This window comes from Nonomuraea terrae, assembly GCF_004348995.1.
In the GTDB taxonomy this organism is placed as follows: domain Bacteria; phylum Actinomycetota; class Actinomycetes; order Streptosporangiales; family Streptosporangiaceae; genus Nonomuraea; species Nonomuraea terrae.
Window position 1 is genome coordinate 1 of record NZ_SMKQ01000051.1, and the last position, 44,637, is coordinate 44,637.

The 44,637-nt window shown below is 70.6% G+C and carries 34 protein-coding genes, 1 tRNA gene and 1 pseudogene; 19 read left to right on the forward strand and 17 right to left on the reverse strand.

Annotated elements, in window-relative coordinates; translation table 11 throughout:
- A partial coding sequence (locus tag E1286_RS18635; protein ID WP_132614189.1) for an endo-alpha-N-acetylgalactosaminidase family protein occupies positions 1-3,719 on the forward strand: 3,719 nt, incomplete at its 5' end.
- Positions 3,720-3,794: 75 nt separating this feature from the next.
- On the opposite strand, the gene E1286_RS18640 is transcribed toward E1286_RS18635, so the two are convergent.
- Both E1286_RS18640 and E1286_RS18645 read right to left on the reverse strand, forming a co-directional pair.
- Positions 3,795-4,202 carry a hypothetical protein gene (locus tag E1286_RS18640; RefSeq protein ID WP_132614191.1) on the reverse strand — a complete coding sequence of 136 codons (408 nt, stop codon included), beginning with the start codon at positions 4,200-4,202 and terminating at the stop codon, positions 3,795-3,797.
- Positions 4,199-4,387, reverse strand: a complete 189-nt coding sequence (locus E1286_RS18645; RefSeq protein ID WP_132614193.1) for a TetR family transcriptional regulator — start codon at positions 4,385-4,387, stop codon at positions 4,199-4,201. Before E1286_RS18645 ends, E1286_RS18640 begins: the two co-directional genes overlap by 4 nt.
- Before the next feature lie 195 nt (positions 4,388-4,582).
- On the opposite strand from E1286_RS18645, the gene E1286_RS18650 reads away from it, so the two are divergent.
- The 5 genes from E1286_RS18650 (at position 4,583) to E1286_RS18670 (ending at position 10,338) form a co-directional block, all read left to right on the forward strand.
- On the forward strand, positions 4,583-5,059 hold the full coding sequence (locus E1286_RS18650) for a MauE/DoxX family redox-associated membrane protein (RefSeq protein ID WP_132614195.1): 477 nt from the start codon (positions 4,583-4,585) through the stop codon (positions 5,057-5,059).
- On the forward strand, positions 5,056-5,823 hold the full coding sequence (locus E1286_RS18655) for a DsbA family protein (protein ID WP_132614197.1): 768 nt from the start codon (positions 5,056-5,058) through the stop codon (positions 5,821-5,823). The genes E1286_RS18650 and E1286_RS18655 overlap by 4 nt, the downstream gene beginning before the upstream one ends.
- Positions 5,824-5,933: 110 nt before the next feature.
- Complete coding sequence (gene lgt / locus E1286_RS18660) at positions 5,934-6,932, forward strand: prolipoprotein diacylglyceryl transferase (RefSeq protein WP_246074970.1); 999 nt, start codon at positions 5,934-5,936, stop codon at positions 6,930-6,932.
- Positions 6,932-7,636 carry a VIT1/CCC1 transporter family protein gene (locus tag E1286_RS18665; RefSeq protein ID WP_132614201.1) on the forward strand — a complete coding sequence of 235 codons (705 nt, stop codon included), beginning with the start codon at positions 6,932-6,934 and terminating at the stop codon, positions 7,634-7,636. Before lgt ends, E1286_RS18665 begins: the two co-directional genes overlap by 1 nt.
- Before the next feature lie 1,700 nt (positions 7,637-9,336).
- Complete coding sequence (locus tag E1286_RS18670; protein WP_132614203.1) at positions 9,337-10,338, forward strand: hypothetical protein; 1,002 nt, start codon at positions 9,337-9,339, stop codon at positions 10,336-10,338.
- Here the strand turns inward: E1286_RS18670 and E1286_RS18675 are convergent.
- On the reverse strand, positions 10,299-10,655 hold the full coding sequence (locus tag E1286_RS18675) for a hypothetical protein (protein WP_132614205.1): 357 nt from the start codon (positions 10,653-10,655) through the stop codon (positions 10,299-10,301). The genes E1286_RS18670 and E1286_RS18675 overlap by 40 nt on opposite strands.
- A gap of 31 nt (positions 10,656-10,686) precedes the next feature.
- On the opposite strand from E1286_RS18675, the gene E1286_RS18680 reads away from it, so the two are divergent.
- A complete protein-coding gene (locus tag E1286_RS18680) occupies positions 10,687-11,277 on the forward strand; it encodes a hypothetical protein (protein WP_132614207.1) in 591 nt (196 codons plus the stop codon).
- 163 nt (positions 11,278-11,440) lie between these two features.
- Here the strand turns inward: E1286_RS18680 and E1286_RS18685 are convergent.
- A pseudogene (locus E1286_RS18685) lies at positions 11,441-12,166 on the reverse strand (DUF899 family protein).
- A 403-nt stretch (positions 12,167-12,569) separates the two neighbouring features.
- Positions 12,570-14,117, reverse strand: coding sequence for a bis-aminopropyl spermidine synthase family protein (locus E1286_RS18690; RefSeq protein WP_132614209.1), 1,548 nt, complete (start codon positions 14,115-14,117; stop codon positions 12,570-12,572).
- Between the two features lie 282 nt (positions 14,118-14,399).
- Here E1286_RS18690 and gltB point away from each other — a divergent pair, with 282 nt between their 5' ends.
- The 5 genes from gltB to pyk all read left to right on the forward strand — a co-directional run bounded on the left by gltB (position 14,400) and on the right by pyk (position 24,088).
- The gene (gene gltB, locus E1286_RS18695) at positions 14,400-18,905 is read left to right on the forward strand and encodes a glutamate synthase large subunit (RefSeq protein WP_187368186.1); all 4,506 of its coding nucleotides are present in this window, start codon (positions 14,400-14,402) and stop codon (positions 18,903-18,905) included.
- A 75-nt stretch (positions 18,906-18,980) separates the two neighbouring features.
- Positions 18,981-20,459, forward strand: coding sequence for a glutamate synthase subunit beta (locus E1286_RS18700; RefSeq protein WP_132614211.1), 1,479 nt, complete (start codon positions 18,981-18,983; stop codon positions 20,457-20,459).
- Between the two features lie 163 nt (positions 20,460-20,622).
- Positions 20,623-22,278: a S8 family peptidase gene (locus E1286_RS18705; RefSeq protein ID WP_132614213.1), complete on the forward strand. Its 1,656-nt coding sequence runs from the start codon at positions 20,623-20,625 to the stop codon at positions 22,276-22,278.
- Positions 22,275-22,622, forward strand: a complete 348-nt coding sequence (locus tag E1286_RS18710; protein WP_132614215.1) for a DUF2784 domain-containing protein — start codon at positions 22,275-22,277, stop codon at positions 22,620-22,622. The genes E1286_RS18705 and E1286_RS18710 overlap by 4 nt, the downstream gene beginning before the upstream one ends.
- A gap of 35 nt (positions 22,623-22,657) precedes the next feature.
- On the forward strand, positions 22,658-24,088 hold the full coding sequence (gene pyk, locus E1286_RS18715; protein ID WP_132614217.1) for a pyruvate kinase: 1,431 nt from the start codon (positions 22,658-22,660) through the stop codon (positions 24,086-24,088).
- Between the two features lie 153 nt (positions 24,089-24,241).
- On the opposite strand, the gene dapD is transcribed toward pyk, so the two are convergent.
- The 4 genes from dapD to E1286_RS49245 form a co-directional block, all read right to left on the reverse strand.
- Positions 24,242-25,204, reverse strand: a complete 963-nt coding sequence (dapD, locus tag E1286_RS18720; protein WP_132614219.1) for a 2,3,4,5-tetrahydropyridine-2,6-dicarboxylate N-succinyltransferase — start codon at positions 25,202-25,204, stop codon at positions 24,242-24,244.
- A gap of 25 nt (positions 25,205-25,229) precedes the next feature.
- Positions 25,230-25,652, reverse strand: coding sequence for a pyridoxamine 5'-phosphate oxidase family protein (locus E1286_RS18725; protein ID WP_132614221.1), 423 nt, complete (start codon positions 25,650-25,652; stop codon positions 25,230-25,232).
- 76 nt (positions 25,653-25,728) lie between these two features.
- Complete coding sequence (locus tag E1286_RS18730) at positions 25,729-26,376, reverse strand: LysR family substrate-binding domain-containing protein (protein ID WP_223190099.1); 648 nt, start codon at positions 26,374-26,376, stop codon at positions 25,729-25,731.
- Complete coding sequence (locus tag E1286_RS49245; RefSeq protein ID WP_223190100.1) at positions 26,337-26,483, reverse strand: helix-turn-helix domain-containing protein; 147 nt, start codon at positions 26,481-26,483, stop codon at positions 26,337-26,339. Before E1286_RS49245 ends, E1286_RS18730 begins: the two co-directional genes overlap by 40 nt.
- Between E1286_RS49245 and E1286_RS18735 the strand changes: the two genes are divergently transcribed.
- The gene (locus tag E1286_RS18735) at positions 26,455-27,015 is read left to right on the forward strand and encodes an SDR family NAD(P)-dependent oxidoreductase (protein ID WP_246074973.1); all 561 of its coding nucleotides are present in this window, start codon (positions 26,455-26,457) and stop codon (positions 27,013-27,015) included. The two genes, E1286_RS49245 and E1286_RS18735, sit on opposite strands and share 29 nt — an antisense overlap.
- A gap of 52 nt (positions 27,016-27,067) precedes the next feature.
- Here E1286_RS18735 and E1286_RS18740 read toward each other — a convergent pair.
- Positions 27,068-27,144: transfer RNA gene (locus E1286_RS18740), tRNA-Leu, on the reverse strand.
- 113 nt (positions 27,145-27,257) lie between these two features.
- Between E1286_RS18740 and E1286_RS18745 the strand changes: the two genes are divergently transcribed.
- Together E1286_RS18745 and E1286_RS18750 are read left to right on the forward strand one after the other, a co-directional pair.
- Positions 27,258-27,842: an ANTAR domain-containing response regulator gene (locus E1286_RS18745; RefSeq protein WP_281282695.1), complete on the forward strand. Its 585-nt coding sequence runs from the start codon at positions 27,258-27,260 to the stop codon at positions 27,840-27,842.
- A 475-nt stretch (positions 27,843-28,317) separates the two neighbouring features.
- Entirely contained in the window at positions 28,318-29,592 is a 1,275-nt protein-coding gene (locus E1286_RS18750; RefSeq protein WP_246074971.1) for an ABC transporter substrate-binding protein, read from the forward strand.
- A gap of 3 nt (positions 29,593-29,595) precedes the next feature.
- Here E1286_RS18750 and E1286_RS18755 read toward each other — a convergent pair whose 3' ends face one another.
- Positions 29,596-30,258: a hypothetical protein gene (locus E1286_RS18755; protein WP_132614227.1), complete on the reverse strand. Its 663-nt coding sequence runs from the start codon at positions 30,256-30,258 to the stop codon at positions 29,596-29,598.
- A gap of 360 nt (positions 30,259-30,618) precedes the next feature.
- Between E1286_RS18755 and E1286_RS18760 the strand changes: the two genes are divergently transcribed.
- Complete coding sequence (locus tag E1286_RS18760) at positions 30,619-31,911, forward strand: ABC transporter substrate-binding protein (RefSeq protein WP_132614229.1); 1,293 nt, start codon at positions 30,619-30,621, stop codon at positions 31,909-31,911.
- Between the two features lie 76 nt (positions 31,912-31,987).
- On the opposite strand, the gene E1286_RS18765 is transcribed toward E1286_RS18760, so the two are convergent.
- The 6 genes from E1286_RS18765 to E1286_RS18790 form a co-directional block, all read right to left on the reverse strand.
- Positions 31,988-32,392: a hypothetical protein gene (locus tag E1286_RS18765; RefSeq protein WP_132614231.1), complete on the reverse strand. Its 405-nt coding sequence runs from the start codon at positions 32,390-32,392 to the stop codon at positions 31,988-31,990.
- Positions 32,393-32,449: 57 nt separating this feature from the next.
- Positions 32,450-33,244 (reverse strand): ABC transporter ATP-binding protein, encoded by a 795-nt coding sequence (locus E1286_RS18770; protein ID WP_132614233.1) that lies wholly within the window; start codon positions 33,242-33,244, stop codon positions 32,450-32,452.
- The gene (locus tag E1286_RS18775) at positions 33,241-34,191 is read right to left on the reverse strand and encodes an ABC transporter ATP-binding protein (protein ID WP_132614235.1); all 951 of its coding nucleotides are present in this window, start codon (positions 34,189-34,191) and stop codon (positions 33,241-33,243) included. The genes E1286_RS18770 and E1286_RS18775 overlap by 4 nt, the downstream gene beginning before the upstream one ends.
- The gene (locus E1286_RS18780; RefSeq protein WP_132614237.1) at positions 34,181-35,179 is read right to left on the reverse strand and encodes a branched-chain amino acid ABC transporter permease; all 999 of its coding nucleotides are present in this window, start codon (positions 35,177-35,179) and stop codon (positions 34,181-34,183) included. Before E1286_RS18780 ends, E1286_RS18775 begins: the two co-directional genes overlap by 11 nt.
- Before the next feature lie 17 nt (positions 35,180-35,196).
- On the reverse strand, positions 35,197-36,276 hold the full coding sequence (locus E1286_RS18785) for a branched-chain amino acid ABC transporter permease (protein WP_246074972.1): 1,080 nt from the start codon (positions 36,274-36,276) through the stop codon (positions 35,197-35,199).
- Between the two features lie 611 nt (positions 36,277-36,887).
- Positions 36,888-37,232, reverse strand: coding sequence for a PaaI family thioesterase (locus E1286_RS18790; protein WP_246074974.1), 345 nt, complete (start codon positions 37,230-37,232; stop codon positions 36,888-36,890).
- A gap of 131 nt (positions 37,233-37,363) precedes the next feature.
- Here E1286_RS18790 and polA point away from each other — a divergent pair, with 131 nt between their 5' ends.
- The 3 genes from polA (at position 37,364) to E1286_RS18805 (ending at position 43,287) form a co-directional block, all read left to right on the forward strand.
- Positions 37,364-40,054: a DNA polymerase I gene (gene polA / locus E1286_RS18795; RefSeq protein WP_132614243.1), complete on the forward strand. Its 2,691-nt coding sequence runs from the start codon at positions 37,364-37,366 to the stop codon at positions 40,052-40,054.
- Between the two features lie 506 nt (positions 40,055-40,560).
- A complete protein-coding gene (gene rpsA, locus E1286_RS18800) occupies positions 40,561-42,048 on the forward strand; it encodes a 30S ribosomal protein S1 (RefSeq protein ID WP_132614245.1) in 1,488 nt (495 codons plus the stop codon).
- Between the two features lie 111 nt (positions 42,049-42,159).
- Entirely contained in the window at positions 42,160-43,287 is a 1,128-nt protein-coding gene (locus E1286_RS18805) for an epoxide hydrolase family protein (protein WP_132614247.1), read from the forward strand.
- Positions 43,288-44,637 lie beyond the last annotated feature (1,350 nt).

Below are 44,637 nucleotides of genomic sequence, written 5' to 3' on the forward strand. Positions count from 1 at the left end.
CCACCGGCCCGCCGCCACCCGTCCCCACGGCGCAGAACGTGCCGCCGACGCCCGCGACCGTGGCCGAGCCGATCACCATCGCCTCAGGTGCGCTCAGCGTGGAGCTGGACCCGGCGTTCCCGCGCGTCCTGCGCTACACCGACCGTGCGAGCGGCGCGACGCTGGACGGCGGCCGGGCCGTTCCCGCCGTCGTGCTGAACGGACAGGCCCGCACCGCGGATGTGACCCTGACCGGCAGGGACGTCGGGTCCGCCCGCTACCGGCTGACCTTCGACGACCTGCCCGGCGTCGCCCTGGGGGCGAGCATCGGGGTGAAGGGCAGGGTGACGACGTTCGCGATCGACCGGGTGACCGACACCGAGGTGTTCCGCGTGCACACGATCGACCTGCCGGGGCACGCCCTGGTGTCCGTGTCGAGCGCCCAGCCGGGCGCGGCGACCGCGTTCACCCGCCTGGATCCCGACTCGACCCGCACCGCCGACGTCTTCGCCGAGGTCACGGGAGACACCGAGCCGGACCCGGCGCCGGTCGGGGCGACGTACGCGATCGTCAGCACCGACCGGCTGGCCGCCGCCGTCGAGTCGAACTCCTCCTACGATCGCCCGTCCGGCGTGACCGACCGCGACGCCGCCCGGTTCTGGCATCAGGCCAGGCGGGAACCGGACGGCACGGTACGCGTGGGCGTCTGGAGCGGCCAGTGGACCCACCGCGCGACCGGCTCGCCGTTCACCGAGGAACGGCCCTGGGCGAAGGTCGTGGTCACTCCCGACGCCAACGGGGACGGCGGAGCCGACTGGCAGGACGGCGCCGTCGCGTTCCGGAGCATCGGGATCACGGCGCCCGGCGCGGAGCGGACCAAGGACCGCGTGGTCACGCACATCCCGTTCAACTTCTCCAGCCAGGCCACGCACCCGTTCCTGCGCACGCTGGACGACGTCAAGCGCGTCGCGCTGGCCACCGACGGGCTGGGGCAGCTCGCGCTGCTCAAGGGCTACCAGTCGGAGGGCCACGACTCGGCCCACCCCGACTACGGTGGCAACCACAACCGCCGCGCCGGCGGCCTGGCGGACCTCAACACGCTGCTGAGAGCCGGAAAGAAGTGGAACGCCGCGTTCGGCGCGCACGTCAACGCGACCGAGGCCTACCCGGAGGCGAAGAGCTTCAGCGAGGAGCTGGTGAACGAGGACGCCGAGGGCTGGGACTGGCTGGACCAGGCGTATCTGATCGACCAGCGCGGTGACCTCACCCGCGGCAGCCTCGCCGAGAGATTCCGGCGGCTGCGCGAGGAGACGGACCGCAACCTCGCGGTGCTGTACGTGGACGTGTTCCGCCCGCACGGCTGGGTCGCCGACCGGACGCTGGCCGAGCTGCGCGCGCAGGGCTGGCAGATCACCACCGAGTGGTCGGACAAGCTGGAACGCGCGTCGCTGTGGTCGCACTGGGCCAACGACCTCGACTACGGCGGGGTCACCAACAAGGGGCTGAACTCCCAGATCATCCGGTTCATCCGCAACCACGAGAAGGACGTCTGGAACGCCCACCCGATCCTCGGCAACACCCGCATCGTGGAGTTCGAGGGCTGGACGGCGGAGAACGACTTCACGGCCTTCCTGCGCAACGTCTGGGAGAACAACCTGCCGGTCAAGTTCCTGCAGCAGCAGAAGATCATCGACTGGAACGCCGACGAGATCGTGTTCACCGGCGGTGTGCGGGCGACGTACCGCGACGGCGTGCGCCAGGTGTTCGCGGACGGGCGCAAGGTGCTCGACGGCGGCGCGTACCTGCTGCCGTGGGACGGCAGGTTCTACCACTACAACGCGGCGGGCGGCGCGACCACCTGGCAGGCCGACCGGGCGATGACCGTGTACGAGCTGACCGACCAGGGCCGCGTCCGGGTGGGCAGGGTCACCCCGTCCGGCGGCCGTGTCACGCTGCGGGCCGAGGCCGGGGTGGCGTACGTGCTCCATCCCGGCGCGGCGCCCCGGCAGGCGGATCCGCGCTGGGGCGAGGGCGGTGGTCTGCGCGACCCGGGTTTCAACGGCGACGGCCTGCCCGGCTGGGCCACCGGCGGCCCGGTCCGCGTCGAGCGCAACGCCCTCGGCCACCGGGTGGCGCTGCTCGGCGGCGGCGCCGAGACGCGGCTGGAGCAGCGTGTGAACGGCCTGCGCGAGGGCCGCACGTACACCGCCTCGGCCTTCGTCGAGGTGGAGCCGGGGCGGACACGCGCGACCACGCTGCAGGCCGGCGGGGAGTCGGTGACGGTCCTGCGCTCGACGGTCAGGAACCACATCGCCTCCGACGAGAAGCACGACACGTTCTTCCAGCGCGTCAAGGTGACGTTCGTCGCGCCGGGACCGTCGGTCACGCTGCGGATCACGGCCGCCGGCGCCGAGGGCGACGTGCGGGTGGACGACGTGCGCGTGTTCGAGCGGGAGCCGGAGAGCGCGGTGGAGACGTTCGAGTCGGACGAGCCCGGGTGGGGGCCGTTCGTGAAGGGGGACGCGGGCGGGTCGTTCGACGCGCGCACGCACCTGTCGGAGCGGCACGAGCCGTACACGCAGGCCGGGTGGCACGGCAAGACGGTGGACGACGTGCTGAACGGCGACTGGTCGCTGAAGGCCCACGAGGAGCGCCAGGGGCTGATCTACCGGACGCTGCCGTGGACCGCGCGGTTCGAGCCGGGCCGCGCGTACGAGGTGTCCTTCAGCTACCAGAACGCGCTGCCCGGCACCTACCAGTGGGTCACCGGTTACGACAAGGGCGGGTCGAGCGTCGAGACGCGCCGCACGCCGATGCCCGAGCAGCGCACCACGGCCAGGTTCACCGAGCGGGTCGTCGCCGGCTGCGGCGACGTCTGGGTCGGGCTGCGCTCGCTCCGGCCGGAGTCGGACGGGGCCGACTTCGTGCTCGACGACTTCGCCGTCACCGATCTCGGGCCCACACCGGAGTCGCAGGCGTGCGGGACGCTGGAGCTCCGGCCCGCCACGGCCTTCGAGCAGGGCGCGGCCAACGAGGTGACGACCACGTTCACCAACCTCGAGGACGTGGCCGCCGACGTGCGGGTGACGCTGGAGGCGCCCGAGGGCTGGGCGGCCGCCGGCGCCGGCGCCGGCGCCGTGGAGCCCGGCGGGACGCTCACCACGACCTGGCGGGTCACCCCGCCCGCCGACGCCGCCTACGCGACGTACGTGCTGCGGGCGACGGCGTCCTACACCGCCGGCGGGACGGCCAGGTCGCTGACCGTCACCGCCGAGGCGCGCACACTGCCGCCCCCGCCCGCCGCCGACGCGTACGCGAGCGACCTGGAGTGGGTCGGCGCCGCCAACGGCTGGGGGCCGGTGGAGCGCGACCGGTCCAACGGCGACACCGGCCCGGCCGACGGCGGGCCGATCGTCATCGGCGGGCGGACGTTCGCCAAGGGCCTCGGCACGCACGCGCCCGCGAACGTGCGGTTCTACCTGGGCGGCAGGTGCACGGCGTTCACCGCGTTCGTCGGCGTCGACGACGCGCAGGCCGCGCGGGGGTCGGTGCGGTTCGGCGTGCTGGCCGACGGGGTGGAGCGGGCGGGCAGTCCGGTGCTGCGGGCCGCCGACCCCGCTTACGAGCTGGCCGCCGACGTGACCGGCGCCCGGTACGTGGAGCTCGTGTCCGGGGACGCCGGGGACGGCATCGGCAACGACCACGCCGACTGGGGGGAGGCGCGCTTCAGTTGCGGCTGAGCCCGGCGTGGCGGTGGTACGGGCCCGCCGGGCCCGGCCCGGCCAGCGGGAATTCGAGCAGGAAGAGGGGGGTGCTCATGGACGCGTGGCGCGGGCGAAGAGCGCGGCCGGCTCGTCGGCGTACTCGTCGAGGTCGGCGTCTGCCTCCAGCAGGAACGGCAGCCCGTCCAGCGCCCGCTGGAGCGCCGTCACCATCACCCGGCGGTTGAACGTCCCGAACTCGCCGCTCTCCTGACCCCGGGCGAGCAACCGTTCGAGATGGGACAGCGTGGACGTGCTCGTGGCAGCCTCGCTCAGCGCCGCACCGCCCTCCGGCCGGAAATTGACGGAGATCTCCGTGGCCGCGCTCATCTCGGCGCGATGGTCCCGCACGTACTCCACCAGTGAGCGGATGTACGCGTCCAGCGCGCCGGCGGCCGTCGCCCTGGCGCTGACCCGCCGTCCCTTGAACTCCGCCAGGTCGCCGTGGATCGTGGCGATCACCCGTCCTTATGATCGAAGTGGTACGAGATCAGCCGTGTGCTGCTCAGATTGGCGCGCTCGGCGATCCGGGCGAAGGACGCCTGGTGGTAACCGAGCTCGGCGATCGTGGCGATGGTCGCGCCGACGATCTGCGCCCGCCGGGCGGAGTTCGTAACGGATGCATCCTTCTTTACTTGTATGAGCAACTTTTACCTTGGGCGGGTAAAACCGACAATCTTCCAGATGGCAAGGTGAAAGCTGGCTTAGCTGATGCTTATCTGCGGCGTGATCGGATGGATTCCCGGGTACTGTGCGCTTCCCGGCGCAGAGGCAGAGGAGAGACATTCGTGACCGCGTCATCGTTCCCATTGTCACCTAAAGCGACAATGACGATACCCTGGGTGACGACCGTCGCCCGGTTCGTCGTGGGCGGGGTGCTGATCGCGGCAGGCGGGCTCAAGATCGGCAACCCGGCCGACTCTGTCGTGGCGGTCAAGGCTTACCAGTTGCTGCCCGAGTCGGTCGCCGTCCCGGTGGGCTACGCCCTGCCGATCCTGGAGATCGTGGTCGGCTTGCTGCTGGTCGTCGGTCTGCTGACCAGGGTGGCCGGTGTCATCGCCGGGCTGCTCATGTTCGCGTTCGTCTTCGGCATCGCCTGGGCGTGGGCGAACGGCCTGCGGATCGACTGCGGCTGCTTCGGCGGTGGCGGCCAGCTCGGGGCCGGACAGGAGCCTACCTACCTGCTCGACATCGTGCGCGACTTCGGTCTGGTGCTGCTCGCCGCCTGGGCGGTGCGATTCCCGCCGGGCCGTTTCGCGCTCGACGGAGCCCTCGGCATCGAGGGCGGCAGGAGTGATGACGAGGAGGACGAACGATGACCACCAAGGGCGGACGGACGAACACCATGCCGAAGTCGGCGCGCGACAAGATCAAGGAACAGCAGGCCGCCGCCCGCGCCCGCGAACGGCGCAAGCGGCTGGCGACGTACGTGACCACCGGTGTGGTGGCGGTCGCCGCGGTCGGTGCCGGCTGGTGGTACGCCGCCATGAACTCCCGCTCGGAGGAGGCCGCCTCCCAGCTCGCGCCGGTCTCCATCCAGCCCGACGGCAGCGTCGTGATGGCCAAGGCCGGCGTCACCGCGCCCGTGGTCGACATCTACGAGGACTTCCAGTGCCCCGCCTGCAAGGAGCTGGAGCGGGTCAGCGGCGCGACGTTCAAGAACCTCGCTCTCGAGGGCAAGGTCAAGGTCGTCTACCACCCGATCACGATCTTCTCGCAGGAGCCGACCCGGTCCAACTCCATGCGCGCGGCCAACGCCGCCCGGTGCGTCGCCGACGGCAAGCAGTGGATGGCCTTCCACGACCTCCTCTTCCGCAACCAGCCTTCGGAGACCGAGCCCGGGTTCACGCCCGATCAGCTCAAGCAGTGGGGCAAGGAGGCCGGCGTGACCTCGCCCGGCTTCGACGCCTGCGTCACCCAGGAGAAGAACCGCGAGGCACAGGCCGCGTACAGCAAGAAGGTCCTGGACGAGCAGAAGATCCAGCACACGCCGACAGTGAAACTGAACGGCACGGAAATAGACAATGGGGTGCTCTTCAGCCCGCGGCAGCTGCGCGATGAGATTACCGGGGCGGCCAAGTAGGCTCGCTTCCGCTACCCTCACGTGACATGCCCCTTGCCTCGATTCCCAGCCCTTCCCAGGGGGTCTGGTATCTCGGAATCATCCCGATCCGGGCTTATGCACTCTGCATCGTGCTCGGCGTCGTCGTCGCCGTCTGGCTGAGCGAGCGGCGCTGGCGCGCCCGCGGCGGCCGGCCGGGGACGATCATCGACATCGCGGTCCCCGCGGTCATCTTCGGCCTGATCGGCGGCCGGCTCTACCACGTCATCACCGACTGGCAGACCTACTTCGGCAGCCGCGCGATCAAGGAGCCGATCCAGGCGCTGTTCATCTGGGAAGGCGGTCTCGGCATCTGGGGCGCGATCGCTCTCGGCGCCGTCGGCGTGTGGCTGGCCGCGCGCAAGCGCGGCCTGTCCATGAGCGCGATCGCCGACACCGTCGCGCCCGGCATCGCCTTCGCGCAGGCCATCGGCCGCTGGGGCAACTGGTTCAACCAGGAGCTGTACGGCTCGCCCACGACGCTGCCGTGGGGCCTGGAGATCGACGTCGACCACGGGGGCGAGCCCGGCGTCCTCTACCACCCCACGTTCCTGTACGAGTCGCTGTGGAACCTCGCGCTCGGCTTCGCGCTGATCTTCGTCGGGCGCCGCCTCGCGCTGCGCCACGGGCGGCTGTTCGCCCTCTACGTCGCCGGCTACACGCTCGGCCGCTTCTGGATCGAGGGGCTGCGCATCGACCCCGTGGGCGGGGTCGACCACGCGGTCCACTTCCTCGGGCTGCGGCTCAACCAGTGGACGGCGATCGTGCTCTTCGTCGGCGCGCTCGTGTACTTCTGGGCGACCAGGAACAAGACGGGCGACGAGGTCGTGTTGGGGCCGTCCGACCTGTCTGACACGCCGGGCGCGGAGGTCGATCCGGAGCACGCGTCCGGCCAGGCCGACCCCGGCACGGGCGAGTCCTCGGCCGCCCCGCCCGGCGGTTCCGATGATGGTCCTTCCGGACGTGATCCGTCCGAGGGCGGATCGCCGGAGGGCGGCGAGCCGCGGGCCGAGGGCTCCGGCGACGACGCCGCAGGGGCGGGTGACGCGCCCGACGCCACCGAACCCGCGACGAAGGAGAAGAGCTCCTGATGAGTGGCCGCGCGGAGGCCCACCACCGCCACCGCGACGTCACAGGGGGCTGGTTGCGGCCCTCGGTGTTCGGCGCGATGGACGGCCTGGTGTCGAACTTCGCGCTCATCGCAGGCGTCGCGGGCGGCACCGGCAACACCAAGATCATCGCCCTCGGCGGTGTCGCCGGGCTGGCCGCCGGGGCTCTGTCCATGGCGGGCGGCGAATACGTCTCGGTCGCCAGCCAGCGCGAGCTGGCCCAGGCGGAGATCGCCGTCGAACGCCGCGAGCTGGCCCGCCACCCCGAAGACGAGCTGGCCGAGCTCGCCCAGACGTTCGTCGACAAGGGCGTGACGCCCGATCTGGCCGTCGAGGTGGCGCGGCAGATCTCACGCGACCCCGAGCACGCGCTGGAGGTCCACTCCCGGGCCGAGCTCGGTGTGGCTCCGGGCGATCTGCCGTCGCCCGTGGTGGCGGCAATCTCGTCGTTCCTGTCGTTCGCGGTGGGGGCGCTGCTGCCCCTGCTGCCGTACATGTTCGGGGCTGAGCACCTCGGGTGGTCGGCGGGTGTGTCGTGCGTGGCGCTGTTCGCGGCGGGCGCGCTGGTCTCGGCCGTGACGGCACGCAGCTGGTGGTACACCGGGCTGCGTCAGCTCCTGGTGGGGGCGGTGGCGGCCGGCGTCACGTTCGGCGTCGGCAACCTGATCGGGGCGACGGGGCTGTGATGGCCCGCAGAAGAGGCACGCCGTCTCCCGGCGGCCGACCGAACGACGACCGCTCGACAGGCTCGGCCGACGACACGGGCCGTAACGCCCGCTCCGCGGGACCCGCGGACGGCGTGCGCCGTAGCGGCGGCCGTTCGGCGAGCGCCGCGGAAGGCACGGGCCGCGGTGGTGGCCACGTTCCGGGCAACGGCTCCTGGCCTCATCCGGGTGACTCCGCCGTCTGGCAGGCGGGCGCCGACGCCCCGCACCACATGCCGTCCGACGGCCGGTGGGCGGGTGACGCCGCGCAGCACACGGCGTCCGACGGCTGGTGGGCGGGTGCTGACGCCGGTCAGGCGGGCCCCACAGGCCACGGTCGGTTGGGTCCGGGAGCCGATGGCGGCCGGCCTGTCACCGGCCGCCACGACGCCCGAGGCACCGACTGCTGGCCGGCGGCTGGTGACCCCCGTTCCACTCAGGGTGCCGAGGGTGGTTGGTTCGCAGGCGGCGAAGGCCGCTCCGCGAGCGGTGCCCAGGGTGGCTGGTCTGCGGCGGGTGACGTCCGGTCCGCTCAAGGCGCTGACAGCGGCTGGTTCGCGGGCGACGACGGTGGCGCGGGCAGAGGCGCTGGAGGTGGCTGGCCTGCGCCGCCCGGCGATGGCGGCCGGCCGATGACGGGTGGCGGCTCCACAGGTGAGCCGGGTCGGCCGGAGATCGGGAACGAGCGCCCGGCACCCGGTGACGGGCGGCGCGGCCGGTCAGCCGGTGGACGCGCCGCCCGACGGGCGGGGCGTACGCGCGACGGGCGATCTGCCGATCGCGCGGCCGGCGACTGGCAGGGGACCGGACAGAGCGACGGCACGTCACCGGTCGCGGGGCCAGGCGAAGACTTCTTCGCCACGAACACCGGCCGCGACCCCCGCACGGCAAGCGGAGGTTGGGACGCGGCGTACCCCGAACACGGTGGCCGGGACGCGCGCAGTCCGCGGGATGGCGGCCGGTCGGGTACGGGTTCTGGAAGCGGCAGTTGGGAAGCGGCGCGGCCCGAGAGCGGCGGCCGGCAGGCGGCGCGCTCCGGAAGTGGTAGTCGGGAGGCGGCGCGGCCGGAAAGTGGCGCTTGGGAGGCGGCGCCGCCGGAGAGTGGCGCTTGGGAGGCGGCGCCGCCGGAGAGTGGCGCTTGGGAGGCGGCGCCGCCGGAGAGTGGCGCTTGGGAGGCGGCGCGGCCGGAGAGTGGTGGCTGGGAAGCCACGGGTCCGGATGGCGGGCAACCTGGCGTGGCGGAACGCGGGCGCAGTGCTGCGGCGGCTTCCGGCGACGGCAGCCGGCAGGCGGCTCGCGCAGACAGCGGTTCCGGGTGGCAAGACGGCGCTGACGGTGGTCGTCGGCGGCGGAGCCGCTCGGACGGCGGGCGTCGGAGAAGTCGCGGCGACCGGGCGGCTGGGCACACCGACGGGTTCGAGGAGCTTCCTCGCGTCGACGATCCGGCCCAGGCCGACAGGCTCGCGAGGCCGTCTCGTTCCGCTGGGGCCGGGTGGGCCGAGGAGACCTCCCACCTCAGCGGTGTCATCGGCGACGAACGGATCGACCGGGCATCCCGTTCCGGTGATGTAGCCGGGGGCTCGCAGATCGAGGGCGTGTCCCGTGCTGGTGGCCGTCGTGCGGTCCGGCGAGGTGAGGAAGTCGCCCGTTCCGGTGGTCCTGAGGGCCGGCGGGGTGAGGGGATGTCCCGTGGCGGTGGTTCTGCTCGGGGTGAGCGGGATCAGGAGTCGCAGTGGGAGTGGGCTTCTGAGGACGCCGGTGGTGAGGAGAACGGTTCTGCTGGGTTCGAGGGATTTCCTCGGGTCGGCGGACGCGCCCGGGCGGAGGCTGCGTCGCGCGACCTGGCGGCGCAGGCCGCCGAAGCCGGCGGGCGGTCGGGCGGTGCGGCCCGGCAGCGGCGGCGGCCTCCGCGCTCGGACTGGCAGTTCCCGGTGCTCACCGGTATGGGGCTGCGGCCGGAACAACAGCGGCTGATCGTCGTCATCGCCACGGTCGTCGTCGTGCTCGCGGGTGCCGGAGGTCTGGTGGCGGCCATCCAGTCGCTCGGCGACCACTCGCCCGAACGTCAGGCCGGCGCCGCCGTGATCGTCCCGGACGCGGCGCTGCCGCAGGTGTTCCACGGCTGGGGCTCGCCCAAGCTGTTCGCGCCTCTGGCCGAGCGTGCCGAGGACGCCAAGGCGCTCACCGAGAAGGAGGTGTTCGGGGAGAGCGAGTTGCCCGTCACCAAGAAGCTCAAGCTCAAGCTCGTCGCCAAACAGCTCGACGCCGACTGCGCCGCCGTGCTGTGGGGTGACAGCCTCCTCGAACAGGTGTCGGACGGCGGCTGCACCCAGGCCGCCCGAGGACTGTATGCCAGCTCCGACGGCCGGTACGTGGGGCAGTACACGCTACTCAACCTCAAGGACGGCGAGTCGGCCGCGGGATTGGTCGACTCTTTGAAGACGCTTTACCGTGGCGGCTGGACGCACCCCCTTGAGTCCTCCAAGGCGGCCTTCCCCGCGGGAGGCTACTCCGAGGCCGGGGGTTACGCGCTGGGTCACTACGTCGGTCTGGTGTGGATCGGCAGGGTCGACGGCGCGGAGCCCGACACCGAGGACGACTTCGTCTCCCTCACCCTGGCCTTGCGCGGAGCGGAGAAGGCCATCTACCGCCGTGTCGTCGCCGTCACGGGGCCGTCCTCCTGATGCCGTTCGAAGTGGTCGTGGGCGGGGGAGAGCGCGCCCCGGTGCGGTGCCGCGCCGGCGAAGCGGCCCACCGCGTCGCCCTGAGCGCTGCTCGTCCGCGTGGCGCCGCGTCGTGCGGTCACGGCGCCGTTCGGCGTGGTCATGGGCGTCGTCCACACGGTGACGGTGCCGTGCGGGGTGGTCGTGGTGACGGCCGTCGTGGTGACGGTGGCGTCCGATGCGGTGGTGGGGCCTTCTGGGGTCGCCATGGTGAGGGTTCGTGCGGCCGGGGGTTGTTCGGCGTGGTCGTAGGTGTGGGAGCGGTGGTCTGATGCCATGCAACGTCGTCGGTTCGGGGGAGACTGGCTGATGTCCCGACGTGTCGTCATTCCTGTCGTGGTGGCCGCTGGTGTGGTGGCTGTCGCCGTGGCCGGGTGGTTGTGGCTGCGTGGGGAGGAGCCGCGGCCGGCCATGTTCCACGCTGAGCCGACCTCCGCCTTCTACGCGGCCATCGACTCCCGGCAGGCCGACGCCGCGCCGCTGACCCTCGACGAGGTCTTCACTCCGGCCACCCGCACTCTGGGCGCACTGACTCTGGACGCCACGGCGCAGTTCGGCGACTGTGCCGAGGTCCTGTGGGGTGTCTCGGCCGAGGGATGCACACAGGCACTCCAGGCCACGTACCGGGGCGGGGGGATGGCGGGGCAGTTCGTCATCTTCAACCTCGGTGACGGACGGGCGGCGGACGCGCTGGTGACGGGGCTGCGCAAGGACGGGTTCGTACGGCAGGGCATCGCGTTCGACGCCGCCGGCAGCAGCGCCCAGGTCCGCGCCATGGGCCACTTCGTGACGGTGAGCTGGGTGGGCGGGAAGGCGAGCGCGGACGACTTGGTGGGGGCCCTCGTCGCCCTCGACGGCCTCGGTCGCGTGGTCCAGAACCGCGTCGTCGCGGCCACCTGAACCGGCCAACCCGTAGCGCCCGTCGGGGAGCGCCGATCCCTGACCCGTCGCCCCCGCGACCGCTGAGGTGTTGGGCTGGGCCGCTGATCTTCGAGAGAGCGTCTGTGTACTCGGCCAGCGGGGTGAGGCGGTTGCCGAGCTGCCCGGTGGGCGGTGGTCCAGCTCATGGCTTCGTGGGTTGGCTGGGAGGGTCCCGTGTGGCGTTCCCGCCCGCGTCCGAGCGCCAGGACCAGCACGGGCCGCTCCCCTCGGGCCGGCGCTCGGGCTTGTCCTCCCACGCCTCGCCGCGGCCGTAGGGCGTCATGTCGAGCAGGCTCAAGGAACCGTTGACCGGCTCGTTGCCGCGGCCCGTCGTCGAGTAGGTGAGGAACACGCGGTCGCCGTCGCGCAGGAAGCAGGTGATGTGACCCATGCTGCCGCCGACCGGCGGGTCCACGTCGCGCACCGAGTACCAGGGCTGGGTGTAGCCCATGAACTCGACGTAGGAGGCCACCTCGTCCTACCTGCCCGTGGTCAGGATCGCGAACGAGACGCCGCGGGCGTTGAGGTGGGCGGCGTCCTTCAGGTGCCAGGCCGTGGTGGTGCAGCCCTTGCACTGCCCCTGGTGCGGCGCGTCGTCGTACCACATGTGCTGGTGGACCACGAGTTCGTCGCGGCCATGGAACAGGTGCGGGAACGGGACCGGGCCGTCGGCGCCGACGACCTCCACCGTCCCGTCGAGCTCCACCATCGGCAGCCGGCGGCGGGCCGCCGCGATGGCGCCGCCCTCGCGGGTGTGGGCCTTCTCGCGGACCAGGAGCTCGTCACGGGCGGTCCGCCAGGTGACCAGGTCGACGATGGGCGGGCGGCCGGGCAGCGCGGTGTTCGGGTCACTCGGCGTGGTCGTCATGGTGTCCTCGGTGGTGTCTCGTGCCGCGCAGCGTCGTACGACGCGCTACGACGGTCACCAGGACAGACCCGAGACCCGGCCGGAACTCATCGTGGCAGGGGCCTCGGTGGGGACCGCCGACCTCTGAGGCGTAGCCGCGAGATGGCGCGCATTGGTCAGGCGGCCGACCGTGTCGGCCGGTGGGGACGGCGGTGCCTGTGTCGGTAGGGCGGACAGGCGGTGGAGGGCGGCCTCGCGGGCAGGGTGTCGGGTCACTCGGCTGTCCGACGATCAGGGTGTGCACCCGTTCCTTGATAAGAGGACGTGGGTGGCCAGAAGCGACGCTGGGGGCGTGGTCGTCCTGGTGCGGTGGCGATCTGTGAGGCCTGGGCGGCCAAGACGGTCGCCGTCCACGGCGCCGCCGCTAGAGGGTGGTGGTGAGGGCGGTGACCGTGGTGGTTACGGCGGCTGGTAGAGCCGTCAGGTGGTGGAGGGGGGTTTCGAGCGGTGTCAGGTCGTCGGACCAGGGGGCTGCCTGGCGGATCAGGGTGCGGGCGTCGTTCTTCGTGAGGGCCGTGCCTTGGGAGCGGGCGACGGCGATCAGGGCTTCGCGCCAGGTGTTGGCCAGTTTGGCGTGGCCGTTGTCGAGGATGCGGCGCAGGACCGAGGCGGCCTCGTCGGTGGGTTGCGGGAGGCGTACGGCGTCGAGGATGCCGTCGCCGGGGCGCAGGTCGTACACGGTGGAGAGGGGTTGCGGGAGCGGCGGGAGCGCGCCGGAGAGCAGGACGCGGACCTGGGGGGCGCGGGTCGCGAGGAGCAGGCGGGGGAGTGCGGACTCCAGGCCCGGTGGCACGGCTACGGCGACGCGCTCCGGCGCGGCGGCGTATGGCTTGGCGAGCCATGTCGGGAGTTTGACCCGCGGTGGTGTGAGGTCCTTGGGCCAGTCGCCTACCAGTAGGTCCGGCGCGAAGCCTTCCAGGGCCGTCGCCGAGGTCGTGGACGCGCCGGCGGCGCTTTCGACGGACTGAGGGCCCTGGGTGTAGATGGCGGTGGACAGGCGGCTCAGGCGTGACTGGACGGCGGGGCGGGTCTTGGAAGTCGGGCGCAGGATGTACAGGTCGGCCGCCGACCCGATGGCTTCCGCCCCGAAATATCGGTTGAAGTCGGGATAAACGGCTTCGTAGACCAGGTTGAGCTGTGACAGCTCCTGCTGCACCTTCAGGGCCAGCATCGGCGTGCGCTCGCTGGCGCCGTACGCCAGCAGCACCCGCCCGTCGTCCTTCAGCCCCTCCAGGGCGCGCGCCACGAACAGGCCCGTGCCCTCCGGCGTGTACGGCGGGTCGGTGACGGCGAGGTCGTGCTCGCGCGCGGACGGCGGCAGCCCCAGCCGCAGGTCGGCCCAGCGGGTGCGGACGCCCAGCCCCTGCTCGTCGATGTAGGCCAGGATGCGCTCGTCGACGTCGACCACCGTGACGTCGGCCTCGGGATGGACGAGCTTGACGGCCAGCGAGGTCAGGTCGTGGTCGCCCACGCACAGCAGCCGTGCGCCCGGCAGCCAGAACCGGGCGCCGAGCAGCAGCGCCCGCCGCAGCACGGTCTCGGGCGTGGCGGAGACGTGGTCGAGCACATGGCGGGCCCGCGGCGCCTTCGCGATCAGGTCGGTGAGCCGGTCGAGCACGTGGCCGTAGTGGGGCACGAGGTGGGCCACCGGGTCTTCCGGCGGCGGCGCAACGGCCAGGAGGTCCTGGTAGTCGGGCGCGTCGACGAGCGGCATGCGGAACCGGTCGCCGTCGTGCTCCAGGGGGAGCTCCCGGACGAGCGACTCGACGGTGCGCCGGGACGTGGCGCTCTGTCGGACCACGTCGGCCAGCGTCCACCACTGGCCGTCGCTCAGCAGCGCCAGCGCGTGCCGCAACCGCCTGCTGTCGGCCCCGGCCTCCGCGAGCAGCCGCTCGACCCCCTCACGCTCCATGGTGGCACCCTATCGACCTCTCGTCCGGCTCGTCCGCCCAGGCGGAACCGGCTCGTTCGCCCAGGCGGAAATCGTCGCGCGGATCGGGAATTCCGCCCGCCTGGTCCGGGGTTTGGGATAAGGAGTTCGCATGCTGGGATGGTGGCCAATGTTCGCAATGCGGACGCTGTGGGCACCATTCCGGCAGGGTGCGGTAATCTCTACCCACGATATGCAGCAGGGCCAACGTCGTCCCCGCCTGTACAGCAGTTCATGACAGACGATGACGACGGGAGGGATTCAATGCCTGCTGCCCACCTCGGTTTCCCCGAGCCTCAGGGCCTGTACCACCCCGCCAACGAGCACGACGCCTGTGGTGTCGCCATGGTGGCCGACGTCGCGGGGCGGCGTGACCACGGGATCGTGGTGAAGGCGCTGACGGCGCTGTGCAATCTCGACCACCGAGGGGCCAAGGGTAGCGAGCCGGACACCGGCGACGGCGCCGGCATCCTGACGCAGATCCCCGAGGCGTTCTACCGCGCGGTCGTGCCCTTCGAGCTGCCGGCCGCCGGTGCGTACGCCACCGGCATCGCCTTCCTGCCCGTGGACGACGAGGCCAGGGGCGCCGCGGTCCGCCTGATCGAGGAGATCGCGGCCGAGGAGGGCCTGACCGTGCTCGGCTGGCGCGACGTGCCGGTCGACCGTACGCTGCCGGGGCCGAGCGCCCGGGCCGTCATGCCGCATTTCGCCCAGCTCTTCGTGTCCGACCCCGCCGGGCGTACGGGACTCGACCTCGACCGCCTCGCCTTCTGCCTGCGCAAGCGCGCCGAGCACGAGGCCCGGGTCTACTTCCCGTCGCTGTCGGCCAGGACGGTCGTCTACAAGGGCATGCTCACCCCCGAGCAGGTCGAGCCGTTCTTCCCCGACCTGAGCGACGAGCGCTACGAGAGCGCGATCGCGCTGGTGCACTCGCGTTTCTCCACCAACACGTTCCCGAGCTGGCCGCTGGCGCACCCGTACCGCTACATCGCACACAACGGTGAGATCAACACCGTCAAGGGCAACCGCAACTGGATGCGGGCCCGCGAGGCGATGCTGCAGTCCGCCCACATCCCGGGCGATATTTCACGACTTTTCCCCATCTGTGACCCAGAGGGAAGCGACACCGCCAGCTTCGACGAGGCCCTCGAACTCCTCCACATGGGCGGCCGCAGCCTGCCGCACGCCGTGCTGATGATGATCCCCGAGGCGTGGGAGAACCACACCGAGATGGACGCCTCGCGGCGCGCGTTCTACGAGTTCCACTCCACGATGATGGAGGCCTGGGACGGCCCCGCCTCGATCACGTTCACCGACGGCACCCTCGCCGGCGCCGTCCTCGACCGCAACGGCCTGCGCCCCGGCCGCTTCTGGGTGACCGCCGACGGCCTCGTCGTGCTCGCCTCCGAGGCCGGCGTGCTCGACATCAAGCCCGAGGACGTCGTCCGCAAGGGCCGCCTGCAGCCCGGCCGGATGTTCCTCATCGACACCGCCCGCGGCAAGATCATCGAGGACGACGAGATCAAGGCGGAGCTGGCCGCCGAGCTGCCGTACGCCGACTGGCTGCACGCCGGCCTGGTGCGCTTCGAGGAGCTGCCCGCCCGCCAGCGCGAGATCCCCACGCACGAGGCGCTCGTCAAGCGGCAGCAGACCTTCGGCTACACCGAGGAAGAGCTGCGCATCATCCTGTCGCCGATGGCGAAGGCCGGCGCCGAGCCGATCGGCTCCATGGGCACCGACACGCCCGTCGCCGTGCTGAGCGAGAAGCCGCGGCTGCTGTACGACTACTTCACCCAGCTGTTCGCGCAGGTCACCAACCCGCCGCTGGACGCCATCCGCGAGGAGCTGGTCACCTCCCTGGCCAGCACCCTCGGGCCCGAGGGCAACCTGCTGGAGCCGGGGCCGTCGTCGTGCCGGCAGCTGGTGATGCCGTACCCGGTGATCGACAACGAAGAGCTCGCCAAGATCATCCACATCAACGACGAGCACGACCTGCCGGGCTTCCACCCGTACGTCATCAGCGGCCTGTACGAGGTCGCGGGCGGCGGCGAGGCGCTGCTGCACCGGCTGGAGGAGATCCGGGCCGAGGCGTCGCAGGCGATCGCGAACGGCGCGCGCATCATCGTGCTGTCCGACCGCGGCTCGTCCGAGTCGATGGCGCCGATCCCGGCGCTGCTGCTCACCGGCGCGGTGCACCACCACCTGATCCAGGAGAAGACCCGCACCAAGATCGGTCTGGTCATCGAGACCGGCGAGGCCCGCGAGTGCCACCACATGGCCCTGCTCATCGGGTACGGCGCCGGCGCGATCAACCCGTACCTCGCCATCGAGACGATCGAGGACCTCGCCGACGCCGGCGCGCTGCCGATCGACAAGCGCAAGGCCGTGCGCAACCTGATCAAGGCGTACGGCAAGGGCGTCATCAAGGTCATGTCCAAGATGGGCGTGTCGACGGTGGCCTCCTACACCGGCGCGCAGATCTTCGAGGCGCTCGGCCTGAGCCAGGAGGTCATCGACTCCTGCTTCACCGGCACCACCTCGCGCCTGGGCGGCGTCGGCTTCGACGTGCTGGCCGAGGAGGTCGCGCAGCGTCACCGCCACGCCTACCCGCGGGTGGAGAACCCGCACCGCAGGCTCCAGGTCGGGGGCGAGTACCAGTGGCGGCGCGAGGGCGAGCCGCACCTGTTCAACCCCGAGACCGTCTTCAAGCTGCAGCACGCCACCAGGACGCGGCGCTACGAGATCTTCAAGGAGTACACGAACCTCGTCGACTCCCAGGCGGAGCAGCTGATGACGCTGCGCGGCCTGTTCAAGCTGCGCAAGGGCAAGTCGATCCCCATCGAGGAGGTCGAGCCCGTCGAGAGCATCGTCAAGCGGTTCTCGACCGGCGCGATGTCGTACGGCTCGATCTCGGTCGAGGCGCACGAGACGCTCGCCATCGCGATGAACCGCCTCGGCGGCAAGTCCAACACCGGCGAGGGCGGCGAGGACCCCGAGCGCCTGTACGACCCCGAGCGCCGCAGCGCCATCAAGCAGGTGGCCTCGGGCCGGTTCGGCGTCACCTCCGAATACCTCGTCAACGCGGCCGACGTGCAGATCAAGATGGCCCAGGGCGCCAAGCCCGGTGAGGGCGGCCAGCTGCCCGGCCACAAGGTCTACCCGTGGATCGCCAAGACCCGGCACTCCACGCCCGGCGTCGGCCTCATCTCGCCGCCGCCGCACCACGACATCTACTCGATCGAGGACCTCGCCCAGCTGATCCACGACCTGAAGAACTCCAACCCGGAGGCCAGGGTTCACGTGAAGCTGGTGGCCGAGGTCGGGGTCGGCACGGTCGCCGCGGGCGTGTCGAAGGCGCACGCCGACGTGGTGCTCATCTCCGGCCACGACGGCGGCACCGGCGCCTCGCCGCTCACGTCGCTCAAGCACGCGGGCGCGCCGTGGGAGCTCGGCCTGGCCGAGACCCAGCAGACGCTTCTGCTGAACGGCCTGCGCGACCGCATCGTCGTCCAGGTGGACGGCCAGCTCAAGACCGGCCGCGACGTCGTCATCGCGGCGCTCCTCGGCGCCGAGGAGTACGGCTTCGCCACCGCGCCGCTGGTCGTCTCCGGCTGCGTGATGATGCGGGTCTGCCACCTCGACACCTGCCCGGTGGGCGTGGCCACGCAGAACCCCGAGCTGCGCAAGCGCTTCTCCGGCAAGCCCGAGTTCGTGGTCAACTTCTTCGAGTTCGTCGCCCAGGAGATCCGCGAATACCTGGCCGAGCTGGGCTTCCGCTCGCTCGACGAGGCGATCGGCCACGTCGAGATGCTCGACATGTCGGCGGCCGAGAACCACTGGAAGGCCGGCGGCCTCGACCTGTCGCCGATCCTGCACCGGCCCGAGCTGCCCGAGGGCACCGCGCTGCGCCGGATCGTCGGCCAGGACCACGGGCTGGAGCACGCGCTCGACAACACGCTCATCCAGCTCGCCGAGGGCGCGCTCAAGGACGGCACCCCGGTCACGCTGGAGCTGCCCATCCGCAACGTCAACCGCACGGTCGGCACCATGCTCGGCTACCAGGTGACCAAGCGGTACGGCGGCCAGGGCCTGCCCGACAACACCATCGACACCTCGTTCACCGGGTCGGCGGGCAACTCGTTCGGCGCGTTCGTGCCGCGCGGCGTCACGCTGAGGCTGACCGGCGACGCCAACGACTACCTCGGCAAGGGCCTGTCGGGCGGCCGCATCACCGTGCGCCCGCACGAGTCGGCCCCGCTCGACGGGCAGATCATCGCCGGCAACGTGGCCCTGTACGGCGCCACGTCCGGAGAGGTGTTCATCCGCGGCGTCGTGGGCGAGCGGTTCTGCGTGCGCAACTCCGGCGCCACGGCGGTCGTCGAGGGCGTGGGCGACCACGGCTGCGAGTACATGACCGGCGGCAAGGTCGTGGTGCTGGGCTCGACCGGGCGCAACTTCGCGGCCGGCATGTCGGGCGGCGTCGCGTACCTGCTGGACCTGAGGACCGAGCGGGTCAACCGCGAGATGGTGGCCATCGAGGCGATCACCGAGCAGGACGCCGAGTTCCTCAAGGAGACGGTCGAGAAGCACTTCGCGGAGACCGGCTCGCCGGTCGCCAAGCAGCTGCTGGCCGACTGGGACGCGGCGCCGGCCAGGTTCGGCAAGGTCATGCCGACCGACTACAAGAGGGTGCTGGCGGCCGCCGAGGCCGCCCGCATCGAAGGCAGGGACATCGACGAGGCGGTCATGGCCGCCGCGGTGCAGTCATGACCCGCCGTAACGAGCCTGGCCATGATGCCCGGCTGTGCTTGTCAACCACTGTTCAGGGCTAAGGGAGGCGTACCGATGGCTGACCCCAAGGGTTTTCTCACGCACGACCGGGAGCTGCCGGCGCGCCGCCCCGTGGACGTGCGCATCAGCGACTGGCGTGAGGTCTATCAGGACTTCTCGCAGGAGAAGCTGACCAAGCAGGCGGCCCGCTGCATGGACTGCGGCATCCCGTTCTGCCACAACGGCTGCCCGCTGGGCAACCTCATCCCCGAGTGGAACGACCTCGTCTACCGCACCGACTGGCGCGAGGCGATCGAGCGGCTGCACGCCACGAACAACTTCCCGGAGTTCACCGGCAGGCTCTGCCCGGCTCCGTGCGAGGCGGCGTGCGTGCTCGGCATCAACTCCGACCCGGTGGCGATCAAGCGGGTCGAGGTCGAGATCATCGATCGGGCGTTCTCCGAGGGCTGGGTGACCCCGCAGCCGGCGCCCGTCAGGACCGGCAGGAGGGTCGCGGTCGTCGGCTCGGGGCCCGCGGGCCTGGCCGCCGCCCAGCAGCTGACCAGGGCCGGGCACGACGTGGTGGTGTTCGAGCGCGCCGACCGCATCGGCGGCCTGCTGCGTTACGGCATCCCCGAGTTCAAGATGGAGAAGCGCCACATCGACCGGCGCCTGGCGCAGATGCGGGCCGAGGGCACCGAGTTCCGCACCGGCGTCAACGTCGGTGTCGACGTCACGGCCGCCCAGCTGCGCGAGCAGTTCGACGCCGTGGTGCTCGCGGGCGGCGCCACCCAGTGGCGCGACCTGCCGGTGCCCGGGCGCGAGCTCAAGGGCGTCCACCAGGCGATGGAATACCTGCCGCTGTCCAACAAGGTCCAGGAGGGCGACTTCGACCGGTCGCCGATCTCGGCCGAGGGCAAGCACGTGGTGGTCATCGGCGGCGGTGACACCGGCGCCGACTGCATCGGCACGGCGATCCGGCAGGGCGCCGCGTCGGTCACCCAGCTGGAGATCATGCCGACGCCGCCTCAGACGCGGCCCGACAACCAGCCGTGGCCGACGTACCCGATGTTGTTCAAGGTGGAGAGCGCCCACGAGGAGCTGGCCGAGCAGGGTGGCGAGCGCCTGTACGCCGTCTCCACCACGGAGTTCGTCGGCGACGCCGACGGCAACGTGCGGGCGCTGCGGCTGGTCGGCGTCGAGGGGCCGCAGGCCGGGTTCAAGCCGATCCCCGGCACCGAGCGGGAGATCCCGGCCGAGCTGGTCACGCTGTCCATGGGCTTCGTCGGGCCGGAGAAGGGCTCGCTGCTGCAGGACCTGGCCGAGGCCGCCGGCGACGGCTTCTACGATGCCAGGGGCAACGTGGCGCGCGACAAGACGTACATGTCGAAGGTGGACGGCGTGTTCGTGGCCGGTGACATGGGCCGCGGGCAGTCGCTCATCGTGTGGGCCATCGCCGAGGGGCGCGCCGCCGCCTCGGGTGTGGACCGGTTCCTGACCGGGGACACGGCACTGCCGTACCCGATCCTGCCGACCGCGCGCCCGCTGGTCTGATCCCGCGTGCAGGCGGGCCCGGGATCCCGGCCCGCCTGCACGCCCGCTTCGCCCCCCATCGACCGAAATTTCGGTACTAGGTTGCATCACTCGATGACTGTCGGGAAGATGCAGATTCTGCGGCATATCGGATGGGGGAACTATGCGGCGGGTCGTCTCTGGCTTGTCTGCGCTGGCCGCCGTGGTCGCGCTGAGCTCCTGCTCGCCCGGGACGGCCCAGCGACCGCAGAAACCCGCCACCGAGCAGGCCGGCACCCCCTCCGCCCAGCAGACCAGGAGCGCGGGCAAGAGTGACTACCTCGTCTTCTACGCCCCGGGCAAACGCAACGAGGCCGAGGCCGCCGTCGAGCGGGCCGGCGGCACCGAGCTGTCGGCGGACACCCGCCTCGGCTACCTCATGGCCAGGGCCGGCGGCGACCGCTTCACCGTGGACGCCGGCGCGGACCCGTCCATCGTGGGCGTCTCCCCGGACCGGCGCATCGGCGTCGCCGCGGGCCGCACCGCGGGGAGGGCGGCCTTCCCCGACGCGGGCTCGTTCACCGAGGAGAGGGGCGAGCCGCTCGCCGGCCGCCAGTGGGACATGCGGATGATCGGCGCCGACCGCGCCAACGCCAAGGCCCCCGGCACCAAGAAGGTGCTGGTCGGCGTCATCGACACCGGCGTCGACGGCAAGCACCCGGACATCGCCCCCAACTTCAACCGCACGCTGAGCCGAAACTTCGTCACCGACCGGCCCAAGGACGACAAGGGCGAGACGCTCGACGGCCCCTGCGAGGTCAGCGGCTGCAAGGACCCCGTGGACGCCGACGACGACGGCCACGGCACCCACGTGGCCAGCACGATCGCCTCTCCCATCAACGGCATCGGCATCGCGGGCGTCGCCCCCGGCGTGCAGATCGTCAACATCCGGGCCGGCCAGGACTCCGGGTTCTTCTTCCTCAAGCCCAGCCTCGACGCCCTCGCGTACGCCGCCGACATCGGCGTGGACGTCGTCAACATGAGCTACTTCGTCGACCCGTGGCTGTTCAACTGCCCGGACAACTCCGCCGACAACAGGAAGCAGCAGCTGGAGCAGCGCGCCATCATCACCGGCATCCAGCGCGCCGTCGACTACGCCCGGGCGCGCGGCGTCACGATCGTCTCCGCCCTCGGCAACGGCTCCACCGACCTCGGCCGGCCCACGGTCGACCGGCAGAGCCCCGGCTACCCGAAGGGCGACGAGAAGGTGCGCCGGGTCGACAACTCCTGCCTCAGCGTCCCCGCCGAGTCGCGCGGCGTCATCTCGGTCTCCTCCGTCGGCCCGTCCGGCCGCAAGGCGATCTACAGCGACTACGGCCTGGAGCAGACCGACGTGGCCGCGCCCGGCGGCGACGTGCTGGACGGCCAGGGCGGCGCCAACGCCGCCCGTGGCATCCTGGCCGCCGCGCCCGAGCGCGTGCTGCGCAAGGCGGCCCGTATCGACGCCGACGGCGAGCCCAAGGGCACCGACGTCGTCAAGAGCTGCAAGGGCAGCACCTGCGCCTACTTCCAGTACCTCGAAGGCACCTCGATGGCCGCGCCGCACGCCACCGGCGTCGCCGCCATCCTCATCAGCCGCTTCGGCAAGCCCGGCAGGGGCGGCGTGGAGCTCGCCCCGGCCACGGTGGAGGACCTGCTCTACAAGACGGCGACCCGCAAGTCCTGCCCGTCGCCGCGCCAGTACGTCTACAACGCCTACGGCCAGAGCGTCACGCACGCCTGCGAGGGCGACACGGCGGACAACGGTTTCTACGGCCACGGCATCGTGGACGCCTGGAAGGCCGCTACTGTCGAACCATGATGTATCGCCTCGTCGCGGACATCGCGATGGTGGTGCACTTCGCTTTCCTGGCGTACTTGGCCGTGGGCGGGTTCCTGGCATGGCGGTGGCGGCGTACGATCGGGTTACATCTCGCCGTAGCGGCCTGGGGGGTGCTGTCGGTCTCCGGTGTCGACTGTCCCCTGACCCACGTCGAGGACTGGGGGCGGCGCAACGCCGGCCAGGCGGGGCTGCCGCCCAGCGGATTCATCGACCACTACATCGAGGGCGTGATCTACCCGGAGGAGCACACGAACTTGGCACGTCTGGGAGTCGCCGTTCTCGTTCTGTTCTCCTACGCCGGGTACGTTCTCCGGCGTCAGTGACTGCCAAGTGGTCTGTACCAATTAAGGTAGGACTCGTGACTCGTCGCGCGAAAATCGTCTGCACTCTAGGCCCCGCCACATCGTCCGAAGAACGCCTCCGCGAATTGATCGCCGCGGGCATGGACGTGGCACGGTTCAACCTCAGTCATGGAACCCATGACCTGCACAGAGAGGTCTTCGACCGGGTCAGGGAGGTGGCGGCCGACCTCGGCCGCGGCGTAGGCGTGCTCGCCGACCTGCAGGGCCCCAAGATCCGCGTCGGCACGTTCGGGGAGGGCCCGGTCAGGCTCGGCTTCGGCGACGTCTTCACCATCACCACCGAAGACGTGCCGGGCGACCGCGAGCAGGTCTCCACCACCTACAAGGGGCTGCCGAACGACGTCCGCCCCGGTGACACGATCCTCGTCGACGACGGCCGCCTCGTGCTCGAGGCCACCCGCGTCGAGGGGGAGCGGATCATCACCCGGGTCGTCATCGGCGGCATGATCTCCGACAACAAGGGCCTCAACCTGCCGGGCGTCAATGTCAGCGCCCCGGCCCTGACCGACAAGGACGAGGCCGACCTGCGCTGGGCGCTGCGCACCGGCTTCGACATGATCGCTCTGTCGTTCGTGCGCCGCCCGTCCGACGCCGACGTGGTGCGCAACATCATGGAGCAGGAGGCCGTCCGGCTGCCGCTGATCGCCAAGATCGAGAAGCCGCAGGCCGTCGACCGGCTCCCCGAGATCGTCGACGCCTTCGACGGCGTCATGGTGGCCCGCGGCGACCTCGGCGTCGAGCTGCCGCTCGAAGAGGTGCCGATCGTCCAGCGGCGCATCATCGAGCTGTGCCGCGAGAAGGCCCACCCGGTCATCGTCGCCACCCAGATGCTCGACTCGATGATGAACTCCCCGCGCCCCACCCGCGCCGAGACCTCCGACGTGGCCTACGCGGTCATGGACGGCGCCGACGCGGTGATGCTCTCGGGCGAGACCTCGGTCGGCAACTACCCGATCGAGGCCGTCTCCACGATGGACCGCATCGCGTGCGCCGCGGAGAAACACTCCCTGAGCGCCACCCACACGCTGGAGCGCATGCCGGAGACCACCGGCGGCGCCATCGCGCGTGCCGCGGCCGAGGTGGGGGCGATCGTCGGGGCGAAGGCGCTGGTGGCGTTCACGATGTCCGGTGAGACCGCGCGGCGGCTGGCCCGCTACCGCTCGCCGATCCCGCTGCTGGCCTTCACCTCCTCGCCCCACGTGCGCGGGCAGCTCTCGCTGACCTGGGGGGTGGAGACCTTCCAGGTGCCGTTCGTCCACCACACCGACGACATGGTGCGGCAGGTGGAGGCGTCGCTGCTGTCGCTGGGGCGGCTGGAGAAGGGCGACAAGGTGGTCATCGTGGCCGGCTCGCCTCCCGGCACGCCCGGCTCGACCAACGCCCTGCGCGTCCACACGATCGGCTCCGCCGTCTCACACGCGCATTAGATTTTCTCTTCACGCTCCGTCGTGGCCGGCCACCCGCCGCACTCCGGCTGAGGACCTTCCAGGGAAACGGCCGCTGACCCTTCACCGGCGGGCCGCCGCGACGCGAGCGCCCTGGGGGCCATCTCCGTGGCCCACAGGTCGCCCGCAGGGTTGTCAGTTGGCGTGCAGGGCGGCGTTGAGCTCGATGCGCTGGCCCTTGCGCGGCACGGCCTCGACCGCGCCCGACTGCGAGTTGCGCCGCAGCAGGATGCCGTCGGAGCCCGACAGCTCGGCCGCCTTGACCACCGTGCCGTCGGGGAGGGCGACCTTGGTGCCGGCGGTCACGTACAGGCCCGCCTCCACCACGCAGTCGTCGCCCAGCGAGATGCCGAGGCCCGAGTTGGCGCCCAGCAGGCAGCGCTCGCCGATCGAGATGACCTGCTTGCCGCCGCCCGACAGCGTGCCCATGATGGAGGCGCCGCCGCCCACGTCGGAGCCGTCGCCGACGACCACGCCGGCCGAGACGCGGCCCTCGATCATCGAGGCGCCGAGCGTGCCGGCGTTGAAGTTGACGAAGCCCTCGTGCATCACCGTGGTGCCACTGGCCAGGTGGGCGCCCAGGCGCACCCGGTCGGCGTCGGCGATGCGCACGCCCGACGGCAGCACGTAGTCGACCATCCGCGGGAACTTGTCCACGCTGTACACCGTCACCTGGCCCCTGGGCCGCAACCGCAGCCGGGTGCGCTCGAAGTCGGGCACCGGGCAGGGGCCGAAGTTGGTCCACACCACGTTGGCCAGCAGGCCGAACACGCCGTCGAGGTTGACGCCGTGCGGCCGCACCAGACGGGCCGAGATCAGGTGCAGGCGCAGGTAGACGTCGTGGGCGTCGACGGGTGCCTCGGAGAGCTTGGCGATGCCGGTGCGCACCGCCACCACCTCCACGCCCCGCGCCGCGTCGGGGCCGGTCAGCTCGGCCAGCTCGCCCCCCTCCTCGGCGGACAGGCGCTGCGTGCCCGTGACGGGTGCGTCGCCCAGCTCGGGAGCGGGGAACCAGGTGTCGAGTACGGTGCCGTCGGCGGCGATGGTCGCGAGGCCGACGCCGAAGGCGCCGGTCGAGGTGGGATCGATAGCAGTCACGGGCCCAAAAATACCGTTCCGCAGGTCAGCCGAGGGCGCCCAGGTCGGCCGACAGCCAGCGTTCGGGCACCACCCGGAACGTCACGAGCACGTTGAGGTCGGACCCGTGGACGTAGCCCGACACGGCGTCGGGCGGCAGGTAGCGGCCGGAGATGCGGGTCAGCTCCTCCAGCGTCGTCGGCCCCGACTGCACGACAGGCCCCTCCACCGACACGTAGCGGTAGGTGGGGCTGGAGCGCTGCACCAGCATCGACAGGCGGCCCGCCTTCGCGATCAGCCGGGCCTTGAGCGAGTCGCCGTCGGTCAGGAACCGGATCTCGCCTCCGGGGCTGTAGTCGTACCACACCGGTACGGTCAGCGGCGCGCGGCCCTTGCCCGCCTCCACCGCCAGGCTCGCGATGTGCGCCTCCGCCAGGAACGCCTCCCGGGCCGCCACGCTCAACGGCATCCCGCCCACCCCCGTATGCATAGATCGTGCACCGGCTATTCCCTGTGGGAGGGATCCTGAAAAGTCGCCCACGCGATCATTCGCCCGAGTCGCTGTGACCCTTCGCGACGGCCGCCGCCGTGCGGACGAACGCCGCCAGCGCCCGTGACCGGGACTCCTCGGGCCAGGCCAGCACGACGGTCGTGGGCGGGCCGTCGGCGACCGGCACGCACACCAGGTCGCGCCGCACCAGCTCGCGGACCGACGCAGGCGCCACCAGGACGAGCCGGCCGAGCGCCACGAGCTGCAGCAACGTCGCCGGATCGGTGATCTCGGAGTGGTCGCGCGGCCAGCGGGGGAGTGGTACGGCGTCGAGGTCGGCCAGGCGGACGAGCTCGCGCCCGGCCAGCGGGTGGCCCGCCGGCATGACGGCCACGCCGCCCTCGCTCAGCAGCGGCTCGCTGCCCAACCCCGTCAGGTCCTCGTAAGGGCTGTGCAGGAACGCCACGTCGGCCGTGCCCTCGCGGACCAGCCTGGCCCGCTCGGCCACCCCGCACAGCACCAACTCCACCTCCATCGCGTCCGGATGCGCGGGGTAGGCCGCGAGGATGCCCGGCAGCAGCCCTCCGTCGCCACCCGGCTTGAGCGCCACCACCAGCCGGGGGTCGGCGCGCCCGGCCCGCCGCGTGCGCGCGGTCGCGGCGGTCACCGCGTCGAGCACCTTGGCCGCCTCCCTGGCCAGCACCTCGCCGCCGGGGTGAGCGTGACGCCGCGGCTCGACCGCTCCAGCAGCCGCACGCCGAGCCGCCGCTCCAGCTTCTGGATCGCCCGGGACAGCGGCGGCTGCGCCATGCCCAGCCGGGCCGCCGCCGCGTCGCTCGACCGCCTCGACGTGCTCGTCAACAACGCGGGCGTCTCCGGGCCGCTCGGGGAGCCACCGAGCGGCACCCCGGCCGCGACGCTGCGGGAGGTCTTCGAGACGAACGTCGTCGGCGTCCTCATGGTCACCAACGCCGTGCTGCCCCTGCTCAGGCGGTCACCCGCGCCCCGCGTGGTGAACGTCTCCAGCGGCGTCGGCTCCCTGGCCCACCAGACCGACCCCGGCCACTACATGTCGGGGCTGCCGGCGTCGGCGACGTACCCGCTGTCGAAGACCGCGCTCAACCAGCTCACCGTGCAGTACGCCAGGGAACTGCGCAAGGACGGCATCCTGGTCAACCCCGCCGCCCCGGGCGCCTGCGCGACCGACTTCACCAAGGACCTGCCGTTCCCCATCACCCGTACCGCGGCGCAGGGCGCGGCGGTGGTGATCCGCCTGGCCACGCTCCCGGCGGACGGCCCCACGGGCGGCTTCTTCGACGACGACGGGCGAGTGCCGTGGTGAAGGGCGGGGGACAGGCGAAAGCCGCCCGGCCGGACGGGCCGAGCGGCTTCGATGGTGCCCCGGGTGGGATTCGAACCCACACTGTGCGGGTTTTGAATCCGCTTTCTCTCCCAGTTGGAATACCGGGGCATGTCCGGAGATCTCCGGACGCATGGGCAGCGCGTGATCGAAGCTTAGCCCAACCTGGGGCCATATCGATCCGGCGTGGCTCCAATCTACCGGACGTCTGTACTCTTCTGCTCGTGAGTACGCAGCGGCGAGTAGTGATCGCGGAAGACGAGGCCCTGATCCGGCTTGACCTCAAGGAGATGCTCCAGGAGGACGGCTACATCGTCGTGGGCGAGGCCGGCGACGGAGAGCAGGCGATCCGGCTGGCCGCCGAGCTGAGACCCGATCTCGTCATCCTCGACGTCAAGATGCCCGTGCTCGACGGCATCTCCGCGGCCGAGCGCATCGTGGCGGACCGGATCGCCCCCTGCCTCATCCTGACCGCCTTCTCCCAGCGTGACCTGGTCGAACGGGCGCGTGACGCCGGGGCGATGGCCTACCTGGTCAAGCCGTTCACGAAGGCCGACCTGGTGCCGGCCATCGAGATGGCGGTCAGCAGGCACGAGGAGATGGTGGCGCTGGCGGCCGAGGTCTCGAGCCTGTCGGACCGGCTGGAGACCAGGAAACTGGTGGAGCGCGCGAAGGGCCGCCTGATGGCCCAGCACGGCTGGACGGAGCCTCAGGCGTTCCGGTGGATCCAGAAGGCGTCGATGGACCGGCGGCTGAGCATGCGCGAGGTCGCCCAGATCGTCATCGACGACGCGGCCGAACGATCGTGACCTGCGGCCGGTGGGGCTCGTCACACGCCCCACCGGCCGCCGTCCGACACCTCGCCACCGCCCCGTCCCCGACAGCTGGACGGTGAGCGGTCACGTTGCCACGCCGACGTCCTTGACGACGCCGGCCCTGCGCGTCCGCCTGTTACGGCCGCCGTAGCGGGCGTCCAAGACCCATGGCAGGCGCGATGGCGCGCTAATGGCGTTCGGGGCTTCGGCCCGGGACTTTCACATAGTGAGATCGATCCCGAAATTTCGGTGCAAGTCTACTTATTTTGGACAGGGGCCGTAACTCTCCTGAGATGTTTCATAACTATATGTGTCAAAGACATCACAAATCGGCATAAATGACTGTCCAGAACTCCCGCGAGCTTCCTCAGGCAGGCATGCTGAGCTCGGCAAACGCAGTGAAGGTGATCGTTCCTTCGCTGAGACATGGGGAGTCTCTTTCATGATTCGCATTGCTCCAGCAGGACGCGTGCTGGCTGTCGCGGCCGCGGCGAGCCTGGCTCTGACGGCCTGTGGCAGCGGCGACACGGCCGCGCAGCAGACGACCGGCTCCGCGGCGCCGTCCACGGCGGCCTCGTCCGCGCCGGCGGCCAAGGGCGACGGCACCCTCACCCTGGGTACGGTGCTGCCGCAGACCGGTTCGCTGGCGTTCCTCGGCCCGCCCGAGTTCGCGGGCGTGGACCTGGCCGTCAAGGAGATCAACGAGGCCGGTGGCGTGCTCGGCAAGCCCGTCGCGAAGTACGACGCCGACTCGGGCGACACCACCACGAACATCGCCTCGCAGTCGGTGGACAAGCTGCTTGCGCAGAAGGCCGACGCCATCATCGGCGCCGCGTCGTCCTCGGTGTCCGAGTCCATCATCGACAAGATCACGGGTGCGGGGGTCGTGCAGTTCTCGCCGGCCAACACCTCCGACACCTTCACCACGATCCAGGACAACGGGCTGTACTTCCGTACCGCGCCCCCGGACAAGCTCCAGGGCCGCGTGCTCGGCGACGTCGTCGTGGCCGACGGCAACGACGCGGTCGCCATCATGGCGATGCAGGACTCCTACGGCTCCGGCCTGGCCGACCAGGTGAAGGCGACGGCCGAGGCGGCCGGGGCCACCGTCGTGGAGCGGGTCGACTACGACCCGAAGGCGGCCGACTTCTCCGCCGACGTCGCCAGGATCAAGGCCAAGAACCCGAAGGCGGTCGTGCTGATCGGCTTCGAGGAGACCGCCAAGGTCGTCGCGGAGCTGGTCAAGCAGGGCATGCCCGCCGACAAGGTGAAGTGGTACATGGTGGACGGCAACATGTCGAACACCAACTACGTGAAGATGCCCAAGGGCACGCTCAACGGCGTCAAGGGCACCACCCCCGGCGCCGAGGCCCCCGAGGAGTTCAGGAAGAGGCTCGCCGAGGTCGCCCCCGAGCTCGACGACTACACCTACTCCGCCGAGGCGTACGACGCGGCGAATCTGATCGCGCTGGCCGCCGAGGCCGCCAAGGACGACTCCGGCCGGTCCATCGCCGCCAAGCTGCCCGACGTCAGCAAGGGCGGCGAGAAGTGCAAGACCTTCAAGGAGTGCGTCGACCTGCTGAAGGCCGGCAAGGACATCGACTACGACGGCGTCAGCGGCCCGGTCGAGTTCGACGCCGCCGGTGACCCCGCCGTCGCCACGATCGGCGTCTACCAGTACGGCGAGGACAACACGTTCCCCGGCAAGGCGCTGGAGTACCGTACCGGCAACATCGAGGGCTGAGGCTCAGCCGCCGCCCAGGCCGCAGGCCCGCTGCGCGTAGCGGATCAGGCGGTCCTGCACCGGCTTGGGCGGCGTCACGATGACCACGCGCTCCTCGCCCCCGTCCAGGCTCGCCCGGGCGGGGAACATGAACGCCTTTTTGGCCTCGCCGAAGGCGTGCCCGTCGCAGCGGGCGGGGGTGAGCTCGACCGGCACCTCCATCCGCTGCCGATCGGCCGGCAGCACGCCCAGCGGCCTGCGTTCCAGGCCGACGTTGTAGTGCGTCGTGCCGCCCAGGTCGCCCAGCGCCACCTCGCCCGCGCCGCGCCGGGTGACCACGAGCGTCGTGCGCATGACCTCGCCCGCCTCCGTCCACCGCGGGCCGAACTCGATGGTCGCCACCCGCTCGACGAGGTACTGCGAGCACTCCTCGCGCAGCAGCCTGGTCAGCAGCGGGTCCGGGTGCGGCACCGTGAACACCACCTTGCGCGGCTGTTCGGTGCCGGTGGCGACGTGCGCCACGACGGTGGCGGGGCGCAGCTCGGGCAGGCGGTCCGGGGCGCAGTTGGCGGCGCCGTACGGGATGGGGATGTCCGTGCGGTTCGTCCGGCCGATAGTGGTCTCGACCCTTTTAGGGGGAAGCGTCCTAAATGACGGTGTGACGAGCTGGACGTCGGCGAAAAACACCGGTGTTTCGCCGATATTTCGGACAGCGACCTGAAGGTTGTGGACCGGCTCGTCCGAACGCCATTGGGCCAGCGAGACAGTAACACCCGCAGGTGCCTGCGAAGACGGCTCCGCCCCGCCGCAACCGGCAATGAGGGCTACCGCTGCCAGAAGGACCCACATCCGCTTCACCCATCGCAGATTAAGCCTCCTTCCCCCAGGTCCGTAAGTTGAGGACTGATTACGACTCCGCATCCAAGTGCCGACAGTTCCTCTCCGCATCTAGTTCGAGTACCCAGCAATTTTGTACGTTTCCGTCATTCGATCGGGAACGCTCGGCGGTGCTGACGGATCCCGGCCTGGAAATGAAGGAGACACTTCATGATCCGCATTGCTCCCGTGGGACGGGCGCTGGCTGTCGTGGCTGCCACGAGCCTTGCCCTGACAGCCTGCGGTGGTGGCGGCGACACCGCCACGCAGACTTCACAGAGTGCCGCGCCGGCCTCGTCGGCGCCCGCCGCCAAGGGTGACGGCACGCTGACCCTCGGAACGCTGCTGCCCCAGACCGGTTCGCTGGCGTTCCTCGGCCCGCCTGAGTTCGCGGGTGTGGACCTCGCGCTCAAGGAGATCAACGAGGCCGGAGGCGTGCTCGGCAAGCCGGTTGTGAAGCACGACACCGACTCGGGCGACACGACCACGAACATCGCCTCGCAGTCGGTGGACAAGCTGCTGGCGCAGAAGGCCGACGCCGTCATCGGCGCCGCCTCCTCGTCGGTGTCGGAGTCGGTGATCGACAAGATCACCGGCGCGGGCGTGGTGCACTTCTCGCCGGCCAACACCTCCGACAAGTTCACCACGATCGCCGACAAGGGCCTGTACTTCCGTACCGCGCCGCCGGACCAGCTCCAGGGCCGCGTCCTCGGCGACCTGGTCGTCTCCGACGGCAACGACACCGTCGCGATCTTCGCGATGCAGGACTCGTACGGCACCGGCCTGGCCGACCAGGTCGAGAAGACCATCACCGAGGGCGGCGGTCAGGTGGTCGATCGCGTCGACTACGACCCGAAGGCCGTCGACTTCTCCGCCGACGTCGCCCGGATCAAGTCCACCAACCCCAAGGGCATCATCCTGATCGGCTTCGAGGAGACCCTCAAGGTCGTGCAGGAACTGGTCAAGCAGGGCCTGCCCGCCGACAAGCACAAGTGGTACATGGTGGACGGCAACATGTCGAACACCAACTACAAGGAGCTGCCCAAGGGCACGCTGAAGGGTGTCAAGGGCACCTACCCCGGCGCCGCGGCTCCGGAGGAGTTCCGGCAGGCGCTCATGGAGGTCGACCCCGAGCTCGAGGACTTCACCTACGCTCCCGAGTCCTACGACGCGGCGAACCTGATCGCGCTGGCGGCCGAGGCCGCCAAGAGCGACGCGGGCGTCGACATCGCCGGCAAGCTGATGGACGTCAGCAAGGGCGGCGAGAAGTGCACCAACTTCAAGGAGTGCGTCGACCTGCTGAAGGCCGGCACGGACATCGACTACGACGGCATCAGCGGTCCGATCGAGTTCAACGACGCCGGTGACCCCGCCACCGCCACCATCGGCATCTACCAGTACGGCGACGACAACACCTACCCGGTGAAGGCACTGGAGTACCGCACCGGCAACATCGCCGGCTGACGACTCACCGCCGAACACCTCAAGGGCCCGGTCACCGCGACCGGGCCCTTTCCCCTGTCCGGTCCCCTGTCCGGAGTCACCGCGGGCAGCCCGCCACGATCCGGTCGGCCGCCGCCCGGTACCGCTTGAGCAGCGCCACCTGCCGCTCGTGCGGCACGTCACTCCTGGACAGTCCCTGCGTGGTCGTCTCGACGGCCTGTACGGCGTCCTGCAGCGCCCCGGGCAGCCGGCCGCCGAACTCCTGCGTGGTGCCGCGCACCTCGGCCATACGGCCGAGCACGGCGTCCTCGAAGTCCTGCCGTTCCTCCTCGCCCTTCGGCTCCAGCAACAGGTCGGCGTAGCCGATGATGGAGACCACGCGAGCGCAGGGGCTGTCGGTGGGATCGCCGCCGGTGCTGTACTTCCGCGCCGAGGAGGCGTCCTCCTGGCAGCCGGCGAGCAGGACGGGCAGGATCAGCGCCACGATCGCGAAACGGTTCACACCAGATAGTGAAAACGAAGAAGGGGCCTCCTGGGGAGGCCCCTTCCCGATCTTTCGTTACGCCTTGGCGAGCGTGCCGAGATACAGCTGGATCACCTTGGGGTCGTCGGCGAGCTGCTTGCCGGTGCCGGTGTAGGCGTTGCGGCCCTGGTCGAGCACGTAACCGCGGTGGCAGATCTGCAGGCAGCGCCGCGCGTTCTGCTCCACCATGATCACGGTCACGCCGGCCTTGTTGATCTGCTGGGCCTGGATGAAGACCAGGTCCTGCAGCTTCGGCGACAGACCGGCCGACGGCTCGTCGAGCAGCAGCACCGACGGCTCGGTCATCAGGGCCCTGGCCATCGCCACCATCTGCCGCTCACCGCCGGACAGGGAGCCGGCGCGCTGCTTGCGCCGCTCCTTGAGCGCGGGGAACAGCTCGGCCACGAACTCGAAGCGCTCCTTGAACTTCCCCGGCACCTGGAAGGCGCCCATCTCGAGGTTCTCCTCGATGGTGAGGCTGGGGAAGACGTTGTTGGTCTGCGGCACGTAGCCGACGCCGCGGGAGACCAGCGAGTGGGCCTTCATGTTCGTGATGTTCTCACCCTTGAGCAGCACCGTGCCGCTGCGGATGGTGACCAGCCCGAACATGGCCTTCAGCAGCGTCGACTTGCCGGCGCCGTTGGGGCCGATGATGCCGATCAGCTCGCCCTCTTTGACGTAGAGGTCGGAGCCGTTGAGGATGTTGACGCCCGGCAGGTAGCCCGCGATCAGCTCGTCGCAGCGCAGCACCGCGTCCTTGGCGCCCTCCAGGTGGGCGCTGCGGTCGGTGACGGCCTGTTTCGACTGGACCGGCTCTTCTGCGCTGCTCACTTCTGCGTCTCCTCTTCGATCTCGGCCTCCAGCGCGGCCTCGGCGTCCTGCAGCTGCGCCTCCAGCTCGCTCTCCGACAGGGGCGCGTCGTGGTGGGCGCCGAGGTAGGCGTCGATCACGCGCTCGTCGGACATGATCGTCGAGGGCGGGCCCTCGGCGATGACCGTGCCCTGCGCCATGACGATCACCCAGTCGCTGATGTCGCGGACCATGTCCATGTCGTGCTCCACGAAGAGCACCGTCATGCCCTGCTCGCGCAGGTCCTTGACGTGGCCGAGCAGCGACTGGGTCAGCGCCGGGTTGACGCCGGCCATCGGCTCGTCGAGCATGACCAGCTCGGGCTGCACCATGAGCGCGCGGGCCATCTCCAGGAGCTTGCGCTGGCCGCCGGACAGCGACCCGGCGAAGTCGCCGCGCTTGGCGTCGAGCTTGAAGCGGGCCAGCAGCTCCTCGGCCCGCTCGGTGATCTCGGCCTCCTGGCGGCGCCAGGCGCCCGGGATGAGGGCCCGCCAGAAGTTCTCGCCCTTCTGGTGCTGGGCGCCCAGGCGCATGTTCTCCAGCACCGTGAGCCGCGACAGGGCCTTGGTGAGCTGGAACGTGCGCACCATGCCGCGCCTTGCCACCTTGTGCGCCGGGACGCCGTTCATCGGCTTGCCGTTGAACGTCCACGTGCCCGAGTCGGCGGTGTCGAAGCCGGTGAGCTGGTTGAAGAACGTCGTCTTGCCCGCGCCGTTGGGGCCGATCAGCGCGGTGATCGAGCCGCGCTGGACCTCCACGTGCTTGACGTCGACCGCGGTGAGACCGCCGAACCGGCGCACCACGTCGTCCACGACCAGGATCGGGTCGGGCTTGGGCACGCCGGGATCGCGCGCCATGTCCTTGAAGACGGCCTCGGCGGCGGCCCTGCGGTCGATGGCCGCGGTCGCGCCGGTGGTTTCAGCGTGCATCGATTGCGATCTCCCTCTTGTCGCCGAAGATGCCCTGTGGCCGGAAGACGAGCAACAGGATGAGGCCGAGACCGACGAAGACGTACCGCAGGGCGCCGGCCTGGCTGGTGTCGATGAAGGTGATGACGCCGGCCGCGACCGCCTCGCTCAGGGTGCCGTTGAGCAGGACGAGCAGCACCCAGAACAGCATCGCCCCGATGACCGGGCCGAACACGCGCGCGGCCCCGCCCAGGATGACCATCGTGTAGAGGAAGAACGTGGTCTCCGTGCCGAAGACGTCCGGCTGCACCGAGCCGTAGGCCAGGCCGTACACGAAGCCGCCGAGGCAGCCGATGACGCCGCCCAGGACGAGCGACTGCATCTTGTACGAGAAGACGTTCTTGCCGAGGCTGCGCACGGCGTCCTCGTCCTCGCGGATGGCCTTGAGCACGCGGCCCCACGGGCTCTTCATCAGCAGGAAGACGATGAAGCAGCACAGGGCGATGAGCAGCCAGCCGACGACCATGACCCACAGCTGCCAGTGCGGGAAGAAGATCGGGATCGGCCCGAGGTTGAAGCCGTAGTCACCTTCGGGGAAGGGGTTGAGCGCCTGGAAGCCGCCGCTGAAGCCGCGCTGCCCGTCGGAGCCGCCGAAGATGTCCTTGAAGGCCACCGAGCGGAACACCAGCCGGATGATCTCGGCCACGGCGATGGTGACGATGGCCAGGTAGTCGGCCCGCAGGTGCAGCGTCGGGATGCCCATGAGCAGCGCCAGGATCGCCGCGGCCACCAGGCCGATGACGATGCCCACCCAGAACGGCAGGCCCATGACGGTGACGGTGACGGCCAGGCCGTAACCGGCCACGGCCATGAACGCCGCCTGGCCGAAGTTGAGCAGGCCGGTGTAGCCGAAGTGGATGTTGATGCCGATCGCGGCGAGCGCGTACAGCACGGTCTCCACGCCGACGGCCGACTTGATGGTGGTGCTGAAGATCGTGATCCAGTCCATTGATGACCCTCCCCCGGTCAGCCGATTCGCTCACGGCGGCCCAGGATGCCCTGGGGCCGGACGAGGAGCACGATGATGAGCACAGCCAGGGCGCCGACGCTCTTGAGCTCCGGCGGCACCCACAGCGTGGACACCTGGATGAACAGGCCCACCACGAGGGAGCCCACCAGGGCGCCGAACGCGGTGCCGAGGCCGCCGAGGGTCACGCCGGCGAAGATGAGCAGCAGGATGTCCTGGCCCATCGTGTACTTGAGGTTCTGCGAGAGCCCCAGCATGATGCCGGCCAGCGCGGCGATGGCGGCGCCGACGGTCCAGATGATCCTGATCACGCCGTCGACGTTGATGCCGGACGACGCGGCGAGCGCGGGGTTGTCGGCCACGGCGCGGGCCGCCTTGCCGGTGCGGGTGCGCAGCAGCGCGATGCCCACGATGACCAGCACCAGCAGCTCGATGCCCATGGCGACGAGGTTCTTGGGAGCGGCGGAGATCGGCCCGATCTCGATGCCCGGCTGCGCGGTGTACTGGGCGTACGACTCGGTCTGCGGGCTGAAGAGGATCAGGTACATGTACCGCAGGAAGAGCGCCACGCCGATGGAGATGATCATCATGGCGACGGTGCCGGTGCCGCGCCTGCGCAGCTGGCCCCAGAAGAAGCGGTCCTGGCCGTAGCCGAGGATCCCGGCGAGGATCACCGCGCAGACGGCCGCGGGGATCAGATGGAGCCCGAACCCCACGTTGAACGCGTAGGCCAGGATCGCGCCGAGCGTGACGAGCTCGCCGTGGGCGAAGTTGGTCAGACCGGTGGTGCCGTAGATCAGCGACAGGCCGAGAGCGGCCAGCGCGATGATCAGGCCGAGGTTGAGTCCCTCGAAGGTGAGCTGGGCGGCCTGGGTCCAGAACGAGCTGCTCCCGCCGGCCTCATCGCCCTGCTGCTGACCCGCGGCGCCCTTGGCCTGCAGGGCGAACAGGACCGAGGAGCAGTTGCCCTCGTAGACGGTCGGCGTGCGGACGTTGTTGCCACCCCGGATCTCGGTGTTCTGGGGAAGGCTGGCGGGATCCAGGGTGACCCGGTACCGCCCTGGGTCTTCGACTTGCACGTCCCAGGCGCCTTGTGCGTTGCTGGTGACCGTTTCGACGGGTTGTCCGCCCTCGGTCGACACGGCGATCCTGGCGCCGTTCACTGGCTGGCCTTGGAATGTGAGTGTTCCCTTCAAACCCTGACAGTCGGCGGGATCCGCATGAGCGGGGCCGACCAGCAGGAAGACGAGTCCACCCAAGAAGGCCGTGAACGCGATCACGGCTCTGCGCAATGGTGCTCCCTCAAGTAGGTCAAGGCGGGGTTGTGCCCCTCCATCTCGACGCGCGCGCATCGCAGGCACAACTGGGATGCAATGGCGGGAGCTTATTCGTGATACGCCCGTTTAAGTATCGTTCGTCACCAATTAGTGACATGTGTGTGTCACGGATGTGAGCAAATAACGGGCCTGGTCAGGGGCTAAATCACCGATGACGCCTGGCATCTGCGCATAACGGATCGACAACGATCGCAGAGAATTGAGGACGAGCCCGCGGGTCTGCCGTTGGGGCCGTGCAGGGCTTCCCCAGCCTTACACGTTTTCTACTGAGCCTCCCCGCGGGCTCCGGCCTGGCACCACCGTAGCGACCCGCGGGGGTGAGGCGCAAAGGGAGAGGGGAGGCGCGTAAGGGGTCAGCGGTCGCGCAACATGCAGGTGAGCCGGGAGGTGCAGACGAGACGCCCCTGCTCGTCGGTGATCTCGATGGCGTACGTCGCCAGCGTCCGCCCGCCGTGCAGCCGCGTCGCCACGCCCGTCACGTGGCCGGAGGTCGCGGAGCGGTGGTGGGTGGCGTTGATCTCGATGCCCACGGCGATGCGTTCGGGACCGGCGTGGATGGCCGCGCCCACCGAACCCAGCGTCTCGGCCAGCACCGCCGACGCTCCGCCGTGCAGCAGCCCGTACGGCTGGGTGTTGCCCTCGACCGGCATCCGGCCCACGACCCGCTCGGGGCCGGCCTCGAGGAACTCGATGCCCATGCGGTCGGCCAGGGTGTCGCGGTGCAGGTCGCCGAAGATCGAGAGATCCACGGGGTTGGTCTGCGTCAAGGGGACGCCTCCACTCTTCCGAGCTCGGGTTTTCTGTCGGAGAGGCAGACTAGGCTGCGGGTGTGCCGAAGAGTGAAGTGACCCCCAGCCGCCCGTGCCTGCTGCTGCTCGACGGGCATTCGCTGGCCTATCGTGCGTTCTACGCGCTGAAAGACGCCAACCTGATGACCACCGACGGTCAGCACACCGAGGCGGTCTACGGGTTCACCTCGATGTTGACCAACGTCCTGCGTGACGAGCAGCCGACGCACGTGGCGGTGGCCTTCGACCGGTCGGAGCCGACGTTCCGCCACGAGGAGTACGCCGACTACAAGGCCAACAGGAGCGAGACCCCGGAAGACTTCCGCGGTCAGATGCAGCTCATCTACGAGCTGCTCGACACGCTGCGCGTCCCGCGCCTGTCCAAGGCCGGCTTCGAGGCCGACGACCTCATCGCCACCCTCGCCACCCGCGCGGCCGCGGACGGCATGAACGTCCTGATCGTCACCGGCGACCGCGACGCCCTGCAGCTGGTCAACGAGCACGTCACCGTCCTGATGACCCGGCGCGGCATCAGCGACATGACCCGGTTCACCCCCGAGGCCGTCCAGGAGAAGTACGGCCTCACCCCGGAGCAGTATCCCGACTTCGCGGCGCTGCGCGGCGACCCCAGCGACAACCTGCTGAGCATCCCGAGCGTGGGGGAGAAGACCGCCGCCAAGTGGGTGCGCGAATACGGCTCGCTGACCGCCCTCATCGACCGGGTCGACGAGGTCAAGGGCAAGGTCGGCGACAAGCTGCGCGAGCACGTCGCCCAGGTCCTGATGAACCGCCGGCTCACCGAGCTGCTGCGCGACGTCCCGATCGACGTCGAGCTCGGCGACCTGCGGCAGGGCACGTGGGAGCGCGAGGAGATCAACAAACTGTTCGACACCCTGCAGATCCGCGGCGAGCTGCGCGAGCGGGTGTTCAAGGTGCTCGGCACCGCCGAGCAGGAGCCCGACCAGGGCTTCGAGGTCGAGACCGTGCTGCTCGGCCCCGACCGGGTCGCCGGCTGGCTGGCCGCGCTGCCCGAGGGCCGCGCCGGGCTCGCCTTCCGCGGCGTCTACGGCAGCGGCACCGGCCGCATCGACGGCATCGCCGTCGCCTCGCCCGACGGCACGGCCGCCCACATCGACCCCGTCAAGCTCACCGAGGCCGACGAGGCCGCGCTGCGGGCCTGGCTGGGCGACGACGCCAAGCCCAAGGCCGTCCACGACGCCAAGGGGCCCATCCTGGCGCTCTGGGCGCAGGGCATGGAGCTGCGCGGGCTGAGCTGCGACACCGCGCTGGCCGCCTACCTCGCGCTGCCGGGCCAGCGCACGTTCGCCCTCGAAGACCTGGCCAGGCGTTACCTCAACCGCGACCTGCGGGCAGAAGAGGCGCCCAGCGGGCAGGCCGCGCTGTTCGGCGACGACGAGGACGCCCCGGCCAAGGACCTCGCGCTGCGCGCCCACGCCGTGCGCGAGCTGGCCGACGCCCTCGAGACCTTCCTGGCCGGGCGCGGCGGCACCCAGTTGCTCGGTGACGTCGAGCTGCCGCTGCTGTCGGTGCTGGCCGAGATGGAGCGGGCCGGCATCGCCGTCGACAGCGAATACCTCGCCGGCCTGGAGGCCGAGTTCGGCGCCGCGGTCAAGCACGCCGTGGAGGAGGCCCACCGCTCGGTCGGCGAGCAGTTCAACCTGGGCTCGCCCAAGCAGCTGCAGGAGATCCTCTTCACCCGGCTCAACCTGCCCAAGACGAAGAAGATCAAGACCGGCTACAGCACCGACGCCGACCAGCTCGCCTGGCTCGCCGCCCAGACCGAGCACGAGCTGCCCACGATCATGCTGCGCCACCGCGACCAGCAGAAGCTGCGCACCACGGTGGAGGGGCTGATCAAGGAGATCGCCGACGACGGGCGCATCCACACCACCTTCAACCAGATCATCGCGGCCACGGGCCGGCTGTCGTCGGAGAAGCCCAACCTGCAGAACATCCCGATCCGCACCGCCGAGGGCCGCCGCATCCGGCAGGGCTTCGTCGTCGGCGAGGGCTACGAGACGCTGCTGACCGCCGACTACAGCCAGATCGAGCTGCGGATCATGGCCCACCTGTCGGGCGACGAGTCGCTGATCGAGGCCTTCGAGTCGGGCCACGACTTCCACCAGGCCACCGCGGCGCGGGTCTTCGACCTGCCGCCCGAGCAGATCGACGGCGAGCTGCGGGCCCGGATCAAGGCGATGAACTACGGCCTGGCCTACGGCCTGTCCGACTTCGGCCTGTCCGGGCAGCTCAACATCCCGGTGGCCGAGGCGCGGGCGCTGAAGGAGGAGTACTTCCAGGAGTTCGGCGGCGTACGCGACTTCCTGCACGCCATCGTCTCCCAGGCCCGCACCGACGGCTACACCGAGACGATCATGGGCCGCCGCCGCTACCTGCCCGACCTCACCAGCGACAACCGCCAGCGCCGCGAGATGGCCGAGCGGATGGCGCTCAACGCCCCGATCCAGGGCTCGGCCGCCGACATCATCAAGGTCGCCATGCTCAACGTCCGGCGGGCGCTGGGCGAGGAGGGGCTGGCCTCGCGGATGCTGCTGCAGGTCCACGACGAGCTGGTGTTCGAGGTGGCGCCGGGCGAGCTGGAGCCGCTCAGGCAGCTCGTGTGCGACCAGATGAACGCCGCCTACCACCTGCGGGTGCCCCTGGAGGTCTCCGTGGGCGTCGGCCGTACGTGGGAGGACGCCGGCCACTGAGCGCAGCGCACGCCTCCTGACTGGAGGGCTGCCCAGAGGGTCGGGGGAGGGCTGCGCGCTATGATTTTCGCCGGCGTGCCGCCCGGCGGGGCGCGTCCCTTTCGCCCAACGCGAAAATCTGGACCCCCTGGATTCGTCCGGGTGTCCAGAGCGACGGTGCGAGGGGGAGCGCCCGTCCACCGAGCCGGTAACCCCAGCCGGTAACCCCTGCTGGAGTGGGCGGATGCCGCCGGCGGGCCGGAGCGATCGCCGGGCCGGATGAGCCGCGGGGTAATATCATTCCCAAGCGAGGGCTCCAGGTCTTCCCGTACTGAACCCTCCCCGGATTGACCCCGTGGCGATCGTCTCATATGCTGATCGCTGCGCTGTGGGCTCGCGCGCGCCTCAGACGGAGCGGGCTCGCGCTCGGTCACGTCGATGTCGTAATTCCTCGGCTTGATGCGGAAGAGGGCCTGCCGCGCGTCCGCCACATCGACATCCTGTCCGCGTTCGGAGCAATTCCACACATGACGTCCAGCACTGAGGCCACCTCGAGCACCCCGCAGGTAGCGGTCAACGACATCGGGTCCGAGGAAGCCTTCCTCGCGGCGATCGACGAGACCATCAAGTACTTCAACGACGGCGACATCGTCGAGGGCACCGTCGTCAAGGTCGATCGAGACGAGGTTCTTCTCGATATCGGCTACAAGACCGAGGGTGTCATCCCCTCGCGTGAGCTTTCCATCAAGCACGATGTCGATCCCGCTGACGTCGTGGAGGTCGGGGAGCACGTCGAAGCCCTGGTTCTCCAGAAGGAGGACAAAGAGGGCCGCCTGATCCTGTCCAAGAAGCGGGCTCAGTACGAGCGCGCCTGGGGCACGATCGAGAAGATCAAGGACGAGGACGGCATCGTCACCGGCACCGTCATCGAGGTCGTCAAGGGTGGTCTCATCCTCGACATCGGCCTGCGTGGCTTCCTCCCGGCGTCCCTGGTGGAGATGCGTCGCGTCCGCGACCTGCAGCCGTACGTCGGCCGCGAGCTCGAGGCGAAGATCATCGAGCTCGACAAGAACCGCAACAACGTGGTTCTGTCGCGCCGCGCCTGGCTCGAGCAGACGCAGTCCGAGGTTCGCCAGACGTTCCTCAACACCCTCCAGAAGGGTCAGGTCCGCAAGGGCGTCGTCTCCTCGATCGTCAACTTCGGCGCCTTCGTCGACCTCGGTGGGGTCGACGGCCTGGTCCACGTGTCCGAGCTGTCCTGGAAGCACATCGACCACCCGTCCGAGGTGGTCGAGGTCGGCCAGGAGGTCACGGTCGAGGTCCTCGACGTCGACATGGAGCGCGAGCGCGTCTCCCTGTCGCTCAAGGCCACTCAGGAAGACCCGTGGCAGCAGTTCGCCCGCACCCACCAGATCGGCCAGGTCGTGCCGGGCCGCGTCACCAAGCTGGTGCCGTTCGGCGCGTTCGTCCGGGTCGAGGAGGGCATCGAGGGCCTGGTCCACATCTCCGAGCTGGCCGAGCGCCACGTGGAGATCCCGGAGCAGGTCGTCCAGGTCGGCGACGAGATCTTCGTCAAGATCATCGACATCGACCTCGACCGTCGTCGCATCAGCCTCTCGCTGAAGCAGGCCAACGAGGGCGTCGGCACCGAGGTCGAGTTCGACCCGACGCTGTACGGCATGGCGGCCACCTACGACGACCAGGGCAACTACATCTACCCCGAGGGCTTCGACCCCGAGACGGGTGAATGGCTCGAGGGCTTCGACAAGCAGCGTGAGGAGTGGGAGCGGCAGTACGCCGAGGCCCAGCAGCGCTTCGAGGCTCACCGCAAGCAGATCGAGGAGGCCCGCAAGGCCGAGGCGGAGGCCGGCGAGGCCGCTCCCTCGTCCTACACCGGCGAGACCCAGCCCCAGCAGGGTGGCGGCTCGTCGTCGTCGGCTCCGGCCAGCGGCGCGCTCGCCTCTGACGAGGCGCTCGCGGCTCTGCGCGAGAAGCTCGCGGGCGGCCAGAGCTGAGGTCTTCCAGGACTGACTGAGGTTCGCTGAAGGCCCCGCACGGGAAATCCGTGCGGGGCCTTTCGCATTCGCGGAACGACCTCTTCCGCGTTGCCGCCTAGCCTCGCGGGCATGATCACACCTTTCCGCATCGACATCCCGCAGGCCGACCTCGACGAGCTGCGGGAACGTCTGCGGCGTACCAGATGGGCGGGGCAGCTGCCCGGCGGGTGGAGCAGGGGCGTTCCCGTGGGCTACCTGCGCGAGCTGGCCGCCTACTGGGCCGACGGGTTCGACTGGCGGGCGCAGGAGGCCAGGCTGAACGCGTTCGCGCAGTACACCACCGGCATCGACGGCCAGACCGTCCACTTCCTGCACGTGCGCTCGCCCGAGCCGGACGCCCTGCCGCTGATCCTGACCCACAGCTGGCCCAGCTCCGTCGCCGAGTTCCTGGACGTCATCGGGCCGCTCACCGATCCGCGCGGTCACGGGCTCGACCCCGGCGTCGCCTTCCACGTGGTGGCGCCCTCGCTGCCCGGGTTCGCCTTCTCGTCGTTCCCCGAGCCCGCCGACGAGCGGCCGTGGAGCATCGACCGGGTGGCCCGCACCTGGGCGGAGCTGATGCGCCGGCTCGGGTACGAGCGTTACGGCGCGCACGGCAACGACGCCGGAGCCCTGGTCACGCCGCGCCTGGCCGCGCTGGACCCCGAGCACGTCGTCGGCTCGCTCATCACGGGCGGGCTCGGGTACCCCACGGGCGATCCCGCCGAGCTGGAGGGGCTGTGCGAGGAGGACCGGGCCACGCTGGCCGGGGTGAGCGCGTGGATGACCGGGGGCAGCGGATACGGGCCCTACCTGGCCGCCCGGCCGCAGACGCTCGCGTACGGGTTCGCCGACTCGCCGGTGGCGCAGCTGGCGTACCTGGTGGAGCGGTTCAAGGAGTTCGACGGGTGGGGATCGGAGAAGGAGCCCGTCGAGCGTGACCTGGTGCTCACGAACGCCGGCCTCTACTGGCTGACCGGGACCGGCGGGTCGTCGTCGTGGACGTATTACGAGGGGGCGGCCGGGCTGCCGGTCGACCAGCGCGCCGTGCCGACCGGGGTGACGCACGGCGGGCCCGCGGTGCTGCGGCGGATCGCCGAGCGCGGCAACGACATCGCCTACTGGGGGGACTTCTCCAGCCCCAGCCACATGGTGGCCATGGCGGCGCCGGACACGGTGGTGGCGGGCATCCGTACCTTTTTCCGGACGATTCGCTGACGTCGGCGAAGATTTTACGTGAGGGTCTTTGCAACCCTGTGACCTGCGCGGCAGCGCGCTGGGACACTGCTGGCGTGCGCTGCCGGTAGCGACTCCCAGGGGCGATGCAGTGAGTGTGGTTCAGCGAGTCATCCCGGTGACGGCCGCCCTGGCCGTTTTCGCCACAACCGTTTCCGAGGCACCGGACGCGGGAGCCTGGCACCGGCCTACGGGCGGCTTGGCGTCGCAGCGGCTCGTACCCGCCGCGCCGGAGCTCGGCCCCGGCGCACCTGTCGTCGCTCCCGGCTGGACGGTCCTCGGCCGGGCACCGGCGGGCACCGGACCTTCTGCCCCGCCCCCGGACGCAGGCCGCCCCGGCGCTTCCGGAAGCGCCGCTTCCGGAAGCGCCGCTTCCAGAATCGGTGCCTCAGGAAGCGGGGCTCTCGGAAGCGGTGCGCCGCTCGCAACTCGCGCTGACGGAGGCGCGGCTCGCGGCATCGGCGTCGGTGAGCTCTTCGCCGGCGGCTCTGGTGCCGGCCCGGCTCGAACCGGTGGGGTCAGCGCCGACGACGTCAGAGCCGCGTTGCTCAGCGCCGTCGGGTCCGGCCGGGACCGGTCCACCGCCGATGCATCCACGACCGGTGAGATCACCGCTGCCGGACCCGATCGCCGCGAACTTTCCGCCCTCCGCCTCGGCTCCCGCGAACTTTCCGCCCTCCGCCTCGGCTCCCGCGAACCTTCCGCCCTCGCCGCCGGTTCCCGAGAATCTTCTGTCCTCGGCCCGGGGCCGGACAGAACCGATGACGGACGAGGCGGGGTTCCCGCCGGTAGTTCCGAGGAAGACGGACGTGCCGCTGGCGGATCGGGTCGAGGCTGGCTTTCCGCCGGGCGAGATGGAAACGCCGCCGGAGGATCGGGGATGAGCGGATCCGCCGGCGGATCGGGCCGAAGCGGGGTGCTCGCCGATGGACCCGGGGAAGACGCACGCGCCGCCGCTCCATCGGGGACCAGTGGAGCCGCCTCTGGCGAAAACCGAGCCGGTCGCGGTCAGGTTCCTGGCGAGGGCTCCGGAGCTGGTCGGGGCGCGGTTCCCGGCAATGGCTCCGGATCCGCCGCTGAACGGATCGGCGGTGTTTCGGGTGAGGGAGGCGCCGGCGATCGGTTCGGAGCCGGTGGGGTTGGCCGCGGTGGGGCTCGGGCTGAGGGCGCCGATTTGGGCGGGACGGCCGCTGGAGGCGCGGCCGATCGGATCGGAGATGAGCTGTTCGGCCGGGGCAGGGCTTCCGTCCGGGGATCCAGCGGCGGGACCGGCGCCGAGGAAGGCGACAGGGCCGGGGGCGAGGAAGGCGGTGCCGGGGCGGTCGTCGGCGG

What these genes read in the sequence shown, in the direction of transcription:
- E1286_RS18655 (WP_132614197.1), top strand. Translation starts at nt 5,056, where the DNA reads ATGACCACCAAGGGCGGACGGACGAACACCATGCCGAAGTCGGCGCGC.
- E1286_RS18665 (WP_132614201.1), top strand. Translation starts at nt 6,932, where the DNA reads ATGAGTGGCCGCGCGGAGGCCCACCACCGCCACCGCGACGTCACAGGG.
- E1286_RS18670 (WP_132614203.1), top strand. Translation starts at nt 9,337, where the DNA reads ATGTCCCGTGGCGGTGGTTCTGCTCGGGGTGAGCGGGATCAGGAGTCG.
- E1286_RS18675 (WP_132614205.1), bottom strand. Translation starts at nt 10,655, where the DNA reads ATGGCATCAGACCACCGCTCCCACACCTACGACCACGCCGAACAACCC.
- E1286_RS18680 (WP_132614207.1), top strand. Translation starts at nt 10,687, where the DNA reads ATGTCCCGACGTGTCGTCATTCCTGTCGTGGTGGCCGCTGGTGTGGTG.
- E1286_RS18690 (WP_132614209.1), bottom strand. Translation starts at nt 14,117, where the DNA reads ATGGAGCGTGAGGGGGTCGAGCGGCTGCTCGCGGAGGCCGGGGCCGAC.
- gltB (WP_187368186.1), top strand. Translation starts at nt 14,400, where the DNA reads ATGCCTGCTGCCCACCTCGGTTTCCCCGAGCCTCAGGGCCTGTACCAC.
- E1286_RS18700 (WP_132614211.1), top strand. Translation starts at nt 18,981, where the DNA reads ATGGCTGACCCCAAGGGTTTTCTCACGCACGACCGGGAGCTGCCGGCG.
- E1286_RS18710 (WP_132614215.1), top strand. Translation starts at nt 22,275, where the DNA reads ATGATGTATCGCCTCGTCGCGGACATCGCGATGGTGGTGCACTTCGCT.
- E1286_RS18725 (WP_132614221.1), bottom strand. Translation starts at nt 25,652, where the DNA reads ATGCCGTTGAGCGTGGCGGCCCGGGAGGCGTTCCTGGCGGAGGCGCAC.
- E1286_RS49245 (WP_223190100.1), bottom strand. Translation starts at nt 26,483, where the DNA reads ATGGCGCAGCCGCCGCTGTCCCGGGCGATCCAGAAGCTGGAGCGGCGG.
- E1286_RS18760 (WP_132614229.1), top strand. Translation starts at nt 30,619, where the DNA reads ATGATCCGCATTGCTCCCGTGGGACGGGCGCTGGCTGTCGTGGCTGCC.
- E1286_RS18775 (WP_132614235.1), bottom strand. Translation starts at nt 34,191, where the DNA reads ATGCACGCTGAAACCACCGGCGCGACCGCGGCCATCGACCGCAGGGCC.
- E1286_RS18780 (WP_132614237.1), bottom strand. Translation starts at nt 35,179, where the DNA reads ATGGACTGGATCACGATCTTCAGCACCACCATCAAGTCGGCCGTCGGC.
- E1286_RS18790 (WP_246074974.1), bottom strand. Translation starts at nt 37,232, where the DNA reads ATGGGCATCGAGTTCCTCGAGGCCGGCCCCGAGCGGGTCGTGGGCCGG.
- rpsA (WP_132614245.1), top strand. Translation starts at nt 40,561, where the DNA reads ATGACGTCCAGCACTGAGGCCACCTCGAGCACCCCGCAGGTAGCGGTC.
- E1286_RS18805 (WP_132614247.1), top strand. Translation starts at nt 42,160, where the DNA reads ATGATCACACCTTTCCGCATCGACATCCCGCAGGCCGACCTCGACGAG.